Source organism: Aurantiacibacter sediminis (assembly GCF_016019885.1).
Lineage (GTDB): Bacteria > Pseudomonadota > Alphaproteobacteria > Sphingomonadales > Sphingomonadaceae > Alteraurantiacibacter > Alteraurantiacibacter sediminis.
Map to the genome: position 1 here is coordinate 781,825 of NZ_JAEANY010000001.1, position 57,671 is coordinate 839,495.

A 57,671-nucleotide genomic window follows, 5' to 3' on the forward strand; every position below is an offset into this window, starting at 1 on the left:
AAGGAAACGGCCGATAATGGATTTGACCGAGATATTCTCGGAAAGGCCGGGTACGCCCGGGCGCAGGCAACAGATTCCGCGCACAATCAGCACCACATCGACGCCCGCCTGGCTCGCTTCATAAAGCTTGTCGATCATCGCCTGTTCGGTGAGCGAATTCATCTTCATCCAGATGGTCGCAGGTCTGCCTTCGCGCGCCAGGGCGATCTCATTGTCGATATTCGCCATTATCGTATCGTCCAGCGTCAGTGGACTGATTGCGAGGCGCTCCATCCTTTGCGGTTCGACATAGCCGGTGACGAAATTGAAAAGTTTCGCCGCATCCCGGCTGAGCGCGGGATCAGCGGTGAAATAGGACAGATCGGTGTAAATGCGCGCGGTGACAGGGTGATAATTGCCGGTGCCGAAATGGCAGTAGGTGCGGACGCCTTCGTCTTCCTTGCGCACCACCATGCTTACTTTGGCGTGGGTCTTCATGTCGATGAAACCGTAGATGACCTGAACGCCGGCACGTTCCAGCTCGCCTGCCCATTTGAGGTTTTGCTCCTCATCGAAACGGGCTTTCAGTTCGACCACGGCGGTGACGGATTTGCCGGCCTCCGCGGCTTCGATCAGCGCGTTGATCAGGGTCGGCTGGTTGCCTGCGCGATACAGCGTCTGCTTGATCGAGACCACTTTGGGATCGGCAGCTGCCTGACGCAGGAAATCGACCACCACTTCGAAACTTTCATAGGGGTGGTGGATGATGATGTCTTTCGCTCCGATAGCGGCGAACAGGTCTCCGTCATGTTGCAGCACGCGTTCTGGATAGCGCGGCGAATAACTGGGGAACTTAAGATCAGGCCGCTCTTCCTCGACCACCTCGGACAGGCCGGAAATGCCCAGCATGCCTTCGGTGGTGGCAATGGCCGCTTGGCTCAAGCCAAGCTTCTCGCGCAGCAATTCCTCGGCTTCGGGATCGAAGCTCTCATCGATTTCAAGCATGATGACCTGCCCGCGGCGGCGGCGCTGGATGGCGCTGCGGAACAGGCGCACCAGATCCTCGGCATCTTCCTCGATTTCGATGTCGCTATCCCGCAGCACGCGGAACACACCGTCGCCTAGCACTTCGAAACCGGGGAACAGTAAATCGGCGTAGCGGCAGACGAGCCGCTCTATGGCTACGTAAATCGCTTCATCGCCCGGTATGCGGATGAAGCGGGGCAGGGCGCTGGGGATCAGCACCATTTCGATGAGCTTGCTGCCGGTGCCCTGGCGCTTCAGATTGAATAGTGCGCCGATTCCGCCATTCGCCACGAAAGGGAAGGGATGCGCCGGATCGAGCGCCTGCGGCGTGATGACCGGCATGATGTGATCGAGGAAATAGGCGCGCAGCCAGCTTTCCGCTTCATCGTCGATCCGGTCTTCGCCGGTAATATGGATGCCTTCTTCTTCAAGCAGCGGCCTCAGGGTCGCGAGAGCTTGTTGCTGCGCCTGCTCCAGCTCATCCACCCGCGAATTGATGGCGCTCAATTGCTGGCGCGGCGTGCGGCCATCGATGCTGGTCTCCGAAACGCCGCTGCGCACCTGACCAATCAGGCCGGCAACGCGGATCATCATGAATTCATCGAGATTGCTGCCGGAAATCGACAGGAAGCGCAGCCGTTCCAGCAGCGGGTAGGCTTCGTTATTGGCTTCTTCGAGCACGCGATCGTTGAACGCGAGCCATGACAATTCGCGATTGAAATAGCGATCTTCCGCGCTCATCGGCGCGCCGATTGTCTCGCCATCATTGGCAGCGGTGGGGGGCAGGTTCGGATCGCTCGCCATGCGTGTCATGTGGCGCGTCTATCGCCGCTACGCAAGACAGCAGCGCGCCGAGTCACATTTCGCCGCGTCAGGCCCAGCTGTCCGCCAATTTGTGCGCTTCGGCAATCGCACTGATCCCGCGTTTGCCATTGGTGCGATCAAGCTGCACGATCACATCGATGACACTCGCGGCGTAGGCGATCGTGTCCGAGCGGGTGAGGCCGATGCCGGTCTGCATGACCATCAGGCTTAACTGCTCCAGTGCGCCGCGCAGGGAGTTCGCGTGAATAGTCGAGAAGCTGCCCGGGTGGCCGGTGTTGATGGCTCGCAGGAAGCTGACGCTTTCTGCACCGCGCAGCTCGCCTAATACGATCCGGTCAGGCCGCAAGCGCAGGGCCGATTGCAACAGCTCATTAGCCGTGACTTTCGCTTCGCCAAGCTCGCCTTTGACGGCCACCAGGCCAACACCATTGGCACCCGGTATTTTGAGTTCAGGCGTATCCTCCACCAGCACGACGCGCTCGTCGCGGGGAATTTCAGCCAGCATGGCGTTGAGGAAGGTTGTCTTGCCGGTGCTGGTGCCGCCCGAAATCAGGATCGTCTTGCGCGCCTTGATGGCAGCGCGGAGGAAAGCGATCGGCTCGGCCTGGGCATCGGGCAGTTCTGGCTGCTGGGGCGGTGCGAGCGCGCCTGCGTCATAAGCGTCCAATGTCAGGTCGAGCCTGCGGTGACGCCGGATAGCCATGGCCCAATGCTTGCGCGTGGCAGGCGGCCCGCAAAACTGGATGCGCGCGCCATCCGGCAGCGTCGCGCCGAGCAGGGGATGCTCGCGGTTGATACCTTGGTGGCTGATCCGCGCGACCTGCTCGGCGAGGCGCTGCACCAGCTTGTCGTCAATCGCGGCAAGCTCAATTCCCTGCATCGGACCCGGCACAGCGGCGTCCTCCACCCACATCTCGCCCGGCTTGTTGACGAGAATTTCGGTGACCGTGTCTCGCTCCAGCCATTGGCGAAACGGCGCGAGATATGCATCGAGATAGACCGAGCCGCCCGCAGCGAGCGGCTTGTCGGAAACCGGCGTAACGCCCGCCTCCTGGCCCAGATCGTAGACTTCTGCGCTCATCGTTGTCTCGATCCTCAACGAACCGCCGGCGCGCTGCCGAAATCAAGATCACGCGCGGTGTAAACGCGGATCGGCTCACCCATGCGCACCCGGATGGTCGGCGGGCGCTGGCCGTCCTGCTGCAAAGCGGTGCTGGCCGCGCTCTGGCCGCCGCCGAGCACAACCGAGGCACCGCCACTAGCTACGGTGGTCAGCCCGCCAATGACCGACAGCAACATGGCCGAGCCAAAGCGGCTGAAGAAGTGGTTGTCGACATCGCCCTGCAGACCTGCAGTGCCATCGAACGCGGTCGCCGGGCTACGCAGCTGCACCGACACGCCATCGGGGCGGATCACCCGCTCCCAGATCACGTAAGCGCGGCGCTGGCCTGCCTGCAGGCCGGACTGGTATTGGCCGACGAGGCGGCTTGAGCGCGGGATCAGTACGCGTGCGCCGTCATGGCTGCGCACGTCCTGGCTCACCACCGCGCGAACATATCCCGGCACGTCTGTATTGATCGCGGTTTCGAGGATCGCGGGGATCATCGTTCCCTGCGTCACCGTGGTGGCCGGATTGAAATCCTGTGTCGCGCTTGCCGGTCCGCCACCGACCCCTCCGATGCGTGCGGCAAATTCACCCGCGCCGCCTGCGCCCGGAACGGTGCCGGTGTCAGATGCGGGAGGCACCGCCGCGCCTGTAGCTGTGGCAGCGCCGCTCGCCGTGGGAGCTGCGGTTCCGTCGAAAACCAGTGCGGGGGAATTGTAGGGATTGCCAGCAGGAGCAGGTGATCGCGCCACTCCCACACCGGGCGCGGGCGCCAGAACGGCGCCTTGGGCAGCGACTGGCGCTGGCACTTCAGCCGAAACAGCATTGGCGCTCGGCAAGCCGTCGGCTGGCGATACGCCGACCGCTACTGGCGGCGGCGCTGCAACGCCCGCTTCCTCTGCGGTCTGCGCATTCTGGTCTTCAAGGCGGCTTGAACTCAAGCCCCAAAGGACAGCCGCGCCCAAAATTCCGACAAAGCCGATACCCGCTGCCAGACCCAGCGCATCCGAGCGCGGGTTGCGATTGGCGACAACGGGATAACCCGTCCGGCTCGCCAGATCGATGACTGCGGTGTCCATCGCTTCGCGCGGATCGGTGTCGGCTCCGGTTCCTTTTTCAGGCATTCGCATGGCGAGTTTCATGGCGTCATTTCCCTTCAATCCCGATCCGCATCGGCGCGTGCGGTGCCGTCCGCGAGGAAAGCACCCGCAATGCCGAAATTGACAAGGCGCGCTTCGTCATCACCTGATCGCAGGATTATTTCGCCAGGCACCAGGTCGAGCACGATCGTGTCTCCGCGCACGGCGTAATTGACGGGGCCTTCGTTTCCGTCCCGATCCATCAGCAGAATTGCGGGCAACGCGCGGTCTTCCGGCCAGTTCAAGAAGGTGGCGCGGCCATTGTCGTAAATTTCTTCAGGGACAAGCGCGGCAGTGCCGGTGCTCGACCACTGGAAGTTGAGGTCAGCCGGATCCAGTACAGCGAGATCGTCATTGGCAGCAGCCATTTCGAGAGAATTGGCTTCTGGGAGCGGCGTCATCGCCATGCCCGTCTCGTCGTCGGGCACCAATTCCTCAGGATAGGTAAAAGTGAGGATGTAGAGCGGCGTGCGATTGCCCGGATTGGCGACCAGATCGAACAAATAGGTGTGGCGATTGGTCACCACCGTCATATTGGTCGCGGCGCGCGGTTCCAGCGGTTTGACGAACAGCAAATTGGCGCTGCGGCTGGGCGTCACCTGCCATGTCGCGGAATTGCCGACCGCAACATTTTCGATCCGCTCGCCTTCGCCGAACTGGATCGTCGTCTGCACATTGGTGCGGCCTTCGATGCGCACGACCTGCGTCGGATCGTAAAGCCGCTCCAACAGGCGCGGATCCTGCGCATGGGCGGCAGGCGCCGCGAGGGTGGTGAAGGCCAGAGCTGCTGCAATGCTGCAAGACAGGGCGCGTAACATCAGATTTTCTCCGTGGAGCGATTGGGCGCGGATTTGAAGCGGCTGCCGATGCCGCGGGCGCGCGAAGGGGCTGAGCTGGCGGGGCCATCGCTAGAGCCGGATGGGCCGCCCGAAATGATGCGCGTTTCCCGCACGCTAGTGCTGCTTGATCCGGGATCATTGGCAGGCAGCGGAACGGTCGACGCGACACGAATGGCGCGGCGCGAAGGGGCTCCGGTATCGCCAGCGCGGTCCTGCGCCCGGGTGCTGGCAATCGCGGCAGAGATCGCCTGCGGTGTGCTCGCAGCCGCAGCAACATTCGCAGCGCGGTCGGCAACTCGCTCGGGATTGGCGAAGCCAAACACAGTCCAGCCGGACACCATGGTCGAAAGCACTTTGAGCACCATGAACATCAGCGCCAGATGCACCGCGCCAATCATGAAGAAAGCCATGGCTGGCCGCACGTCGATTTCGCCGGGTGTGGTCGCGAGGCTGGACAGGACGGGCACCGCCAGTTCCAGCATCAGCGATCCGCCGAGCACCGCGAAGAGCGGGGCGAGCGCCATCAGAACAACGGCTTTCAGCCAACCGGTGAACAGGCCGCGCGTGCTTTCGAACAGGGCTGTCAGGATGAAAATCGGGCCGAGACCCATCAGAATAGCGAGCGCGATCTTGGTTGTCGCCAGCACGCCGACCGTGCCAAGCAGCAACATGGTTCCGCCCGACCAGAGCAGGCCCGGTGGCGAAAAGATGGAAGTGTTCGCATCCATCGCATCGCCGCCCGATGCTTCCATCAGCGCGAGCATCACCGCATCCAGCTTGTCGGCGAAAATCGTGGTGGCGGAGCCATCGGTCCCCATCAGCGCGGTGGCGATCGAGTCCGGGCCCCATACGAACAGGTTGTAGAAGAAAATCTGGAAAATGAACCAGCTGGTGGCGAAGGTCACCACGGCAACCAGCGTCACCATTTTTGGCGTCAGCGAAGCAACGCCGATGCGGGTGCGGCCGGTGATGAGCGCATAGCCCAGCAGCGCCACGAAAATGGTCAGGACAGCGGTGAGCGTCGGGCCGAGGAAGCCGCCTTCGGTGAAGAGGTTGTTGAACGTCGCTTCGCTCATGGCATTGGCAGCGCAATCGACGCCGCGCAAAGACGCGCCGATACCGGCGCCGACCTCTTCCATCTGGCGCTGGCATGCCGCCGTCACACTGCCAAGGGTGGAGCTCACTCGGCCGCCTCCCTCTTGTCGGGACTATCAGGGCCGGGCCACGGCGTGTTGGTGAGCTCGGGATACCATTGTGCAGGCGCGTCACCAAGATTGCCGCGCAGGTGGTCGAGCCGCCGCACGCTGCTTTCGCGGCCCGAAAGAATGGTCAGCACTTCAGGTGCATTTGACAAGTCGAGCCGCACCACAACGCTCGCATCGGGCTGGCGGACAAGGAAGCAGCGGCTATGGGCAGGCAAGGTGCGGATGAGGGCCAGTTCGTGCTCGGTCAGGCCGAAACCGTCGCAATAATCCTCGGCCCGCGCCTTGGCATTGGGCATGAACAGCATCGTCGCAGTCTGTTCGACCAGCGCGGTCGAAATCTTACTGTCGAGAGCATCGCGCGCGCTCTGTGTCGCAAAGCCGACCAGCGCGTTGCGCTTCCGCAGGGTCTTGAGCCAATCGCGGATACGCGCGGCGAAGACTTCATCGTCGAGCGCCTTCCAGCCTTCATCGATCAGGATTATCGTCGGCTGCCCGTCGAGCCGTTCATCGATGCGATGGAACAGGTACATCATGACCGGGGTGCGCAGCTTGGGATTTTCCAGCAGCGCAGTCATGTCGAAGCCCATGACGCGGGTTTCGAGATCGAGATTGTCGGTCGCGTTGTCGAAGAGCCAGCCATGCTCGCCATCGTCAATCCAGGCGGAGAGGCGGTCTGCCAGATCGCCCGGTTCGGGGCGGCGGCTGCCCGAGACCAGTTCCTTGAAATGCCTGAGGCGGCGCAGCGAGCTGTCATTGGCATAAGCCGCATCGACCGCAGCCGCGATTGTCGCGCTTTCTTCCGGGCCCTGTGCGTTGAGCAGGACGGAAAGCCAATCGCGCAGGAAGCCGCGATTGACCGGCGTATCGGGCAGGGCGAGCGGATTGAAGCCCGTCGGCTGTCCCGAAGAAATGCGATCGTAATTGCCGCCGATGCCGCGAATGAACAGCTCCGCACCGCGATCCTTGTCAAACAGGACTGTGCGGGGGCGGAATTTCTGCGCCTGCGCGGCGAGGAAATTCATCACCACGGTCTTGCCCGAACCCGACGGGCCGATGACGGAGAAATTGCCTAGGTCGCCATCGTGGAAATTGAAGAAAAACGGCGTTGAGCTGGTCGTCTGCAAAAGGGTGACGGCATCGCCCCAGTGATTTCCTTCCGCCTGCCCCAACGCAAAGCCGTGGAAGCTTCCGAAGCTCGCCATGTTGGCCGTCGATATCATCGCGCGGCGCACGAGGTATTGCTCATTACCGGGGAACTGGCCCCAGAAGGCGGGCTCCAGATTGGTGTCTTCACGCACGGCAATCGCGCCCGTATCGGCGAGGCTTGCAGCGATAGACGCAGTTGCATCGTCAAGCCGCGCGAGGTCACGCTCCCGCACGAGGACGGAGAGGTGATGATCGCCAAAGGCCACGCTGCCAGCGCCCAGCTCATCGCGCGCGGCCAGCATATCTCCACGCTCGGCCTGCGCTTCTTCATCGGCGCTCCGAAGGCGGCGAATGGCGAGGTCGATCCGTTCGCGCGCGCTCTGGCGCTCCTGCGGCGCGAAGGTTTCGGTCACCACCATTTCATGTGGCAGGCGCAGCATGGCATCGAGTAGGCCGGGGCTGGTCGCGTCGGGGTAATCTTTCAGGCTGAGGATCGAGGCAAAGTCGACACCGCCCGCACCGCGCAGCTCCATGGCATCGAGGCCGAAGCTCGCGCGGCGATAGGGGAGCATGTCGCCGATATCGGCTTCCGGATCGGGGCGGCGCACCGGGCGCATTTCGCCATTGTAGAGCGCGGAAAGCAGCTCCAGCAGCTCATTATGCGTGTGGCCGGAATTGCCCGTATAATCGCCCAGCGGCTGCGCATCATATTCGCCGAGGCTGGCTGCGAGAGACTGGACCGCGCCGCGCAGGGAGCGCAGATCTTTGACGTCAATCTCTTCAGCTTCCGTCGGCGTGCGGCGGAAGAATTTGCTCACCCGCTCAACCAGGCCTGCCTTGCCGCGCGCAGGACGGCGGACCAGAGTGATGAACTGATCGTTCACGAAGAGCGAGCCTGAAGTCAGCCTTTGCCGCCAGCGCTGATCGATATGCGCGGAAAGCGGATCGGGGAATTCTGCGTCGAGTTCCACGCTCACCCGGCGGCGGATGACGTGGTGATACATGATAAAGCGCGCATCCAGATTGCTGCGCAGCATCACTTCGCGCGTCGCGGCATGGGCGTTGAGCGCTTCTGTATCTTCGGTTTCGAACAGCAGGCCCGGAACCTGCAGCGCCGCTATCAGCGACCCATCGCGCAGAAGCATGACACCGGGTTCGACCAGCTGCGCATAGGGCAGGCGATCGCCGGCATGCGCTTCCTTGGCGCTCCACGCGGCGGCTCCCAGCCAGTTTTTGGGCCCAGTGCCCGTCATGTCTCTGCTCCCATCCGCATTATCATCACGCGGCGTATGAGTTGCAGCCCCAGCGTTTGTAATTCTTTACGCGGGGGCATTTGCTGACCTTAGTGATCCACAGGTCGAAAAAGCGCGGCTCTCTTAAACAAGCAAAATAGCCGATGGCATGCATGATGAAGGGGATGGGCAGGATCCACCAGCTTTTGAGGATCAGGAAGGCCTCCACCGTTACCAATGCATTGATGATGAAGTAATTATAGGTCACCCCGGCAAACATTTGCGGGCGGGTCAGCGCGCGGTGAACGGGGTAACGGACAAGCTGCATGATCTCTCTCGCGTCAGGCGGCAGCCGACTGGATTCCGGCAACAATCGATGCCGCGCCGAAAATGATGAATACGCCAACGATCACGGTCGCGCCGAAACGCCAGTTGACCCGGCCTGTCAGCATCATGAAGCCGACTGCAGCAACGGCCATCACCGCAACCGTGGTGGCCAGCGTGCCGAGCAGCGTGCCCTGCATCCACTGGGCGGCATTGTTGATCGGATCGGAACCCGCCGGGTCTTGCGCATAAGCGGTAGCAGGCAGCGACATCACGGTCAGGAAGGCAGCCAGTCGGGTAAAAAAGCGAGCGAGCAATTGCATTGTTATTCAGAACTCCGGGAATGGTCAGATAGGCGGCCCATAATGGCCGCCACATAGTTTTGTGTCTCACGAATATTCGGAACGCGGCCTGAACGCGCAACGCGCGCGGGGCCTGCATTATAGGCGGCAAGGGCAAGTTCGAGATCACCGTCGAAACGATCGAGCTGCTGGCGCAGGTAACGCGCGCCGCCTTCAAGATTGGCGAAGGGATCGTCCGGATCGACCCCAAGCTCACGCGCCGTCCCAGGCATCAGCTGGGCAAGACCGCGCGCTCCTGCCGGAGAAATCGCGTTCTCGCGCCAACGGCTTTCCTGCCACACGAGTGCCTCCAGCAGTGCCGGGCTGAGATCGTATTGCGCGGCCAGAGCGGCGATGGTGGCGGTGTAGGTTGCGGGAACGCCTGCGGCATGTTGCTGCGTATCGGCAATCGCGCTGTCCGGCACGGCTGTGGCGATCTCTAAGGGCACGTCCGCCACGGGCGTGGCAGGAATGGCAGCCGGGTTCACATATTGCCCCTGCGCCGCGCCATCGACCCAGCGCGCATCGCCGTCGCCGCCGATTTCCAGCACTTGTGCCTGCGCGGAAGGCGCAGTCAGCACGGCCAGCACACTCGCGGCCATTAAGGTGGCAAAACGCAGAATCATCAAATCCCTCGGGTCCGTACGGCCAATGCTTACAACAAATGACACAGACGTGACAGTCTTCGCCAAATGTCGTTGCAGAGTGCTTGGACAGCACGCTTACTGAGCAGCGTTAACGGGAGCGAGAGAAAGGCTACAGAAACGCAAAAGGGCCGGCGGCTTTGTGCCTACCGACCCGTTAATTATGCGTTCCCGAAAGACGCGCGTCGCCGTTTCCTATCAGCGTGAGGCAAGTGCCTCAAACTCGACGCTGGCGAGTGCCAAACGCGCGGCATCGCGCGAGTCGAGCCAGCGGCCATTGGCGAGCTCAAGCTGATACTCTTCATCGGAATCGCGGGCTGCCTGATAATATGCCTCTGCCTGTTCGTAATTGCCCAACTGCGCATGGGCGCTGCCCAGATTAATCAGGATCGCAGGATCGCCCGGATTGGCCTCGAGCTCTGCTTCGAGACGCGTCACTGCCGCAGCGGCATCGCCTTCAATCAGCTGCTCGAAAGCGACTTCGCGCGTTTCATACTGCTGCTCGACCATTTCCGCAGTCACAGCCTGACCTGCCATCAGGGGTGCCAAAACCAGCGTTGCAAACATCTCTCTCTCCTTGAGTTCTGGCCACTTTATGGCCTGCGAAGAGATCGACTGCAACAAAACTGTCACATTGTCACAAATCTGAAATATTGGGCCGGGGAATGAGGTCCGGTGCTGGCTGTGTATAAATAAAACGTCTTCATTCCAGATAGATAGATGCGGCGTCCGGCGATTCTCCATAGCGTCACATAACCGCAAATAAAGTGTCACCTCGCGGGCCTAGATGCCTCTCTCAACGACAAGTCCAATTTTCACTTTCGGATTTTTGAGGGGTCCATAGCCGTGACACTACTTTCCCGTTCGCTCATCCTTGGCGTATCCGCTTTTGCCCTTTCGGCTTGCGGCGCTGACGACATTGCTTCGCCCGGTACCGGCGGCAACGTTATCATCAACAACCCGCCGGCAACGCCGACGCCGTCGCCGACCCCGACGTCAAGCGCGGTTACCCCGGCAGGCGGTTGCCCGACGATCGCCGATCCGCAGGGTCTCACCGATGAAGGCACGATTTCCGGCCCTGAAGGCGAGTGGCGCGTTTGCGCTCTTCCACAGCGCATCAATGTTTCGACCACCCTGCCGCGCTTCGACGGCCTGCTCTATCGCCTTCCCGGCGAAGTGAATGTCGGCACCGATGGTGGTCCGGCCCCTGACGCATCGGACGGTCTCTCGGACACCAATGTCGAACTCTCGATCGATCCGGGTGTGATCCTTTATGCCAGCGGCTCGGGCTTCCTGAACGTGACGCGTGGTAACACGATCAATGCTGTCGGCACCGAAGACCTGCCGATCATCTTCACCAGCCGTGACAACATTCTCGGCCAGAACAACGCCAACTCGTCCGGTCAGTGGGGCGGGGTGGTCCTTTCGGGCCGTGCTCCTGTCACCGATTGCCGTACGCCGGGCGCAACGCCGGGCACCGTCGATTGCGAACGTCAGGTTGAAGGCGCCGTCAATCCTGCACTCTTCGGCGGCGCGACCGAAGACGATAGCTCGGGTACCATGCGCTACGTCCAGATCCGCTTCTCCGGTTTCGTGCTTTCGGGCGATAGCGAGCTGCAGGCGCTGACCACCGGCGGTACCGGCTCCGGCACCGATCTCAGCTTCATCCAGTCGGTCAACTCTTCGGATGACGGCGTCGAATTCTTCGGCGGTCTCGTGAACATCAAGAACTTGATCGTCGCCGGCGCAGAAGACGACTCGATCGATACCGACACGGGCGTGAAAGCGAACATGCAGTTCGTGATCGCTGCGCAGCGCGATGGCATTGGTGACACAATCATCGAAGCCGACTCGAACAATGGCCTGGAAGACCAGACCCCGCGTCAGAACACTACGATCGCCAATGCGACTTTCATTCAGCGCAAGGACGATGATCAGGTTGTGCGCATCCGTGGCGGCACGGATTACGGCCTTTACAACACGCTGATCTGGGACGCTTCGGCGGCAGGCACGCCTTGCATCCGGATCGATCTCGACGAAACGGTTCGCGCCGCCAATGCAGGGCTCGACGATGTCGGCCCGCCGCGCTTCGAATCGGTTGCGCTTCAGTGTGGCACCGATTTCCGTGACGGCAGCGGTGGCATTTCTGCTGCACAGGCCGAAGGCATTTTCGACAGCGGCACCGGCAACGACAAGAGCTACACCAACACGCTGGTGAACGGTTACCTTAACGGCGCGAATGAAAATGGCTTCATGACCATTTTCGACGTGACCACGCTCGGCAGCTTCTTCGAAGCGACCAACTTCATCGGCGCGGTTTCCGATAGCGATGACTGGACCCAGGGCTGGACCTGCGATTCTTCGGCGGTGAGCTTCGGCAACAACACCGGCAATTGCATCGACATCCCGGTCTTCAACTGATCGAGCATGGGGAGCGGCGCGCAGGGTAAGGCGCGGCGCTCCCCTTTTGCTCACCGGCAATCCGGCTGCGGCCTGATGCGATATTTTGGATCGAAATGAGGGGTTCCCCGATGATCACCACTGGCAAGAAGCTGGCGGCCCTGCTTCTCCTGTCCACCGCGCTCACCATACCGGGCGCGGCTTTTGCGCAAGATACGCAGCTTCCGCCGCAGGATGTCGACCCGACGCCGCCGGAAGACCTGAGCACGCCGCAGGACGATGACCTGCAGGATGAGGACCTGCAGGACGAAGACGAGCAGGTCGACGAATCCGACATCTCGATCCCGGGCGGAGCGATCATCGTAACGGGCCGGATCAATCGCGATCCAACCCAGAGCTCCAGCCAGGTTGTCAGTGTCCTTTCGACCGAGCAGATTGCCCGTACGGGTGAAGGCGACATCGCAGGCGCGCTTGGCCGCGTGACCGGCCTCTCGGTCCAGGGTCAGGGTTTTGTGTATGTCCGCGGTCTGGGCGATCGCTACTCGCTCGCCCTGTTGAACGGCCTCCCGCTGCCTTCGCCCCAGCCTCTCAGCCGCGTTGTTCCGCTCGACATCTTTCCGACCAATGTGGTCGCATCCAGCCTGGTGCAGAAAACCTATTCGGCGAACTTCCCGGGCGAATTCGGTGGGGGTGTGATCAACCTCACCACGCGCGCCGTGCCTGATGAAAGCTTCCTCACGATTGGCGGCGGCATCAGCGGGAATAGCGAGACGACGTTCCAGCCGGGTCTTTCCTATTACGGTTCGGATTTCGACTGGTTCGGCTTCGATGACGGCACGCGCGATGTGCCGCCCGCGCTGCAAACCTATTTCGACAGCGGCCTGCAGCTGAGCGACATTCCGCTCGATGACAGCCAGAATTTTGACGGCGCGCCTGTCACGCAGACGGCAATCGGACAGCAGCTTGGCGATCCGAACCTCATCCTGCTGCAACGCATTGGCGATATTCCGGCCAATTGGTCTGCCAGCCTGACAGCGGGCACGGCGGTCGATGTGGGTTCCGACGGACAGCTCGGCGTGGTCTTTACAGGATCGATCAGCAATCAATGGCGCACACGCGACATTATCTCGCAGAGCATTCTGGCCGACTTCTCGCTGGACAATGACTTCCGCGATGTGGTGACGGATAACCGCATTCTTGCCAACGCCATGCTCGGCATCGGCCTTGAAATCGGCGATCATCGCTTCCGCTTCACCAACCTCTTCATTCGCGACTCGCTGAAGCAGGCGCGGCTTTCGGTCGGTGAAGATTTCCAGGACGATGACAGCATCCAGCAGACCCAGACGGCCTGGTTCGAGCGCCAGCTGATCGACAGCCAGCTCGTCGCTGAACTTGAATTCGGTGATCTCTCGCTGGATCTGCGCGGCGGCTATGCCCGTACCGATCGTGAAGCGCCTTACGAATACACATTCACCTATGTCCGGGACAATTCCTCGGGCGAATTCGGCGATCGTTTCATCAACGTGCTCGATCGCCAGACGGGTGACGCGGCAGTCGTGTTCTCTGACTTGCAGGAAGAATTGTGGTCCGGCGGTGCGGACGTCAGCTATCCGATTTTCGATAGCTTCGTGGTGACCGTAGGCGGTGCTTACACGGATACTCAGCGTTTCTCCGAACGCCGCGAGTTCCTGTTCAACGCTCCCACAAGCCTGCCCGACGGCGTCGGCGCGCTGCGGCCTGACTTGCTTCTCGGCAATGCCATTATCGAATTCTTCGACATCGGCCTCATCGAATCGACGCAGTCCGATCCGGCTTTCGATGCCGCGCTCGAAATTTGGGCGGGCTATGGCAAGATCAATTGGGAGCCGGTTCTCGGCCTCAGCATCGACGCTGGTGTCCGTTACGAAGATGCCGAGCAGAGCGTAAATCCGGCGCAGGTCTTCGACGTTGCACCTGTCTCTTCGGCCTCGACATTGCTCGAAAACAGCTATTGGTTGCCTGCCGCCACGGTCACTTGGGAGCCGATTGAAGATCTGCAGATCCGCGCCAACGCAAGCCGCACTATCGCGCGCCCGCAATTCCGCGAATTGATTTTCCAGACCTATTACGATCCGGAAACCAACCGCCAGTTCAACGGCAACCCGCTGCTCATCGATAGCGAGCTGACCAATTACGAAGTGCGCGTCGAATATTACATGGGCGGGCCGGATCGCGTTTCGGTTGCCGGTTTCTACAAGGATATCGAGAATCCGATCGAGGCATTCTCGAGCTTCTCCGACAACCAGCAGCTGACCAGCTTCGCCAACGCGCCGAGCGCCACGCTCTACGGTATCGAAGCCGATCTCGCCTATACGATCGACCTCCTCAATTGGGGCGGCTGGTTCGAGAGCAAGCAGATCGCGCTGTTTGCCAACTATACCTGGACCCAATCGGACATCGCGGTGGACGCTGCTGATGTGACGCAGCTGTTCCCAGGCGGCCCCGTGCCGGCGACGAACCTGTTCGTCGACGGCGTTCCGCTAACGGGACAATCCGATCACCTCGCAAACTTCCAGGTCAGCCTGGAAGACGTCGATCAATTGCAGCAATTCACCTTGCTGATGAATTATGGCAGCGAACGCGTGACCAGTCGCGGGACCGCCGGATTGCCGGACATCGTCGAAGATCCAGGCTTGAGAGTCGATTTCGTCTACCGCCAGGGTTTCGATCTTTTCGGAAGCGAAGCCGAGCTCAAGCTCGAAGCACGCAATATCTTCGGCCAGGACAATGAAGAGTTCCAGACCAACGGTGTCGATCGCGTGGAGATCAACAGCTTCGATATCGGCACAACATTTGGGGCATCGCTTTCGATCACTTTCTGATCGCCAACGTCCAAACGCGTTACAAAAAGACCCGCCGCGCTCCAAAAAGCGCGGCGGGTCTTTTTCTGGAATCACTGGATGACTAGCGATGCCAGTTCAGGGGCGATCGAAGACGTAACCCCTGCCGTGAACCGTGCGCAGCAAGTGTTCTGCGCCGACCTTTCGCAAACCAGCGCGCAGGCGCTTGATCCAAACATCGACCGTGCGCAGATATTCCGGATCGCCCTCTTTGCCGAGTGCATCGATCAGCTGCTGGCGCGAAAATATCCGCTCGGGATTTTCGGCGAGATAGCGCAGCACGCGAAACTCGTTTGGTCGCAATTCGATGCGCTCGCCATTCCAGCGTGCAAGCTCGCTATTTACGAAGATTTCCAGGTCGCCATGCACGATCTGGCGCTCTGTGGCCGATCGACCTGCGCCGTCGTCTAATGCGAGAACCCGGTCCAGCATGGCCTGCCGATCAAGCGGGGCCACGGCATAGTCATCGGCGCCTGCTTTCAACGCGCGGCGGCGATCCTCTGCATCGTCTTCATCGAGAACAAGCGTGATATGCGCATCTTTAGTGCGCTCATCAGCGCGAAGACGGCGCACCATTTCGAGGCCTGAAAGGTCGTCCATCACCCAATCCACAAAGGCCCATACAGAACCTTCGATCAGCAGTGTGGGCCCTTGCGGGGAGAGATGCGCAAAGATGAATTCGGTTTCGCCGTTGGCGAAAGACGAGAATTGCGCGGCGGCACTATCGGTGCTGAAAATCGTAACGCGGTCCATCGCTCTCGCCATCCTGAGATACGAGAGGTGTCGTGCCGTCTTTATTTGACTCGCTTATGACAATTTCCGCGCAAATCGCGGGGGTTGTGCGGAAATTATCTCAGGTCGCTGTTGCCGGGCAATATCGCGCCAGATACTCGCCATGCGAAGGCATGTGCTGAACGAGGAAGCGGATGGATTTCTCGATCTCGTCGAGTTCCTTCTTCGTCTCCGTCGGATCGAGCGTTGCCGCCATCGCGTTATGCCCCTGCATCGATATGCCTTGCCCCATCATCACCGCAGCCCAGCTGGTTTCAGTGAAAAGCTCGTCCTCCTCGCGGAAGATTTGGCCGTTCAGTTTGAACAATTCCATCTTCTCGGTGAGGCTGTCAGGCACACTCATCGTGCGGCAGTAGTTCCAGAATTCGGAATCGTCCCTGTCGGTGGCATGATAATGCAGGATCAGGAAATCGCGAATTTTCTCATATTCCTTATTGGTCAGCCGGTTGAAGGACCGGGCCTGCGTTTCGGTCACCTCGTCGAGCGATAGCAGCGCGATCAGCTTGTTAATGCCGGTGTTGATCAGGTGGATCGATGTCGATTCCAGCGGCTCCATGAAGCCTGCTGCAAGGCCAAGTGCGACGACATTCTTGTTCCAGAATTTCTTGCGCCGTCCCGTCACGAAGCGCAGGTGGTTGGGATCGGCTGTCGGCTTGCCGGCCATATGCTCGATCAGGATATCGGTCGCTTCATCGGCTTCCATAAAGGCATCGCAATAGACATGGCCATTACCATTTCGGTGCTGCAGCGGGACTTGCCACTGCCAGCCCGCCGAATGCGCTGTGGCGCGAGTAAAGGGCGGAGCAGGGCTGCCATCATCGCGATTGCAAGGTAGGGCGACCGCGCGGTTACACGGAAGCCAATGCGTCCATTCTTCGTATCCGGTCTCCAACGCCTGCTCGATTAAAAGCCCGCGGAAGCCCGAACAATCGACAAAGAAATCGCCTTTGATTTCCTGTCCGCTTTCCAGCGTGACCGATGAAACGAAGCCGCTCTCGCTGTCGAGTTGGACGTCGCTGATCTTACCTTCCTGCCGCACAACGCCGCGCTTTTCTGCGTATTTACGAAGGAAGGCGGCATAGGCCGTCGCATTGATATGGTAAGCGTAATTGATCGGCGGCAGATCGTCGCGCCGCATATCGTCGGTCCGCGCAAATTTGCCGAAATAGGCGGCCATGGTCTCGGCATTGAAAACCTGGATCGGGCGATTGTCGCCGGTCGATTGCTGATGATGCCAGATGTGGTGAAAGCTCAGACCACCCATTTCATAGCCATAATTGCCGAAGGGGTGGATATAGCTGTCGCCAAGCTTGCCCCAATTCACAAATTGGATGCCGAGCTTGAAAGAACCCTGCACGGCAGAAAGCATCTCCGCTTCATCGATTTCAAGCAGGCGCTGAAAATCGACAAATGGCGGGATCGTCGCTTCGCCAACACCGACGGTGCCGATCACTTCCGATTCGACCAAGGTGATCCCAAGCTCACGCCCTTCGCGCAGCCGTGAAAGCGCCGCCGCCGCCATCCAGCCGGCGGTGCCACCACCGACAATTACGATTTGATCAATAGCCATAATCGCCCCACTCCCTCGGGCAGTCAGTTCCGATATTTCGCGCAATCTATCCGTTCATGCCGCCAATCGGAAGGGTGGGCCTTTGGCGGTGGAGGCAGATAATTGCAAAAATGTTACACCAAGCATGGGTGAATGTGAACGTTCATATTTTTGTGTTGTGAACGCTCACATCGCTGGTATGTAAATGCTGATTCCTCGTGCGAGGATCAGTCAGGTGCCGACGACAGGCGGTGTGCAAAGCCTGCGTCGAAGGGGAGATTACAGTGCGCAAATCCATCATTTCACCCGCAGGACGGGTTCGTTCGCTTGCTACCGTTTCCAGCCTCGCGCTGGTCGCAGCAGTTCCGAATGTCGCGCTGGCGCAGGACGCGCCGGCTGACGAGGATCCTGAAGAAGAAGTCGCCGATGAGAATGTCATCATCGTCAGCGGCATCCGCGCCTCGCTTCAAAGTGCGCAGGATTTCAAGGAAGACGCCGATACGGTTGTCGATGTCATCACCGCTGAAGATATCGGCGCTCTGGCAGACCGCTCCGTTGCAGAAGCGCTGCAGCGCGTTCCGGGTGTCAACATCGACCGCTTTATCGGTAACGATGATCCGGACCGTTTCTCGGTCGAAGGTTCGGGAGTGATCATCCGTGGCCTTCCTTTCGTGCAGGCCAATCTGAATGGTCGTGACGTATTCTCGGCCAATGGCGGTCGCGGCCTCGATTTCAACAATGTTTCGCCTGAGCTTCTCGGCCGTGTCGAAGTGTTCAAGAACGTCACCGCAGATATGATCGATGGCGGCATTTCGGGCACCGTGAACCTCGTTACTCGCAAGCCGCTGGATAACCCTGGCCTGAACATCGCGGGCACTTTCGAGTATAATTACGGCGATCTCGCGCAGGAGTGGTCGCCCGGTTTCTCTGTTCTCGCTTCGAACACGTTCGACACCGGTATCGGGACTTTTGGTTTACAGCTTGGCTATGCACAGCAAGAGCTCATCACGCGTTCCGATGCTTCGCAGATTACTGACCCCTGCTATCGGAATGCCGATTTCAGCGGTGGTTGTATCCGCGTCGCTCCGGCGAGTTCGGCTGGTATCGGCGAACAGCAGTTCGACGAGACCAACTTCCCGCCTGAAGGCGCGGTCATCATTCCGAAGGGCGCGGGCGTTCGCACAAGCGACTTCGAGCGCGATCGCCGCGCCTATTCTGTTGTAGCGCAGTACGAAACAGCAGATCGCCGTATGCTGATTACGGCAGAATATCTGCGCGCCGAAACCGACGGGTCGCTGCGCGAATTCTCCGCACTCGCTCTTGTCAATGATGACGGGCTTTTCCCGGGTTTCCGCGATGGCACTACGCCGGTCTTCGACGGCAATGCATTCCAGAGCGGCATTCTGACGCAGAACAACCCGTTCGGTGGCATCAATGGCATTCCGACGGAACTGCTGCGCCTTGACCAGGAAGATGAAGATCTTGTCGAGGATTACTCGCTGCAGATCTTCATGGAACCGACGGATCGCCTGCGCTTCAATTTCGAAGGTCAGTACATCAACAATGCTCGTTCGCTCGATGGCTTCATCGCGGCGATGCAAACCTATTCCGACCTGTCGATCGACAATTCCGGCGAGACCCCGCAGGTTGTGTTCCTGTCGCCGGGCGATGCCACTTCGGATCCAAGCTATTTCACCGATCCGGCGCGCACCTTCTACTGGTTCGCTCTGGACAACCAGGCAGAAAACGACGGCGAAATGTACTCGCTGCGCGGTGATGTCGAATATGACATTTCCGACACGGGTTTCTTCCGCAGCGCGCGTTTTGGTGCTCGCTGGTCGGAACGTGATCGCACCACGCGGAACGCCAACTTCTCCAATTGGGGTAACCTCGGCGCGCCGTGGACGGGACGCGGCGGCAATTGGAACTGCGGCGATTTCCAGGCCTTCGGCTGCGGCGGCGCGTATGTTTTCGACTTCCCTGAAAGCGCCAATCTTTACACGCCATTCGAAGGTGACTTCCAGCGCGGCAATGCGCCAACACCTTTTGGAAACGGTACGGCCTTCTACTTCGGTGGAGACGATGTGCTGCAGCGCTACCTTGATGGCAGCCTGGAAGAGCAGACCGATGCCATCACGGCATTCACGCTGACGCCGAACGCATGGAACCCGATCTATTCGCGTTCAAATCTCGTGCCCGGTACGCCCTTCACTCCGGCTGAAATTTCCTCGATCGATGAAGAAACGCGTGCGGCCTATGCCCGCCTCGACTTCGGTCTCGATTTCGATAGCGGCGCGGAATTCTCCGGCAATGTCGGCGTTCGTTACGTCGAAACTACCGTAGGCGTACGTGGAGACATCGCTTTCCCGGGCGCCGATGCGCTTGGACTGCCGCTTGGAACGGTCGTGACGGTTGCTGGCCTGCGTGACGTCTGCGCGAACGCGCCGGCCGGCACGCCGGGTCTCGATTACTGTCTGCTGTCAGATGCGCGCCTTGCGGAATTCGCTCAGGCGTTCACTGGCGAGTCGCTGGCTGACGGATCGGATGTCGTTTATGACAACTGGCTGCCCGCGGCGAACCTGCGCTTCGACACCGGAACAGGCTTCGTGTTCCGCGGTGCCGTTTCGCGCGGCCTTTTCCGTCCAGATCTCGCGGCATTCCAGACTGGCGGAACGCTCGGAAACAACACTGGCGTGCTGCGGGAAGCTGGCACGCTTGAAAGTGGGCCGCTGTTTGCGATCCAGAGCGGCAACCGCTTCCTTCAGCCAACGAGATCGTGGAACTATGACCTTTCGGCAGAGTGGTATTTCGATGATGTGGGCTCGCTGACGGCCGCCTTCTTCATGAAGGATATCGAAGGGATTGTCAGTGGTGGCGCTGAAATCCGCAATTACACGACGCCAAGCGGCGCGACCGCAGAAGTACTTTATAGCGGACCGTTCAACCGCGAAGGCGGGACTCTGAAAGGGGTCGAGGTTGCCTATCAGCAGACCTATGACTTCCTTCCGGGTGCACTCGGAGGTCTGGGCTTCCAGGGCACCTACACATATGTCGATGCGGGATCGTTCAACAATACGAACCTCGCTGGCGCTAGCCCGATTGCCCCAAGCCTGCCGCTCGAGGGTGTTTCGGAACACACCGTCAACGCCGTGCTTTTCTACGAAATGTACGGTATCTCGGCTCGTGCGGCGTATAACTGGCGGTCCGACTTCCTGATTACGCCCCGCGATGTCATCTTCCCATTCTCGCCAATCTACGGTGAGAGCACAGGGCAGCTCGACGCGTCGATCTTCTATGAGCTCACCGACAACATCAAAATCGGTGTCCAAGGTGTGAACCTGCTCGATGAAGTCACTCAGACGAGCCAGGTGATCGATTTTGACGGGACGCGAATAACCCGCTCGGCATTCCGAAACGACCGCCGCTATACCTTCCTCGTCAGGTTCAACTTCTAAAGTCGGAGCCTCATCATTTGAGTGAGGGCAGATGGGCTCCGGCGCGGTAAGTGCGTCGGGGCCCATTCTTTTTCTGGAATAGGCGCAAGGATATGCGCTATCCAGATAACGGATGGGACGATGAGATCTTTGCGAAACTGCACTGGCAGTGCCACTTTGGCAGCTGCATGTATGACGCTCGCGAGTTGCGGCGGGGGCGGCGCTTCCGGCGCGCAAGCCAGCGTATCTGCTCCCGCGCCCTCGCCAAGCACGGCAGCGGCGCCGACTGGCGATTGGCAGCTTGTCTGGTCGGATGAATTCGATGGCCCGGCGCTCGATAGGTCCCGGTGGAATTTCATCGAGGATTGCTGGGGCGGCGGGAATAATGAGCAGCAATGCTACACCGCGCGCCCGCAAAATGTTTCGCAGGAAGGCGGAATGCTGATCCTTCGCGCGCATGAGGAAAGCTGGACGGGCGCCGCCTGGCCGCCGCACATCGCGCAATATCGATCTGATCCGGACGCGCAGAACACCAAGCCGTTCACATCGGGAAAAGTCACGACGCAAGGCAATGCCAGCTGGCGATACGGGCGCATCGAATTGCGTGCACGCCTGCCGCAAGGGCAGGGAGCGTGGCCGGCATTCTGGATGCTGCCTGAAGACGATGTTTACGGCTCATGGCCGCTTTCGGGCGAAATCGACATCATGGAAACGGTCAATCTCGGCGTCGAATGCGCGGAGTGCGAACTGGGTGGCGAAAACTCGGTGCTCGGCACGTTGCATTTCGGTGATCGCTTTCCTGACAACGTCTATGCCAATCGAGAGACGTCATTCCCCGGTGTGCTGGATGGCGAGTTCCACACATATGGCGTCGTCTGGGAAGAGGGCCGTTTCACCTGGACAATCGATGGAGAGCCTTTCGGCAGTATGGAAGCGAGCGAATGGTGGACCTCCGCCAGCAGCGTCGCCAACGCCCCGTTCGACCAGGAATTCCACCTGATCATCAATCTCGCCATCGGCGGTAATTGGCCCGAAAGCGCCAATCTGGGCGGCGTATCGACAGAAGGCTTTCCCAAGCAAGTGGAAGTCGACTGGGTCCGCGTATGGCAATGTGATGCAGACCCTGCCACCGGGCGTGGCTGCATGGAGGGAAATTGAGATGGCGCGCCGTCGTCAATCGGTCACGATCAAGCATGTTGCAGCCGATGCAGGTGTGTCGCTGCAAACGGTCAGCCGTGTAATCAACAATGAAGCCAATGTCCGCCCGGAAATGAAGGAGCGGGTGCAGGCCTCCATCGACAAGCTCGGCTATGTCCCATCCATCGCGGCCCAGCGGATGAGCGGATCGCGATCCTACATCATCCTCGCGCTCAATGACCGTGAGCGCACGATCGAAGCATGGAATGCTCGTGAAGGCAGTGACTGGGTCGATCAGATGCTGATGGGCGGCATGCTCAAATGTGCCGAGCACGGCTATCGCCTGCTGTTCGAGCTGGTCGATACGCATGATGATAATATCCAGCGCGAACTGAAAGCGACAATCGCCGCGATCCAGCCCGATGGCGTTATTCTGACGCCGCCGCACTCGGATAATCAGCTGATCACGGACCTGCTCGACAAGTTCAAGATCCCCTATGCACGCATCGGATCGCGCGCGAATGGCGGCAGTATTTCGCTCACCATGGCGGATAGCCGGATGGCGGCCACGGCAACGCGCTATCTGATCGATAAGGGTCACGAGCGGATTGCGATGATCGCCGGGCCTGAAGAATATGCGGTCAGCAATCGCCGCAAGATGGGCTGGAAAGACGCGATGCAGGAGGCAGGCCTGCCGACTGAAGGCCTGTGCGAACGCGGCGATTTCTCTTTCGCATCGGGAGAGCGCGCGGCGCGGTCGCTGCTGCAAAAATCATCCCGGCCAACGGCTATTATCGCCAGCAACGACCAGATGGCTATGGCGACAAACTCCGTCGCCCATTCGCTCGGGCTTCGTGTGCCGGGGGATGTTTCACTAATTAGTTTCGACAATTCGCCAGTGGTCCGTTTCATCCAGCCAGCTCTTACAGCCATCGACCAGCCGGTTGCTGAAACGGTTGGCCGCGCTGTCGAATTACTGATTGCAAAGCAGCGCGGCGAGGAATTGCCGGAAATGCCGGTGGTGATCGAAGGCAAGCTGATCGAGCGCGAATCCGTCGCCTCGCCCGCCAAGCTGCGCCTGCATGGCTGATCAGGATAGTGGACGTGCCGCAGTAAAGCGCCAGTCCACCCGCTTTCTCTTGCTTTATGCGCTGGCGGTGGCGGGCGGCGCGGTCGCCTATGTGCCTTTCCTTACCATCCTGCTGCCTGTTCGGGTCGAGAGCATGGCAGGAGGGGAAAGCGTCGGCTGGCTTGCCTATGCCGCTTTTGTCGGGGCAATTGCCGCGAGCGTGGCGAATATCGGGTTTGGCTGGCTATCGGATCTGACACGCGACCGTCGCTACTGGATACTGGGCGGTCTTGTGATCAGCAGCATTTTGCTGGTCGCCTTACGCTCTGCGGATGATCTGGCGACTTTGCTCGGCTTGCTCGTCTTATGGCAATTGGGGCTCAACATGATGCTGAGCCCGCTTGCGGCTTGGGCGGGCGATACCGTGCCCGATCAGCAGAAGGGCCTGCTGGGCGGCTTGCTCGCATTTGCGCCCGCCATGGGGGCTCTAAGCGGTGCGGTGCTTACAATTCCCGGCATGCTGAGCGCAGACATGCGCATGGTTGCGGTCGCTGCAATCGTGGCGACGTGCGTTTTGCCTGTGCTCTTGTTTGGAAGGCCGGTCGCCCTTCCGGACTTGCTCGCGGCCACGACCTCGCAGCGCAACCTGCACTCGGGCGACCGCCGCCGTCTGGTCGCGCGCATGTGGGTCGCACGCCTGCTGGTGCAGATCGCCGAGGCGGCGCTGTTCGCTTATCTCTATCTCTGGCTGCGATCGATAAATCCGGACATTGGAGATGATGATGCGGCGCAGATTTTCTTCGGCGTGCTTTTCCTGACAGTGCCGGTCAGCATGCTGGTCGGCCGCTGGATGGACCGCAATGACCGGCCGATCTTTCCTCTCGGCATTACCGCGGGGATAAGCGCGCTCGCACTCCTCGGTATGGCCGCCGCGCCCGATCTGGCACTGGCTTTGGCAGGTTACGCGGTGTTCGGTCTTGTCTCGCACGTCTTCCTGTCGCTGCACACCGCACAGACGCTGCGTGTGCTGCCGCGCCCGGAAAGCCGTGGGCGCGATCTCGGCATCTTCAATCTCACCAATACGGTGCCGTCACCGATCATGTCCGTGCTGACGATTATGCTGGTGCCGGTGTTCGGATTTGCAGGATTGTTTGGCTTGCTGGCAGGCCTTTCGGGTCTGGCGTGCGTTATCCTCCTGACAGCCAAGAGAGCGTCAAAAACGTGAAATGACTGCTTGCCTTGGTAGCCCTGCGGTGTAAAACCGGATCAATTGAGAACGTTCTCAATCGGGGAAACTGGAGAGAGGTTTACTATGCGGTCGGGATTGAATTTGCGGGCGAGTGTTGCCGGAACTGTCTTGGCATTGGCTCTTGCGGGCTGTGCTACGACACCTGTGGCAGAGCCGCAGGCAATCACCGAGACGGCGAGCCTTTACGGCGATGAGGATGCGTATATCGCCGATCTCGTCTCGCGCATGTCGCTTGAGCACAAGATCGGCCAGTTGATCCAGCCGCAGATCAATTCTTTCACCCCTGAAGACATGGAGCGCTATCGCTTCGGCAGCTATCTGAATGGCGGTAATGGCGGCCCTTATGGCGACGAATTCGCGCCTGCTTCCGAGTGGCTGCGCTATGCCGATGAAATGTACGCCGCATCGGTTCAGCCGCTGCCGAATGGCGAACCGGTAATCCCGACGATGTGGGGTACGGACGCAGTTCACGGCCACACCAATGTGGTTGGCGCGACGATCTTCCCGCACAATATCGCGCTTGGCGCTGCAGGCGATGCCGATCTGGTCCGCCGGATCGGTCAGGCGACTGCCGTCGAAATCGAAGTCACCGGCATCGACTGGAATTTCTCTCCCACCGTCGCTGTCGCGCGGGACGATCGGTGGGGCCGGACATATGAAAGCTATTCCGAGAACCCCGATCTCGTCGCCGAACTCGGCGCTGCACTGGTCGAGGGCTTGCAGGGCGCGCGCGGCGCGGATGATTACCTCGGCACCGGCCGGGTGATCGCGACCGCCAAGCACTTCTTCGGCGATGGCGGCACCGAACAGGGCGTCGACCAGGGCGATGTGAATGGCGATATCGATGAGCTTCTGGCTCTGCACGGCCGCCCCTATCCCGCGACAATCGATGCCGGTGTCGAGACGATCATGGCGAGCTTCAACTCGATCAATGGCCGCAAGATGCACGGCAATGAAGCGCTGCTGACGGATGTGCTGCGCGGCGAAATGGGTTTTGATGGCCTGGTGGTGGGTGACTGGAACGGTCACGGCCAGGTGCGCGGTTGCACGGTGACCAATTGTCCGCAATCGCTGCTTGCAGGGCTCGACATCTACATGGTGCCCGATGACTGGCGCGAACTGACGCAAAACCTGATCGCGCAGGTGAATGACGGCACCATTCCCATGGAGCGCGTCGATGAAGCGGTGACCCGCGTGCTGCGCGTCAAATACCGCGCCGGCCTGCTCGGGCCCGATGCTGTGCGCCCATCGGAACGCGGCGTTGCAGGACAGTATGAATTGCTCGCATCGCCTGAACACCGCGCACTGGCGCGCGAAGCCGTGGCGCGTTCGCAGGTAATCCTGCAAAATGACGGGATCCTGCCGCTTGTTGCTGGTTCCAATGTGCTTGTTGCAGGCTCTGCTGCCGACGACATCGGTCAGGCCTCCGGCGGCTGGACTCTGGAATGGCAGGGTGGCCTCGAAGGCGAAATGGGCGCGGACGCGGGTATCGCTGACCGCCTTTTCCCCAATGCCGAATCGATCTGGGAAGGCTTGGAAGAAGCGATCACCAGCAATGGCGGAACAGCAACGCTTTCCGAAGATGGCAGCTTTACGACGCGGCCCGATGTTGCCGTCGTCGTGTTCGGTGAGAAGCCTTACGCCGAATTCGCAGGCGACCAGCGCGATCTGGCCTTCCGCGACGAGGAAGGGCTCGAACTGCTGCGCTCGTTCGAAGAGCAGGGCATCCCGACCGTTGCCGTTTTCCTTTCCGGCCGTCCGCTGTGGATGAACCGCGAAATGAACGCCTCCAACGCCTTTGTCGCATCTTGGCTTCCGGGAAGCGAAGGCGGCGGTGTTGCAGATATTCTGACCGGTGCAGTGCAGGCGACGGGCCGCCTGTCCTTCAGCTGGCCGAATGACTGCATCGGGACGCCGCTCAACCAGGCGGAAGGCGCGCTGTTTGCTGTCGGCTACGGCCTTTCCACCGGTGAGACCGGCTCACGCGGAGAGCTTGGCGAAAGCTGCAGCCTGCTGGAAGTGGGCGCGGGTTCGGAAATCTTCGGATCGGGCCGCCTCGCTGACGGGGCGCTGGTCTATGTTTCCGGCAATGCGCTCGGCAATGATAATGAGATGCTGCCCAATTTCCGTGGCTCATCCGAAGCTGCCGGGATTAGCGTGCGCGGCTATGACCGCAATGCGCAGGAAGACTCGCGCGAAATCGAAATGTCCGCCGGATCGCGCCTCGCCATCCTGCAGGAAACGGACGGCGGCGGCGCATGGCGCCTGACCTATGAAGTCGATACGCGCCCGACTGCGCCCGTATCGCTGCTGATGGCAACGCCCGATGGGGAGCCGAGTGTCCTCGATGTCACGATGGAATTCCAGAATGCGCACGGGAAGGGCTTCCGCGAAATGATCCTGACCGAAGCCTGTTTCGGTGAAACGGGCAATATCCTGGGCTTCATGACCGAAGCCGATCTGACTTTGCGCATCGCGGAAATTCGCCGCGAAGATTTGCCAGAAGGCACCGAGTGCTCGTTCTGAACACTTGAATTTAGGGACTGGATTTAACGCGGGGCGCTTGTCACAAAGCGTCTCGTTTGTGGGGAGAAGATAATGGCTTTAGCGCCTGATGTGTCGAGCAGCACCGATCCAAAACCGGTGATCGACGATGATACACCGCCGGTGAATGCACCGGGTCTGAATTACTTCGTGATGGGCCTTTTCTTTATCTTCGGCGGGATCACCTCGCTGAACGATGTGCTTATCCCGAAGCTGCGCGAACTATTCACGCTCTCCTACACAGAGGCGATGCTGATCCAGTTCTGCTTCTTTGCAGCCTATCTGGTGATCGGCATTCCGGGGGCAAAATTGGTCAAGAAGATCGGCTATATGCGCGGGGCAGTCTTCGGGCTGTGCACGATGATTATCGGCTGCCTGCTCTTTATCCCGGCGAGCCAGACGGCGACCTACGCCATCTTCCTTGGCGCCCTGTTCATCCTAGCGAGCGGGGTGGTCATTGTGCAGGTGGTGGCGAACCCGCTCATCAGCTTGCTCGGGCCGCCATCGACGACGCATAGCCGTTTGACCTTCGCGCAGGCGTTTAATTCGCTTGGCACGACAGTTTTCCCGATTGTCGGTGCGGCAGTCATACTTGGCAGCCTCGCAGATGTATCGGCGGATGAGTTGGAAGGCGCGGCGTTGCAGGCCTACCGCGCAGCTGAAAGTGAAGCGATTTGGCAAGGCTACCTTGGCGTTGCCGCATTGATTGCGCTGGTCGCTGTCGCCGTTTGGCTCTTCCGCAATCGGTTGCCGCATGATGCAAAGACGATGGGCGAGGGCGATCTTGTCTCGAACAGTCGTTATCTCATCGGTCTCGCGCTGGTGGCCCTTGGTGCGTTTCTGTCGCTGCAGGTCAATGCATGGCTTGGTGTCCTCGCCATTCTCGCCGCACCCGCACTGTGGCTTTACGACAATGATCTGCTGAAGCGTGCACGTTTCAGCTTCGGCGCATTGTGCATCTTTCTGTACGTCGGTGCAGAAGTCGCGATCGGTTCTATCGTCATCAATTACCTGTCGACCGAACGCGTGTTGGGTGAACCGGAAAGCGTCATCGGCTGGATGATCGGCCTCTACTGGGGCGGCGCGATGGTCGGCCGCTTCATCGGATCATGGGCGTTGCGCGTCTTCAGCCCGGGCAAGATCCTTGCCTTCAACGCCATCGGTGCGATCACGCTGATCGTGATTTCGGCCAACACCGCCGGTGAAATCGCTGCCTATACGCTGCTGGCAGTCGGCCTGATGAACTCGATCATGTTCCCGACGATCTTCTCGCTGGCTTGTGAGAAGCTGGGCCCGCGTGCAGCCGACGGATCGGGCATTATCAATGTCGCCATCTTCGGCGGCGCAGTCGTGCCGCTGCTTTACGGTGTCGTGGCTGATGCAACGGGCGGCAATCTCGCCCTCGCCATGGTGATCCCGGTAGTCTGCTACGCAATTATCGCCAGCTTCGGCATCTTTGCCCGGCGGCCTGCCGCGGCCTAAGTAGGCGCGAAGCTGACGATAAAAAAAGGGCGGCGATCATCCAGACCGCCGCCCCTTTTCGTTTTAGCTGCTGACTAGCTCTAGCGGCGCGCGACCCGCTCGCCGGTCACGGAGCCCATGTTCATCAGCACCTGCTGGTGCGGCATGCCATCGCCGCCGCGATCGACGATGATGTGCTGCCAGCCGGGTGTCTGCGTATCGCGGAAATCTTCGGCATCGGTCGCGAGCGGTTCTTCCAGCACCATGGTGTAGAATTCGCGGCGCATATATTCGGACAGCTCGCCGGCTTCGACAGCGCGGTCTCCGTTGAGATCGGCCCCGCCTTCCAGCGCAGCGCGGAAGATGTGGCTGATATAGCCGCCTGCCTTCTCGCCCGTGGCGACAAGGCTCAGCACATCTTCGTCAGAGCTGAAAATGCCCATGCGATTGTTGCGCTGACGCACGACATTGTCGAACCCGCCAGCAAAGCAGGCATCGATAACTAGCAGCGTGCGGGCATCGATATTCTCGAACATCTCGGCCAGTTCGTAATCGAACAAGGCGGTATCGAAGAGTTCGATCGTCTCTGCGCTGCCGTCGCGCTCGGTTGTCATGTTCTCGACTTTCTCGCCGTGGCCGGAGAAGAAAACGAGCAGCAAGTCGTCATCGCCCATCGCGGCATTCAGACTGCTGAGCGCCTCGGCAAAATTTTCGCGGGTCGCCTGGGCGTTGACCAGAGTGACGCTTTCCGGAGCAAGCATGCCTGCATCGCGCAGGGCAGCGGTGACCCGGGTCGCGTCTTCATCGGTGCGGTTAAGCGGGCTGATCCGCTCATAATCGGCCACACCAACGCTCAGAGCGAACACACGCGCATTTCCCGAAGCCGGGCGCACAGTGCGCACGCTGGTGTCTGCAGGGCGGATCGTCAGAGAGTATTCGCCCGTTTCGCCCGGGGAGAAGCTGCTCGCCGCGACGTGATAGGTTCCATCGGTCGGAAGAGTGATGGACAAGCGGCTGTCGAAGCTTTCCGACGCATTGTAATCGTCATTGCTCTCCTGACGGCCATCGGGAAGGTAAACCGAAAGCACTGTATCGACTTCGGGAGCGCCCAGGTCGAAAGTCACGCTCTCTCCAGCACGGCCGGTGAAGGCATAGTAATCGACATATTGCCCTGTCAGCGAGGTCTGGTCGTTTTGCCTTAGAGTGCCGGTAATAGTCTGGCCCATGGCGATGGCCGCAGCGCCGCCGGGGGCGGGATTGGCCGGATCCATCGCGGCAAGGCGGAACGGTCCGCTGCCCTGATTGCCGTAAGCTCCGACCACGAGACGATAGGTGCCATCGGCGGGCAGGACCGTCTCGATCTCACTGTTGAGCGTACCGCCGCTCGGCGCGTCGTCATTCTCTTCGCTGAACCCGCCGGGGCCGGTCATGCGAAGCACGGTGTCGAACTGCGAGGAACTTAGCGCGATGCGCACGCGCTGTCCTGCGCGGCCTTCCAGCGTGTAAGTCGCGGTACCGCGATCCAGATTGCCGGAGACGCCTTCGCCTAGTGCGATCGCACCGCCTGAACTGCGCATGGCTCGGTTGCTGGAATCGGGTTTGCGGTCCTGCTTGGATGCGCTCAGCCCTGTATCAGCTGTCGGTGAAAATGTCTGCGCGGCGGCCGGTGCCAGCATCAGCACAGCCGCCATGGCCGCAGCGGAAAGATAGCCTGCTTTCGTCATAAATTGCCCCCCAATTGATAGCGTTTCCGTTCATCAATAGCTACATAATGATGAACGGAAACCGAATGGCTTTTGGTTGAAGTGTGTTTAGCCCTCGTCTCGCATCCAGGACAGGATCGGCTTGCGTGCTGCCTGAGCCTCATCGAGACGCGCGCGCGGTGCGTGATGCGGCGCCGATTTCAGCGCCTCATCGCCGGCCTTTACGCGCTCACCCAGTGACTTCATCGCCATGATGAATTGGTCAATGCCCGCTTTGCTCTCTGTCTCGGTGGGTTCGATCAGCATCGCGCCATGCACCACCAGCGGGAAGTACATAGTCATTGGGTGAAAGCCTTCGTCGATCAGGCCCTTGGCAAGATCGAGTGTGCTGAACCCTTCCGCAAAGCCTTCATCGCTGAACAGCGCTTCGTGCATGCACGGTCCGCTTGCCGCGAACGGCGCATCGAAATCACCTTCGAGCTGGCGCAGGATGTAGTTGGCGTTGAGCACTGCATCGCCTGCAGCCGTTCGCAATCCATCCGCCCCGTGGCTGAGGATATAGGTCAGCGCGCGGCTAAACATGCCCATCTGCCCGTGGAACGCGGTCATCCGGCCAAAGGCGCTGGTGTGGTCGTACTCGTCGGCGTTCTCTTCCTCGACCAGGTGGATGTAGCCATCGTCGGTCCGTGCTGTGAACGGTAGCGGGCCGAAGGGCGAGAGCGCCTCGGACAGCACGACCGGGCCCGAGCCCGGTCCGCCGCCGCCATGCGGGGTGGAGAAGGTCTTGTGGAGGTTGATGTGCATCGCATCCACGCCAAGGTCACCCGGCTTCACACGCCCCATGATCGCGTTGAAATTGGCGCCATCGCAATAGACGAAACCACCTGCTTCATGCACCGCGTCCGAGATCGCCTTCATGTCGCGTTCGAACAGGCCGCATGTGTTTGGATTGGTGATCATCACCGCCGCCACATCGGGGCCAAGCCGCTCCTTCAGAGCTTCAAGATCGACGCGGCCATCTTTGTTGGCGGGAATATCCTCGGTCGCATAGCCTGCAAAGGCCGCAGTCGCCGGGTTCGTGCCATGCGCGCTTTCAGGAACCAGCACGACTTTGCGCGCATCGCCGCGCGCTTCCAGAGCGGCGCGGATACAAAGGATGCCGCAGAGCTCACCATGTGCGCCTGCCTTTGGGCTCATGGCAACGCTATGCATGCCGGTGAGTTCGATCAGCCAATGCGCAAGCTCGTTCATTGCGCCGAGCGCGCCTTGCACCGTATCGGTCGGCTGCATGGGATGCACATCGGCGAAGCCAGGCATGCGCGCGACCTTCTCGTTGAGGCGCGGATTGTGCTTCATGGTGCAGCTGCCTAGCGGGAAGAAGCCAAGGTCGATCCCGTAATTCTGGCGGCTGAGGCGCGTGTAGTGGCGTACCGTCTCCGGCTCGGACAGGCCGGGAAGGCCGGTGCCTTGCTTTCGCCCGAAATCGCCAAGGCGGCTCGGCAGATCGGTCGGTGTTTCGGGCAGGTCCACACCGCAAGTATCGGTGCCGCCGATTTCGAAGATCAGCGCCTCTTCCAGCATCAGTGCCTTGTTGCCGGTGACGGTGGGGTGCTCGCTGCCATCGGATGCGACAGGCGTTCCGGGCTTCCACCCGCTCTGGTTGATCGGCTTGTTCATGACAGCTTCTCCTCAAGCGCAGAGGCAAGGGTTTCGATATCCTCCACCGTGGTCGTCTCGGTCACCGCGACGATCAGGCCGTTGCAATCGTCATTCGGGAACAGGCGGCCCAGCGAGACACCTGCAAGAATGTTCTGTTCGGCCAGATCGCGCACCAACTGGCGCGCATCGGCATCGAAGATCAGTGTGAATTCGTTGAAGAAATGATCGTTCAGCACGGTGACGCCCGGCACCTTGGCAAGGCGATCGGCTGCGATGCAGGCAAGGCGGTGGTTCTCAGCCGCGAGGCCCTTCAATCCCTTGTCGCCCAACAGGGTCATATGGATCGAGAAAGCGAGGGCGCACAGGCCGCTGTTGGTGCAGATGTTCGACGTGGCTTTCTCGCGGCGGATATGCTGCTCGCGTGTTGAAAGCGTCAGCACGAAGCCGCGCTTGCCATCGGCATCCACAGTCTCGCCGCAAAGGCGACCCGGCATCTGCCGCACCATCTTGGGATCGCTGATTGCGAACAGGCCGAGATAGGGCCCGCCAAACTGCAGGCCGACACCCAGAGCCTGACCTTCACCAACCACGATATCTGCGCCGAGATTACCCGGAGCTTCCAGCGCGCCCAGAGCCACCGGCTCGGTATTCACGACGATCAGCTTGGCGCCCACTGCATGGGCGGCATCGGCGATTTTCTGCAGGTCCGGAATGCGGCCAAGAATATCGGGATATTGCACCACGACGCTTGCGGTGTTCTCGTCGATCCGCGCGATCAGCCCGTCATCATCGGGCCGCGCGGTGAGTTTGACGTTCGCGCCGGCTATCTCGTCTTCGGTGAACTTGGCCATCGTGCGCACGACTTCGGCGTAATGCGGGTGCAGCGCGCCGGAGAGGACATGGCGCTTCTTGCGCGTGACGCGCGCCGCCATCGCGACCGCTTCCCAACATGCCGTCGAGCCATCGTACAAAGAGGCATTGGCAATTTCGCAACCATACAGCTTTGCGACCTGCGTCTGAAACTCGAACAGCATCTGCAGCGTGCCCTGCGCGATTTCCGGCTGGTAGGGCGTATAGGCGGTGAGGAATTCGCCGCGCTGGATCAGGTGATCGACCGTGGCGGGCACATGGTGCTTATACGCGCCGGCCCCCAGGAAAAACGCTGCATCGGCCGCCGCAAGGTTCTGCTTCGACAGCTTCCGCATGTGCTTTTCAACCGCCATCTCGGTCGCATGCAGCGGCAGGCCTTCGATGGGGCCATTGAGATAAAGATCGGAGGGCACATCGGTAAACAAGGCATCGACGCTCGAAGCGCCGATGGCATCGAGGATCGCAGTGCGATCAGTTTCGGTCAGGGGGAGGTAGCGCATAGTTTTTATCCAATGCCCCTGCCGCAGGCGGGAGGGGAGCGAGACTTGCCGAGCGAAGCGAGCTAGTCGCAGCGGGGTGGGCCCGTACGGGCCCATGCCCACCCCCGGCCCCTCCCGCAGGCGGGAGGGGGGTTGAAAAATCACAATTCGTCGCAGAACGCCTTGTAGGCTTTGGCGTCCATCAGGCCTTCGAGCTCGCCCTTGTCGGCAATGGTCAGCTTGAAGAACCAGCCTTCGGCTTCGGGTGCGGTGTTGACGAGTTCGGGTTCGTCTTCGAGAGCAGAATTGCCTTCGAGCACTGTGCCCGCGATCGGAGCATAGACATCGCTCGCGGCTTTCACGCTTTCGACCACTGCAGCTTCAGCACCCTTGGTGAATTCCGCGCCAGTGTCCGGTACCTCGACGAAGACGACGTCGCCCAATTGTTCCTGCGCAAAATCGGTGATGCCGATGATTGCGGTCTCACCGTCGACTTCGATCCACTCATGCTCTTCGGTAAAGTAACGTGCCATGCTGCTCAGGCTCCTTTGCGGTGGTATTTGTGCGGGACGAAGGGGAATGGCACGGTCTTGGCCGGCAAACGCTTGCCGCGCACTTCGATTTCAAGATCGGTGCCCAATTCGCAATACGGGTTTTGGACATAGGCCATGGCGATGGGATGGCCGAGCGTGGGCGAGAAACCGCCGCTGGTGACGTGCCCCACTTGCTCATCGCCGGAATAGACAAAAGCCCCTTCGCGCGCGGGCTGGCGGCCTTCAAGGGCGAGTCCGATGCGCGTATGCGTACTGCCACCGTCGAGCCGCGAAATGGTTGCCGCATGGCCGAGATAGCCGCCGGTCTCGCGCCGCGCCTTGGCGATGGCGAAGGTGAGGCTTGCACTCACGGGATCGGTTTCGAGGCTCAGGTCATGGCCATAGAGTGGCAACGCAGCCTCCAGCCGCAGCGAATCACGCGCGCCAAGGCCAGCAGGTTTCACTCGCTCGTCTGCCACTAGCGCATTGGCGAGGTCTTCAACCTGGCCTTCATGGATCGAAATCTCGAAGCCGTCCTCACCGGTATAGCCAGCGCGGCTTACCCAGACATGCTGATCCTTGAACTTGAAAAGTCCCGCGGTCATGAAAGTGAGATCGCCGACACCGGGAATGATGCTTTCCAGCACATCCGCTGCTTTCGGGCCTTGCAGGGCGAGCAAGGCAAAATCATCGTAATGAGTCAGCGTGATTTCGTCCGGGAGGTGCTCGCGAAGGTGGGCAATATCGTCCCACTTGCAGGCACCGTTGACCACCAGCGCGAGATGCGGCCCGGCGTTGGTAACGATCAAATCATCGATGATGCCGCCTTCATCGTTCAGCAGCAGCGAATAGCGCATCTTGCCTTCGCCAAGATTGGCGATGCCGTTGGGCAGCAGCTTCTCCAATTCCTGCGCGGCATTGTCACCGCTCATCGAAAGCTGGCCCATATGGCTCACGTCAAAAAGGCTGACGGAGCTCCGCGTCCAGTCGTGCTCTGCCTTGATGCCCTCATACTGGATCGGCATCTCATAGCCTGCGAAGGGGACCATGCGGCCACCCTGTGCGCGGTGCCAGGCATCCAGCGGAAGCTTTTCCGGCGCCTGTTCTTCAATTTCGGTTTCGGTATCGCTCATCAACAGGTCACTTCCAGCGCAGGGCACGGTTTGGCGACGCCCGCATGCCGGACGCCTTCACCATGCCCCCTCTGTCTTCGAGACCTGAGAGATTCCGGCGTGGCTTGAAAAGCGAACGCCTTACTCCTTCGGTGGTGCCCGCCGAGGCGGACACGCTTTCCAGAGTGTCTGTGCCAGCTGCGCGGTCCCTGTGACCTGAGAGTTTCCGGGGCGGTTGCTCCTTCGGTGCCTCCATAAAATGGAGAGCTCTCCCGCGCATCTGCCAAACGAAGAATCATTTACCAGACGCAGCGGCTTTGCGCGATTGTCTGGGCGTGGTCAATTGCCAATGGAAAAGCGCGAACACGTGGGTGAAAGGCCACCCGCGCAGCCCCCTGTGCCACGCTGCGTGTTGCGCGCGTTCATAATTCGGTCGTGAAGGGGCTGCTAATTCCGGCCTGCGATCCTTCTCAAGGCAGGGGTTAAGCTTTTAGCCTCCTCATGATAGGGCGCGCGCGATGCCGTGGCTTTGAGGATGTGACCGCCATTTTGACAAATCTTGCCGATGAAGAGGCGCTGATCAAAGCGGCCTATGGCGTGGTTTCGCGGCCGCAGCGGTTGATCGATCTTTTGCATGCTTTGCAGGATAATCGGGTCGTCAGTTCCGACGATGTCGAGCCGCTTGCCGATCATTTTGCGCAGGTTACGGAGCTGATTACCGAAGTAGACGAAGAAGTCGGCCGCGATTTTTCCAACTTTCACGGTATCTCCGCTTCCCCCGGTGAAGTCGCGAAGAAAGAGGTGTTCGACTCGCAAGTGCAGCTTTCTCTGGATCGGGATGGGAAAGTTGTATCCTACGATCCGGCGGTCTTCGGCGTGGAGTGCTTCGAAGAAGGGCCGAGTATTCCCGATTGGATGTCTGAAACGGATCGGGATGGCTTTCGAGCGATCATGGCTTCGATGCGCGCCACCGGAACGATTGCTCCCTCGCTCATCCGGCTGCTCACGCATTTCGACGATGAAACCGGTCAGCTTTTCTCGGTCGAGCCTTCGCAGCGCGATGGCATTGCCGCGGAATTCCGCAGCATTCGCCTGCGCTGGAGCAACCGCGTGGGCGAGCTTTTCGTTGAATTGTTCAAGCTCACCAAAACGCAGGGTCTTCTGGCGCGCGATATCGTGAATGGCAGGAGCGTGAAGCAGTTTGCCGAGCGGCGCGGCCGTAGTGAGGCAACTGCGCGCACCCAATTGAAAGTCCTGCTGAAAAAACTTGGTCTCAGCTCGCAGATCGAACTCGTTTCGCTCTATGCCGGGTTTCACTTCCGGATGCAGTTTCTTTCAGCAGAGGAAACAGCCGAGAGTGCCAATACCGGCCTTGTCCATACACTGCCGGATGGCAATATTCTGCCTTACGAAGTGCATGGCGATCCCGATGGTCGCCCCGTGCTTTATCTGCATGCGACGGCTGATGGAGCCTACTTCACTCCAAAACAGCAGCGCGCAGCGAAGGAGCAAGGCCTGCGCGTGATCGCGCCGTGGCTGCCATTCTACGCGGGATCTCGCTTTGAGAAGCACGGCCTTCTCACAGTCGATGCATTCGTCGATCGGCTTGAAAACCTGCTGGACGCACTGGATATCCCATCTTGCGCGATCATCACCGTGCGCGTGTCGGCTCCTTACGGTCTGCGGGCGATCCAGCGAAATCCCAAGCGGTTCACCAGATTGGTCGCGGCGGGGACGATCGTGCCTGTGAAAAGCCCCGCGGATTTCGCGCACCTCACCTTCGGCTATCGCGCGCCGATGCGATTGGCCAGAAGCGCGCCGTCCTTCGTGAAGCTTTATTTCGCAGCGGCCGCAGCCATGATGCGGCGCGGCGAGGGCGGGAAATTCCTGACGAGCCTGTATGAAAACAGCCCTGCCGATCTGCGCACGCTGGACGATCCCGATGTGGTTGAGGTGATGAAGGCATCTTTGCTGCGCACTTATGAAGAATCGTATGACGCGCCTCTCCAGCAGACTTTATTGTCATCCAGCGACTGGTCGGAATTCTGCGAGAATATTGAGGCTCACGTCACCATCATCTGCGGGCAGGAAGATGGTCTCGGAACTCCGCACCAGGTGCAAGATTTCTGTGAAAGATACGGCTTTACGCTTGAAGGACCGCTCGAAAATGTCGGCAGCCTCGCGATACACCAGGTGCCATCGCTGATTTTCGAGAGGGTTTGAAAAAAACGTTGCTCAAGGGCCCTGCAGACCCCGATTTGATGTGTTCTGATAAAGGCCGATTGCAGGGATACGAAGCGCAGTCTTGTGCGACTCAGGTCGATTGGACAGTCCGGCGATAGAGATGCCAGGTTGCATGACCAAGAACAGGCAGGATGACGAGCAGGCCAAAAAACGCCGGGATCATCGCCAAGCCGAGCAAGCCGGCCACCAAGAAAGCCCAAAGCAACAATACGCCTCTGTTGTCCCTGATCGCCTGCAGACTGGTGATGATTGCCGTCAGAACATCCACATCGCGGTGAACCAGTATGGGCAAGCTCATCACGGTAATGGCGTAAAAGCCAAGTGCCATAAGCCCTCCCACCAAGCTTCCTATCGCAAGCATCGCCAGCCCATTCGGAGTGGTGAGGATTGCGGTGGGATCGGAACCAATCCCGCTATTTCCTAGAAAAATCGCATAAACACCGTGCGCGACGATCATCCAAAAGCCGAATGTGACGAAAATAATGACGCCCATACTCAGTATTTGGTCGTCTCCGCGGCCTTTCATCGCGGATAGCACTGCTTTCCAATCAGGGCGCATGCGCGCTTCACGCAATCGGCTGACTTCGTAAAGCCCGACGGCGGTAAACGGAGCGAGGATTGGAAAACCTGCGGTGGCAGGGACCAGCCAAACCGTCTCTCCGCGGCTGATCAGAGAGTAGGATATGGCGAGCCCGCCAATCACGAAAAGCGCTGAGAGAAGCAGGCCGAAAGCGGGATAAGTCCGGTAATCCTGCCAACCCTTCTTGAGGGCCAACCAGAGGTCGGCCAATTCCAGATCATTTCTTACGAAAAACGATCGCGCCCGGGCCTGCTTCTCTTCGTCCATATCGGATAGGTGCCTCTCGATTCAGAACCGGAAATTGACGCCCACGCTGACCACCCATGGGTCGAGATCGTGTTCGGTCTCGATCGCCAATGTATCGCCGACAAACCAGCGCGCGGTGGTGTCCACGAAATAGCGTTTGGCATCGAGCGTGATACCAAAACCGTCGTCTCCGATTGGAATGTCGGCACCTGCCTGCAGCACAAAGCCGAACTCATCCGAAAGCGTTGTCTCGGTCACGCCGAGCGGGATGGTCGCAGCACCAGGCTCAACATCTATCCACCAGAAGTAGGTCGCGCCGGCGCCGACATAGGGCTCTAAGTCGCCCAGATCGAAATGGTATTTGGCGGTGAAGGTCGCCGGGATCAGCGTGCCATTGGACACAAGCTCTGCGCCGGGCAGGCCCGACACGGCATCGACATCATGCTGCGTGATGCAACAGATCGTCTCGATGGAGACATTGTCGGACACGAAATACGCGACGGCCAGTGTCGGTACGAAGGCATCGCTTGCCTCGGTTTGCGTATCGGCGGGCAGCCCCACGATATCGGTGTTGACGCTGGTGATGGCGCCATCTGGAAGCACGCCCGTGCCGAGCAGTTTGATCTGAAGATCGCCTTCTGCATCCTGCGCCTCGGCGGGGCAGGCCAGAACTGCCAGGGCAGCGAAGGCGGCGGTTGTCAGCAGTTTCATCGATCATTTCCTTTGCCCCCGCAGTGGCCACCCAATGTGGCCCAGGTATTTGCGGGGGCGTGATGATGCTCTGACGCGAAGAGGCGCGCCGATCCTTGATGCAGATCAATGTCGGCCACGTAAGTCCGTGCGACTTAGGCCCCTATGATCGAGGCCACCGAACCCTTCGCAATGTTCGCGGAAGCAATCTTGCCATCGGACCTTCCGGATGCGCTTTACATGCACCTTGGCGCCATTGCCGAGCAGTGCGAATTGGCGGCGCATGAGGTGCAAACGCACAGCGGCGATGCTGAAAAACTGATCTTCATCGCGCAAGGCAGCGCCAAGCTGGTTGCGAAGGGAGCGGGCGAGCGTGAGCAGATCATTGGCTTTCACTTCGCTGGCGATTTTCTGCGCCTGCCTTGCCCATGCGAGCACTCCTACACGCTGGTCGCCCTGGAAGATGCGCAACTGCTGGTCTTTTCTGCAAGCCAGTTTGTGGAGCTGGCGCGCGGAGAGCCGGGAATTCTCCAGCATCTCCTCGATCAAAGCGCCACGATGCTCGATCGCAGCCGGGAGAAATCCATAGTCCTTGGCCGCAAAAACGCCTGCGAACGGATGGCTAGCTTCCTGCTGTCCATGGCGCGCCGCATTGGCGAGGAGCAGGCCGACACCATTCGCCTGACCCTGCCCATGTCGCGGCGCGAAATCGGCGAGAGCTTAGGCCTGACCATCGAAACCGTCAGCCGCCAGCTTACCCTACTGCGCGATGCGCAGATCATCGAAACACATGGTCGCAACCAGGTCATCCTGCGGCATCCGGAAGAACTGCAGAAACGGTCCGGTTGGCTGACGAGGGCCAACTGACAGCAGGCAGCTGACAATTCCCATCCAAATTTGCGCCAGATCAAAGAATCGCATCGCGGCGCTTTCTATTCACTCCCCTGACAACGGACGGAGATTTCAATGCAAGCCGAAGCCGCACTGAGCCGGACGATCCTGTGGGGATTGCTGGCATTCTTGGCACTGGCGGTGGGGTTAGCCGCCGCTGATGCCGGTTTTGCCGCCCATGCAGCTATCGTGGGGCTCGTTTGCCTCTCGCTGATGATCACGAGCGCGGCGAAGTTCGATCCGACAAGCCGCCTCAATACTTTCTTCAAAGTGCCGGAAAGCCCATCGCACTATGATGACGAGCCCATTCGCTGGGGCGTTATCGCGACGATGTTCTGGGGGCTTGCAGGGTTGGCGGCCGGCCTGTTCATCGCGCTTCAGCTCACCTGGCCGCAATTGAATGTAGAGCCCTATCTGAATTTTGGCCGCCTGCGCCCGCTGCATACAAGCGCGGTGATTTTTGCCTTCGGCGGCAATGCGTTGATCGCCACCAGCTATTACGTCGTGCAGCGCACCTGCCGCACACAGCTGGCTTTCCCCGGCCTCGCTCGCTTCGTGTTCTGGGGTTACCAACTGTTCATCGTGCTGGCGGCAACCGGCTATCTGCTCGGCGTTACCCAATCGAAGGAATATGCAGAGCCGGAATGGTATGTCGACCTGTGGCTCACCATTGTCTGGGTCTGCTATCTGATCGTCTTCGTCGGCACGCTCGCAAGGCGCAGAGAGCCGCATATCTACGTCGCCAACTGGTTCTACCTCGCGTTCATCGTGACTGTCGCGATGCTGCACGTGGTCAACAACCTCTCGCTTCCGGTCAGCCTCCTCGGCGCGAAAAGCTACAGCCTCTATGCAGGGGTGCAGGATGCGCTGGTGCAATGGTGGTATGGCCACAATGCGGTGGGCTTCTTCCTCACCGCCGGCTTCCTTGCCATGATGTATTACTTCGTGCCGAAGCAGGCCGAGCGACCGATCTACAGCTATCGCCTGTCGATTATCCACTTCTGGTCGCTGATCTTCCTCTACATCTGGGCGGGTCCCCACCACCTGCATTACACCGCGCTGCCCGATTGGGCGCAGACGCTGGGCATGGTCTTTTCGATCATGCTGTGGATGCCGAGCTGGGGCGGCATGATCAACGGCCTGATGACGCTGAACGGCGCGTGGGACAAAATCCGCACCGATCCGGTCATCCGCATGATGGTGATGGCGCTCGCTTTCTACGGCATGAGCACGTTTGAAGGCCCCATGCTCTCGATCCGCGCGGTGAACGGCCTTTCGCACTATACCGACTGGACCATCGGCCACGTGCATTCGGGCGCTTTGGGCTGGAACGGCCTCATCACCTTCGCCTGCGTCTATTTCCTGGTGCCGCGGCTGTGGAAGCGGGAGCGGATGTATTCGCTGCGCATGATCAATTGGCACTTCTGGCTCGCGACGCTTGGCATCGTTTTTTACGCCGCCAGCATGTGGGTCGCCGGGATTCAGCAGGGCCTGATGTGGCGCGAATATGGCGCTGACGGATATCTCGTCTGGTCCTTTGCCGACACCGTCGCCGCGATGTTCCCGATGTATGTGCTGCGCGCCTTTGGCGGCCTGCTCTATGTCAGCGGGGCAATCCTGATGAGCTATAACATCTGGATGACGCTGGCGGGCAAGCAGCGCGAAGAAAAGGCTATGATTGATGCGGCTTACGATCCTGAAAAGGACCGACCCATCACCGATCCCGAACCCACCGCCGTTCCGGCTGAATAAGGGCCCAATGCCATGAGCATGACCGCACGTCACAAGACACTTGAACGTAACATCACGCTGTTGGCGATCTGCACTTTCATCGCAGTGTCGATCGGCGGGCTGGTGCAGATCACGCCGCTTTTCTACCTCGACAATACGATCGAGGAAGTGGACGGCATGCGGCCCTACACTCCGCTGGAACTGGCCGGTCGCGATATCTACATCCGCGAAGGCTGCTATGTCTGCCACAGCCAGATGATCCGCCCGTTCCGGGACGAGGTGGAACGCTACGGCCATTACAGCCTGGCTGCCGAGAGCATGTATGACCGGCCTTTCCAATGGGGATCGAAGCGCACGGGGCCTGATCTAGCGCGTGTGGGCGGGCGCTATTCGGATGAATGGCATGTACAGCACCTGATCGATCCGCAGTCGGTGGTGCCTGAAAGCATCATGCCGTCCTACAGCTTCCTTGCCGAGACCACTCTCGATGCGGGTGATCCGGCGGCAAACCTCGCCACCCTTCAAACATTGGGCGTGCCTTACAGCGATGAGGACATCACCCAGGCCATGGCCGACATGATCCTACAGGGCAGTGCATTCCCGGGTGCGGGGCAGGCAGAATTCAACGAGCGCTATCCCAATGCGCAGGCACGTGATTTCGACGGCGATCCGGACCGTCTGACAGAGATGGATGCGCTGATCGCTTACTTGCAGATGCTCGGCACGCTGGTCGATGTCGATAGCGCCGCCGCGCAGCAGGAATTGTCAGAGGAGCTTGGTCGATGAGCTTCTACGAAACCCTGCGGCATTTTGCCGATAGCTACGCCCTTATCGTCATGTTCGCCTTGTTTGGCCTGCTGTGCCTCTACCCGTTCCGGTCGGGTGCCGGCGAGCGCAACCATCACGCAGCGAATTCGATCTTCAAAGGAGCCGATGATGGCGACCAATAAGCGTATCGACGAGCCTACCGGCACGGAAACCGTCGGCCATGAGTGGGACGGGATCGAAGAACTCAACACTCCGCTGCCGCGCTGGTGGCTGTGGACCTTTTACCTGACGATCCTTTTCGCTGCGGTTTATGTCGTGCTGTATCCGGCATGGCCGCTTATCGACCGGGCGACCACCGGCATTTTGGGCTGGTCCAGCCGCGGCGCTCTGCAGGAAGAGCTGATCAATGAAGATCAGGCTCGCCAGGCGTTTCGCGCCGAACTGGCCGAAGTGGAAGTCGCCGATCTGCGCGATGACGAGGAACTATTCCGCCGCGCGGTTGCAGGCGGGGAAGCTGCTTTCAAAGTGCATTGCAGCCAGTGCCACGGTTCGCAGGGCGCAGGGTCGCAGACGCTTGGCTACCCCAATCTCAACGATGATGCCTGGCTGTGGGGCGGCACGCTGGAAGAGATCCATTACACCATCGAATACGGAATTCGCCAGCCGGAAGACAATGCGCGCCGCCAGAGTGCCATGCCGGCATTTGAAGGTATTCTCGACTCTGCTCAGGTGGCCGCTGTCACCCAGCATGTCCGCTCGCTTGGCGGAGAAGCCGAACCCAATGCCAATGGCGCTGCCCTGTATCAGCAGAACTGCGCTATATGCCACGGCGAGACTGGCGACGGCAATCGCCAGCTTGGCGCCCCGCGCCTGAACGATGCGGTGTGGCTGCGCGGCAGCAGCACCGCGGAAATCACACGGCAGATTCTGCAGCCGCGCATGGGTCAGATGCCTGCATGGGGCGAGCGGCTTGGCCCGGCAACGACCAAGATGCTGACCGCCTATGTCTACTCGCTGGGCGGCGGTGAGGAAGCTGCTCCTCAGCCGACTGATCGCGTGCCGGGTGAGACTGCAGAAGTTCGGCCCGCCGGAAGCGAGAACAGTGACGGATAGCACCGAACCGCGCCCCGCCGGAAAAGACGATACTGCACTGTCGAGCGCGGACGCGCGTCCCGAGGCAACGACGATGCGGCACACCGCCAGCGAGCCTGATTTCCAGCGCGAGCCGGAAAGCTATTACGAGGCGCGCAAGGCAGTTCATAACAAGCGTATCGATGGCAATTTCCGGCGCTTCAAATGGGCGGTGATGATCGTCACCTTGGCGATCTATTATATCACCCCATGGATACGCTGGGACCGCGGCGAATATGCGCCCGATCAGGCGGTGCTGGTCGATCTGGCAGGCCGCCGCTTCTACATGTTCGACATCGAGATCTGGCCGCACGAATTCTATTTCGTGGCGGGCTTGCTGATCATGGCGGGCATCGGCCTGTTCGTGGTTACCAGCGCCGTCGGGCGCGCGTGGTGCGGCTACGCCTGCCCGCAGACGGTCTGGACTGACCTGTTCCAGCATATCGACCGTTTCGTCGATGGGGACCGCAATGCGCGCATGCGGCTGGACCGGGCACCGTGGACATTGGGCAAGGTGGCACGCCGGGGCTTCAAGTGGGCGATCTATCTTTTGATTGGCCTCGTCACAGGCGGCGCGTGGATCCTCTATTTTGCTGACGCTCCGACGCTGTTTGCCGATTTCTTCAGCGGGGAAGCTGCCCCCGTCGCCTACATCACCGTGGCGATCCTCACTCTGACCACTGTCACCCTCGGCGGGTTTATGCGTGAGCAGGTCTGCATTTACATGTGCCCATGGCCGCGAATCCAGACTGCGATGATGGATGAGCACTCGCTGATGGTCACCTACAAGGACTGGCGCGGGGAAAAGCGCGGCAGCCTGAAAAAGGCTCGGAAACAACCGGAGAAATACGGCGACTGTATCGATTGCACCGAATGCGTGCAGGTATGCCCTACCGGCATCGATATTCGCGAAGGGCCGCAAATCGGATGCATCACTTGTGCGCTATGCATTGATGCCTGCGACCGGGTGATGGCCGACATCGGACGCCCGCGCGGTCTGATCGATTACGCCACGCTGGACGATTGCGAGCGCGAGGCGAAAGGCGAACCGGCGCGTTCGCCCTGGAAAGCCGTATTCCGCCCGCGCACCATGATCTATTTCGGCATCTGGGCAGCAATCGGCCTTGCGCTGCTCTTCGCACTCGGCACGCGCACCCGCACCGACCTCTCCGTCGCGGCGGATCGCAATCCGCCCTTCATGCTGATGAGCGACGGTGCGGTGCGCAATTCCTTCACGCTGAAGCTGCGCAATATGGAAAGCCGCCCCCGCGAAATGGAAATCGCGATCGAAGGCCTGCCCGGCGCAGTGCTGTGGACCGACATGATCGACCGTTCGCAAGCCGCCGCCAGCCAACGCGTCACCGTGAATGCAGACCAAGTGCGCGAAGTGCGCGCCTATGTCGCCGCGCCGCGCGGTACTCAGCAGCAAGAGTTCGCATTCAGCCTGACCGCTCTGGACGAGAAGGCCGAGAGCGATCTCGTCGAAACCCGTTTTGACACCCCGGAGGGCCCCTGATGGCGCAGCAATTTACCGGCAAGAAAATGACGGCAGTGATGGTCGGCGGCTTCGCTGTTGTTATCGCCGTCAATCTCACCATGGCGACCTTCGCCACTCGCGGTTTCAGCGGGACTGTGGTCGACAATTCCTATGTCGCCAGTCAGAATTTCAACAGCTGGCTCGATGCCGCAGACGCGCAGGAGGCGCTGGGCTGGGACGCACAGTCAAGCCGGAGTGATGGCAACCTGCTTGTGCAAACAAGCGGCCTTCCAGAAGGCGCTATCGTGACCGCCCAGGCGCGCCGTCCGCTCGGCGATCCGGAAGCTCAAAGCTTCAGCTTCGACGCAGGGCCTGATGGCGCTTTTGTTTCGACAGAGACCCTCCCCGAAGGCCGGTGGATCGTTCGCCTCACCATCACCGCAGGTGCGGAGAGCTGGGTCGCGGAGCAGCGCATCTAATGACAGTCGCCGCGCGCCTTGATCCGGCTAGTTCAGAAGCGCTGGTCGATACCCGCTTCACCGTGCCCGGCATTCGCTGTGCAGGCTGTATCGCCAAGATTGAGCGGGAGCTGCCGAAGCTGAAAGGCATCGCAAATGCGCGCGTAAATTTCTCCGCAAAGCGTGTCGCCATTCGCCATGCGGAGAACATGCCGCACGATGCGCTGACCCATGCTCTGCAAGAGCTCGGCTTCGAAGCGCAGGAATTCGACGACAATCCGCTGGGCAGTGAGGATGCGGAGGCCAAACGGCTCCAGCGCGCGCTCGCAGTGGCGGGCTTTGGCATGATGAACGTCATGCTGCTGTCGGTCAGCGTTTGGTCGGGCGCAGGCGGCGTGACGCGCGACCTGTTTCACTGGCTGTCCGGCGTGATTGCCCTGCCTGTAATCGCTTACGCCGGACAGCCCTTTTTCCGCTCTGCCTGGATGGCGCTGAAATACCGCCGCACCAATATGGATGTTCCGATATCGATCGGGGTCCTGCTTGCCACGGCCTTGAGCATTTACGAAACCATGGCTGGCGGCGGCCACGCGTATTTCGAGAGCGCAGTTATGCTGCTCTTCTTCCTGCTCGCCGGCCGCGCACTCGACGCGGCGATGCGGACACGAACCCGCGCCGGGATTGGTGCGCTTCTTTCTCGTATGGGCCGCAGCGCAATGGTGATCGCCGATGACGGCAGCTTCAGGTCGGTGCCTTCGCAAGACCTGCAACCGGGCATGACGATGGCCGTCGCCGCAGGCGAATCGCTCGCTGCCGATGGAGTGGTTGCCCAGGGTGAGAGCGCAATCGATAACGCCATGCTGACCGGCGAAAGCATGCCCGAACAGGTGAGCGTGGACAGTATTGTTTATGCCGGCGCAGTGAATTTGTCGGCACCGCTCAGGGTGCGGGTGACCGCCGCTGCATCCAACACGCTTTTGGCCGAAATCGCGCAGCTGATGGATGAGGCTGGCCAATCGCGCAGCCGATATGTTCGCATCGCCGATCGTGCGTCCCGCCTTTACGCACCAGTCGTGCACTCGCTCGCCTTGCTCGCATTCTTGGGGTGGATGACGGCAGGCGCAGGCTGGCATCAATCGCTCGTGATCGCCATCGCGGTTCTCATCATCACCTGCCCCTGCGCCATGGGATTAGCCGTGCCAGCCGCGCAGATCGTGACATCCGGCGCCCTCCTGAAACGCGGGCTGCTGGTGAAAGATGGCAGCGCGCTGGAGCGTCTGGCAGAAGTGGACATCGCCCTGTTCGACAAGACCGGCACGCTTACTCTCGGTACGCCGCGCGCTGATATTACCGCGCTCGATGCCGAGGCGCGTAGCGTCGCGCTCGCGCTTGCGCAGGCAAGCAATCATCCGCTCAGCAAGGCGCTTGCATCCAGCCTGCGGGATGCGGATGTTGAAGCAGCCAATGTGATAAGTATCAGCGAGCGAGGCGGCGATGGTGTGTTCGGCACATGGCGCGCCATCGAAGTGGCTCTGGAACGGCCCGATTGCATGCAAGCGGGATTATCCAGCCAGTTGCGGATCGGCGTGGACACGTCTGTGATCGGGTTTCACGATCCCTTGCGCTCGGACGCTGAGGAAGCGATCACTGCACTTTCTGACATGGGGATCGAAAGCCGCATCCTGTCAGGTGACCGGAGCGCGTCTGTCAGCACGATTGCCCGCGAGCTCGGCCTCCATGCGAGAGCCGGTGCCAGCCCGCAGGACAAGCTCGCCATGCTCGATCATTTGCGCAGGCAAGGGCGCTTGCCATTGATGGTCGGGGACGGGATCAACGATGGTCCCGCCCTTGCCGCTGCACACGCCTCAATCGCTCCCGGCAGTGCCAGCGATGTCAGCCAGCAGGCCGCCGACGCCGTCTTTACCGGACGCGCGCTGATGCCTGTCGCTGCTGCAATCCGCGCCTCCCGTGCTTGCATGCGCGTTGTCCGACAGAACTTCGGTTTTGCTTTCATTTACAATGTCTTCGCGGTGCCTTTGGCTCTATTCGGCATGGTGACACCCCTGATCGCGGCAATAGCCATGTCGGGAAGTTCGATAGTCGTCGTGGCGAACTCCTTGCGCTTGGCGAGGCTAGCGCGATGAGCGGCCTGCTGATCCTCATTCCGGTCGCGCTCGGGCTCGGCCTGCTCGGCCTCATCACATTCTTCTGGGCGATGCAGCAAGGGCAGTTCGAAGATCTCGACGGCGCTGCCCAGCGTGTGCTGATAGACGATGAGGAGCCCGAAGAATGAACGGCGCGGCGATCGCCCTCGTTGCGATTGCGCCCATCGCGCTTGGGCCTCTGCCCGAAGCGCCACCCGTGCTGGTGACCACCCTGTGCGCCAATGGCGGAACGGCTGTGATCGAGATCCCGCTAACCCCGCGCGAGCCTTCACTTCCGGATTCCTGCGAGGCGCAGGCTTGCCATGCTGCGGGCCGCGAAAAGAGTTTGATCCAGCGCAAAGACGGCTGATCGCAGAAACCGGATAGGGATCGCATGTGGCCTTATCATCCAGACCTGCTCGCAACGCCTGTTCCGCGTTATACCAGCTATCCCACCGCCGCTGAATTCGGCGAAATGCACGCTGCGGATTACCGCGCTGCGCTGGAAGATGCGAGCGGGCCGGTCTCGCTCTATCTGCACATCCCGTTCTGCGAGAAGATCTGTTTCTATTGCGGATGCAATACCGGCAAATCCAATCGTCAGCAGCGGCTGCAATCTTATCTGGAGGCACTGCATAGCGAGATCGAATTGGTCGCCTCGCTGCTTCCGAAAACGGCATTCGTCACGCGCATCAGCTTCGGAGGCGGCAGTCCCAATGCCATTTCACCGATCGAGATGCTGCGATTGGTCGACGCTCTGACGGTCAATTTCCAGCTCGATAACCCGGTGTTTTCGACGGAGCTCGATCCGCGCACGATGAGCGCCGACTGGGCCGAGGCAATCCGCGCCATTGGGTTCGAACGGGCAAGCCTCGGCGTCCAGACTTTCGCTCCGCAATGTCAGATAGCGATAGGGCGCGAGCAGAGCGAAGATCTGATCGTTCGGACAGTAGACTGGCTGCGCGATGCAGGCGTCACTTCGCTCAATTTTGATTTGATGTACGGCCTGCCAGGCCAGACGCGCGATGATTTGCTGGACAGCCTGCAGCGCACTCGCGTGCTCGGTGCCGATCGTATTGCGCTTTTTGGTTATGCCCATGTCCCGCATGTCGTTCCGCGCCAGAGGGCTATCGATGCATCTGCACTGCCCGATCCGGCGACGCGCTTCGCGATGGCCGATCTGGGATTCACCTATCTTGTCGGGCGTAGCTACGTTCCGGTCGGTTTCGATCATTTCGCCAAGGCGGGCTCCGACCCGGTTGCGCGCGCCGCTTTCGATGGGCGCGTCAAACGCAATTTTCAGGGATTTACCGATGACCCATCCGAGACCTTGATTGGTCTCGGGGCTTCCGCAATTTCATCATTCCCCAATTTGCTGGTGCAGAATGAGAAAAATACGGGTCGATATCGCATGTTGGCTTCTCAAGGCCAGCTGACGGTGTCGCGGGGCATCGGGAAGTCGCCTGCCGATCAGACCACTGCGGCACTCATCGAGTCGCTGTTGTGCCACGGGCGCGCGATTCTTCCGGTGGAGCAAATGGCAGAGCTCCGAACCGCCCTGTGCCCGTTCACGGTGCGAGGGTTGGCTTCGCTCGACGGGAATGTCCTGACTATTACACCTGATGGCCTGCCCTATTCCCGCACCATAGCAGCATTGCTCGATCCCTATCGCACGCAATCGAGACGGCCATTTAGCGCGGCGGTGTAGCAGATCCGGAGGGTTGGGCGATTTCGTGTGTAGAGGCGAGTCTAAGCGAACTGCAAAAATAGTAGTTGCGACCGATCTGCGCTCTTCACACGGATCATGCAGCAAGTTGCGGAGACGGAGGGATTGTCCTCCGCTGCGCTCCGGACATCTCCGCCGCGTTGCGGCTCCGATTCCGAAACGAGGCTCCTTCAGCCTATCCCTATCCGCCACCAGCCTCCACGCTTCGCGCGGAGGCCACTGGCGGAGACGGAGGGATTCGAACCCTCGATACCCCGATAGAGGTATGGTTCCTTAGCAGGGAACTGGTTTCAGCCACTCACCCACGTCTCCGGACCTGTGTGGCAAGTGGCGCGCTATAACGAGGGGTGGAGCACGCTTCAAGAGGCGTTTCTGCTATCTCCGAACTTCGCGGATTGAGCGCGTGGGCGGATTCGGTTCATCGCAAAACGGATTCGCTTCGCCGCCTATTCATTGCTGCTTCAGCCGCAGGGGATTCTCATGGGTGCGCAAAGCCTTGCCCGTACCGGGATCGGAGATTGGCCATGACAACAGGTTTCACCGCTGCAATCCGCGCGACCGCGCTTGCCGCCCTCACGCCGCTGGTCGCGGCATTTTCCGTGCCGGTCTTGGCGCAGGATATGGAAACGGTCGATCCCAATGTTGTGATCGATGGTGACCTTCTCGACTCTCAATCGGACGATCAGGTGACGGGCGACACCGCAACTGACGATTCCTCCGCTTACACCGGCGCCTACGATCTGAGCGAAGCTACGCCTCGTTATCAGACCGAAGATACGACTGATCCGGGGCAATCCACGGACGCGCGCCCCGTCCTCGACCTCCCGCCGATGGAAGGTGAGGGCGAGCAAGTCGCGACAGTCGATACCGAACCCTTCCCTCCGGTCGACGATCCGGAGACGGTCTACGGTGAAGACGATCTGATCGGAGCCGCTGAGGGTCTCTTCGGACGCGGTGCGGAAGGGCTTGCTCGCCTGATCCAGGACATTCTGGCCGATCAGGGCGAGCCCAATGGATACATCGTCGGCCGCGAAGGCAGCGGAGCTTTCATCCTTGGCGTACGCTATGGCTCCGGCACGCTCTATCATGCGGTCGAAGGCAACATGCCTGTGTATTGGACCGGCCCCTCGATCGGCCTCGATGCCGGCGCCAATGCCGGGAACACCTTCGTGCTCGTCTACAATCTTTACGACACTGAAGAGCTTTACGAGCGTTTCCCCGCAGGCGAGGGGCAGGCCTATTTCGTCGGCGGCTTTACCGCGAGCTATGTGCGCCGTGGCGATATTGTGCTGATCCCGATCCGTGTAGGAGCGGGCCTGCGGCTGGGGATCAATGCGGGCTATATGCGCTTCTCCCGCGAGCAGCGCTGGCTGCCGTTCTAAAATCGCGCTTTCAGGGCGCATAGCAATTCGCAACGGAAATTGGCGTCAGAAGCCTTGCGATGATTTGCGCAGAGGGGCATTGCGCTGTGCATGCTGAACAGACTCGAAGAACAAGCCCCTGATGCCCTGCTGGCCCTCATCAAGCTTTTCACAGCCGATGAGCGAGCGGACAAGATCGATCTGGGCGTGGGCGTTTACAAAACCGCCGACGGCGCAACGCCGGTATTCGAGGCGATCAAAGGCGCGGAGCAGCGCTTGGTCGATACGCAGGACAGCAAATCCTATCTCGGGCCGGAAGGCGATCTCGGCTTCGTCAATGGCCTCATCCCGCACATCTTTGGCGATGCCGCGTCTGACGATGGGCGGATGGACGGCATGCAGACGCCCGGCGGGACTGGCGCAGTTCGCCTTGCCCTCGCACTCGCACAGAAAGGTGGCGTCACCCGCGTCCTGATGGGCACGCCGAGTTGGCCGAACCATGCGCAGATCCTTGGCGATCTGAGCCTAGAGCTGGTCGCTTTCGATCACGCAAACAGCGACGGCACCGCCAATATGGATGGACTGCGCTCGGCACTGGCGAATGCAGGAGAGGGCGATGCCATCCTGCTCCACGGCTGCTGCCACAACCCGACCGGCGTGGACTACACCCCTGCCGAGTGGGACGAGATTGCGGCTTTGCTGAAGGACAGCCCCGTCATTCCGATTATCGATCTCGCCTATCAGGGCCTCGGCCAAGGTATGGACGAAGACGCCTATGGCCTGCGCACCGTTATGGCCGCCGTGCCGGAAGTGATGGTCGCCTACAGCTGTGATAAGAACTTCGGCATGTATCGTGACCGGGTAGGCGCTTTCTACGTTCAAACTGCTGATGCGGAGACGACGTCGCGCGCGATTTCCAACGCATCGGCTTTGGCGCGCGCGAGCTGGTCCATGCCGCCCGATCATGGTGGCGCGGCGATCCGCATCATTCTGGAAGATGCCGGCCTGACACAGCGATGGCTCGATGAGCTGACATCCATGCGCGAGCGCATCGGTGAGGTCCGCTCCACGCTAGCAGCCTCCGGCACGGCGGGCAGTGTCGATCTGACGCCGCTGGGCAAACAGCGCGGAATGTTCGCCATGCTGCCGGTCTCGAAAGAGCAGGTGCAGCAGCTGCGCAAGGATCACGCGGTGTATATGGCCGGATCGGGCCGTATTAATGTGGCGGGCCTCACACTAGGCAATATCGATGCGTTCGTTGCCGCGCTTACCGATGTGACGGGTTGAGGCGAAGCGCATTCAGCTCTTCAGCGCCTGCATCCTGTGCAGATAGCGAGCGATCGTATCGACTTCCAAATTCACTTCGGAGCCTTTCTTCAGGTCGCCCAAAGTGGTCACTTCGCCTGTGTGGGGGATGATATTGAGCGTAAAATGCGCTGTGCCATCGAGTTGGTCCTCAACCGAGTTCACCGTCAGCGACACGCCATTCACGGTGATCGATCCCTTCTCCGCAATAAAAGGCGCGAGCGCGGCTGGTGCTGCAATCACAGCAATCCACGAATCGCCCGACGGCTGCCAATCGACGACCGTGCCCACTGCATCGACATGGCCGGTCACGATATGACCGCCCAGCTCATCGCCGATCCGCAGCGAGGGCTCTAGATTTAGCTCAGCGCCCTCGTCCCACATGCCTTTGGCGGTGCGGCTGACGGTTTCGGCAGAAAGATCGACAGTAAAATGCGCATCGCCTTTCGTGCCGCCTTTGTCGACCGCGGTGAGGCATACGCCGGAGCAAGCGATGCTCGCGCCGATGGAGATATCTGCGGGGTCGAAGGGGCAGGCGATCCGCAGGCGCAAATCGCCGCGCTGCTCTGCGCTTTCGATTGTGCCGATGGCCGTTACGATACCTGTAAACATGAGAGTGTTCCTAGCGCGTGCGGGTATAGATTTCGAGCGTGTCTTCACCGAGGCGAATATGGGCGTCAGACCGCCACCGACCGTGAGCGGCTCGAAGGCTATCCAGACCGAAATCGCTGACGCCTGCGCGGCCGCCTCCGATCAGGATTGGCGCGCGATATATCAGCAAGCGGTCAACGAGATCGGCCTGCAGGAATGCGCCGGCAGCGCCAGCTCCCCCTTCGATGAAGAGATAGCCTATGCCTGTGAGGCGACGAACATCCTCGGGCGAATGCACCGCTCCCCAGCCGTCGGGCGCATTGCCATGAGTGAGGACGAGCCTGTGCGGAGAGCGATTTTCCAATCCCGAAAGCCTGACATTTAGTTGCGGATCATCACTGCGCACGGTCTCGCCGCCCACCAATATTGCATCGGCGCGCGCGCGTTCGCGGTGGGTATGGGCCCGGGCTGCGTCTCCGGTGATCCACCGGCTTTCACCATTGGCCATCGCAATGCAGCCATCCAATGACATTGCGAGCTTGAGAGTTACATGCGGGCGGCCTTCGCGGAACTGCATGAGGTGGCCCGCAAGGCTTTGCTGGATCGCTTCGGAATCGATTTGCACGCACGCGACACCCGCATCCGCCAATATCTTGATGCCTGTGCCTGCCGTGCGCGGATCGGGATCGCGAGCTCCATAAACGAGACGCTTAGGCCCTGATGCTGCTAGCAGCGACGCGCAGCTCGGCCCACGTGTGGATTGGTGAGCACAGGGCTCCAGCGTCACATAGGCCGTTGCATCGCGAACCGCTTCGCCGGCCTCTTCCAATGCCATGGCTTCTGCATGCGGTCGGCCGCCCGGCTGAGTCCAGCCCCGGCCGACGACAATTCCATCCTTTATGATGATCGCGCCGACACCCGGATTGGGTGAGCTGAGCGGACGCGCGCGCTCTGCAAGTGCAGCCGCCGCCGCCATCCAGCGCGTGTCGTCAGCCTTCGGTGGCACGCGCACAATATTCCGCAACACTCAGCGCCAATTCTTCTTCGGTAGGGCCTTCGTCAACTGCGCCAGTGGCCTCACGCTCGGCTTCTGCCTGCGCTTCCATCTCGTCCACGTCGACAAAAGTAGCACGACCGAGTTGGCGATACATTTCGCGGCGCAATTCGGCGCGTTCCGCAAGCCGCGCATCGATCGCGTCCTGCAATTCCTGGTTGGCGCAATTGGTCGCGATGATTTCAGCGTCGGTCCGGTCTTCCGCGAAGGTTGAGATGTACACCAGCTCCGGTCGCGCAGGCGGGGCGCGCTCGGTGTCCGGGAGGAAAAGGAAGAACAGGCAGAATGTCGCGGCGCATGCAACGCCAAGGATCTGCCAGCGATGCGGCGTCGGCTGCCGCCAGTGCTCGGCAAAATCGGTGACTGCCCGCTTGGGCGAAATGCGGCGGAAAAATCCCTTCATGCCTCACAGATAGGCGGCCTTTGCGGCTTTCGCCAGAGTGCGTATTGCTTCGGCTCAATCGAATGCGGCGTAAAGAATGCGCCCCTGCGCTTTCAGCCATGCATCCGCTTCGTCGATTTCGCCGTCGAAGATGTCGCCGAGGAGGGCGTGGAACGCGGGCGAGTGGTCGAAATGAACCAAATGCGCCACCTCATGCGCCACGACCGATCGGCGCACATGGTCAGGCGCCATGACCAATCGCCAGTTGATGCGAATGCAGCGGCCATTGGAGCCTTCGCCCGAACAGGATCCCCACCGCCGCTTCGCCCGCGACAGCCGCAATTGCGGAACAGGTAGGCCAGCGCGCTCGCAGTAGAATGAGAGGTCGTGCGCGCAGAGCCGTAAAGCTTCGCTTTCAAGCCAGCGCTGCACGCGTCCGGTGAGGCGATCCTCCGGTCCCCCCACATAGAGCGTATCGTTCTCGTGACGGACTTGGCGACCGCCCTCGGTGTGCCACTCGAGGCTTAGTATTCCGCCGCGATAGGGCACATCGGCGCCCGGCGCGATTTCGAGTTTGGCGGGCACTTTGCCGATCTGCCTCGCAATCCAAGGTTTGCGCGCCTTGGCAAATGTGATCGCATCCAGCGTGCGACCCCAGCTTGGCAGAGTGATCCGAACCTCGCTGCCATCTGGCGCGAGCCGCATGGTCAATCGCTTGGCGCGGGCATGACGGCGAATGGCGATGGGCAGGTGCCTGCCGTCAACTTCCACGCTGGGATCCTGTATTTCCTTGCGAAGCCAATCGATCACGATTCGTCCCAATCGGTCAGATGATGTTCGAGATCGCCTGCCACCGTCTCGCTGACGCAGCGACCGGCAACACAGGCGCCCGCCTCCAGCATGGCATCGCGGCTGCCGGTGAGGAGGTAGTGCCAATCGGGCAGCGGATCGCCCTCGGCACGCAATTTATAGGCGCATGTCTTGGGAAGCCAGCGCACCTGCTGCACCAATCTGGGCGTCAGGCGCAGGCAATCGGGCACGAAGGCCTTGCGGTGGCGATAATCCATGCAGCGCGCAGTGCCTGTGTCGAGCAGTTTGCAGGCGACATTGGTCTCGTGAATTTCGCCAGTGTCGTCATCCTCGAGTTTGTGCAGGCAGCAGCGCCCGCAGCCATCGCACAAGGCTTCCCACTCCTCACGCGTCAACGCATCGAGCGGCAATTCCCAAAATCGCTCTCTCAGCGCACCCATTTCTCAAGTTCCGCAGCGACGGCTTCGGCAGATTGTTCGACCGGCAGCAGGGCCATCGGCTGGCCTTCGCGGTCGACCAGATAGCCCGATCGCGAATGATCCATCAGATAGCCGCCTTCGGCATTGGGCTCCATCTTGGTGTAATACGCGAAGTAATTCTCGGCCGCCTGCTCGATGGCTTCCGGGGACCCGGTAAGGCCGATCAGGTCGTCGGAGAAATTCGCCGTGAATTCGGCAATCACGTCCGGCGTATCGCGCTCCGGATCGACAGTTATGAAGATCGGCTGGATGTCCTCGGCAAGATCGGGATTGGCCTGCGCGAACTGCTCATATCCCTGCACCATGCGCGCGACATCGAAAGGGCAGACATCGGGGCAATAGGCATAGCCGAAATAGACCATCTGGTATTGGCCTTCGAAATCTGCATCGGTGACCTGATTTCCCGCGCTATCGACCAAATCGAATCCGCCGACCACGGCCGAATCGTACAATGGCGGTGGGGTTTGCGGCTCCGCATTGCCACACGCGACCAAAGTCACGGTGGCACTGAGAGCTGCGACTGCTTTAAGAGTAATTGACAAGGCAGACATGACGAATGGTTCATGCTCTGCTAACGCAGCGCAGGCAAGATAAAGTCTGGCCCGTGGGCAGGCTTTTGCGCACAATTCGAACAGGAGGTTGGGGTGGCCCGAGCGGCTCTTCGCACATTTTTGACGATTTTTGCCGCAGGCAGCGCATTTGCGCTGGCCGTGCCGGCGCAGGCGCAATTCTATTCGGAGGGCTATCAGTTCCTCGAAGCTGTCCGTGATCGCAACGGCACCGAAGCCACTGAAATGCTCAATGAGCCGGGCACGACGGTCATCAATACCCGTGATCTTTCAAGCGGAGAGACGGCGCTGCATGTGGTCGTTTCGCGCCGGGATATCACCTGGACGCGGTGGCTGCTGCAAGAAGGTGCCAATCCCAATATCGCCGATAGCCGAGGCCGCACGCCGCTGATCGCTGCAAGCGAGATCGGCTTTCTCGAAGCGATCGAAGTGCTCGTTCGCCGCGGGGCACGCGTGGATGTTGCCAACCAAGCGGGTGAGACGCCGCTGATCGCTGCCATCCATTCTCGCAATGTAGAATTGATCGAAGTGCTTCTGGAAGCAGGTGCAAACCCCGATCTTACGGACAATACCGGGCGCAGTGCGCGCGATTATGCGCGCGAGCGAGGCGTGCCGCCGCGCATCCTGATGGTGCTTGAAGCGAATGAGCAGGACGATGCGAGCGAGGGCGAAGGCGAAACTTACGGACCTGCATTTTGATGGCTGACAATGACGATCTGACCTTGGAAGAATTGCGCGTCGCGCTCGCACCCGAAGTCGCCTTGGCCGCGATGTTCGATGGCTGGAGCGATGCCGCGCTCGCATCGGCGGCAGAGGCGCAAGGCATCGATCCGGATGTCTCGCGGCTTGCGTTCCCGGCGAAGGGGCTGAGCGGCCGTGCCATGGACATGATCGATGCGTGGGTCTCCTCCATCGATGAAAAAATGGAGGCCGAATTCGCCGATGGGCGGCTCGACAATATGCCAATCCGCGAACGGATTCGCTCGCTGGTCTGGTTCCGGCTCCAGGCGATTGAAGGGCTCGAGGAATCGCTCGCACGCGCTGTCGCAATCCAGGCCCAGCCCCAGAATGCGCCGATAGCGCTCAAGCAGGGCTGGTCATCGGCAGACAAAATGTGGCGACTGGCAGGCGATACGGCCACCGATTACAATCATTATACGAAGCGGGCGATCCTCGCCTCGATTTACGCAGCGACTCTCGCTGTCTGGAAAAGCGATGAGAGCGAGGACAAGGCAGAAACCGCCGCTTTTCTCGATCGCAGGATCGAAGGCGTTATGAAGTTCGAAAAAGCCAAGGCCAAATGGCTCGGCGGCGATCGCGAACATTTCGATGTCGCGCGTTTTCTTGGCCGATTGCGATATCCGCAAAGCTGACCGCGGCTCGTCGGCGCAGACACTATTGAGAATTAGTTGCAATTGATGGGGTGCTCTGGCACGGCCTGCGCCGTGACCGAAACCATACCTTCAGATACCGCTACTTTGGATAGCCTTGCGCCGCGCACGCAGGCCGAAATCCTGTCCGTCAACTGGAGCGTGCTTGCGCCCGATGAGGCAAAGCGCCTGCGCGCGCTTGGGCTCGATGTGGGAACGCAAGTGGCCGTCGCGCATCGCGGCGTATTTTTCGGCCGCGATCCGATCGCGCTGGTGATTGGCCGGACGACGGTGGCGGTCCGGAGGACGCACGCCAAGGCTGTTTTGGTGAAGCCGCTATGACGCGCTTTCGCACTGCCGCGCTGGTCGGCAATCCGAATGCGGGCAAAACAGCGCTTTTCAACGCACTGACCGGCGCGCGCCAAAAAATCGCCAATTATCCTGGCGTTACGGTGGAGCGCAAAGCGGGCCGGATGATCATGCCCGATGGACAGCCGATAGAGCTGATCGACTTGCCGGGTTCATACTCACTAGATGCGGCAAGCCCCGATGAAGAAGTAACGCGGCAAGTCGTGCAAGGGGAATTCCCCGGCGAGGCGCGGCCCGAACTGCTGGTCATCGTGCTGGATGCAGCCAATCTGGAACAGCATCTGGTTTTCGCGCAGGAGATCATTGCTTTGGGCGTGCCGACGGTGGTCGCGCTCAACATGGTCGATCTGGCCGAGCGTGACGGCCTCACGCTTGATCCAGCCGCTCTTTCCGATGCTCTGGGCGTGCCTGTTGTTCCGACAATCGCGGTGCGGAAGAAGGGACTTGATGCGCTGGCAGAGTCGATGGAGTCGGCTAGCCAACAGGATCTCTCCACTCGCCACGAAGTAGCCTGCCTTTCCATGCCGGAGCAGCGGCTGGCGGCGCGCAATATTGCCAAGGCGGCGATCCTTTCCGAAAGCCGGGAGCGCAAGCTGCACGCAAACCTCGACAAGGTGTTG

The 57,671-nt window shown here is 60.4% G+C and carries 51 protein-coding genes, 1 tRNA gene and 1 riboswitch (2 of these 53 only partly in view); of the genes, 26 read left to right on the forward strand and 26 right to left on the reverse strand.

Annotation, left to right across the window (positions count from 1 at the left end; all coding sequences use genetic code 11):
- From I5L03_RS04050 to I5L03_RS04095, 10 genes are all read right to left on the reverse strand, one after another.
- Positions 1–1,809 carry the 5' portion of an RNA degradosome polyphosphate kinase gene (locus I5L03_RS04050; RefSeq protein WP_407647599.1) on the reverse strand. 366 nt of this gene lie to the left of the window's left edge, so only the first 1,809 of its 2,175 coding nucleotides appear in the window; it begins with the start codon at positions 1,807–1,809; its stop codon lies off the left edge, out of view.
- 67 nt (positions 1,810–1,876) lie between these two features.
- Positions 1,877–2,911: a P-type DNA transfer ATPase VirB11 gene (gene virB11 / locus I5L03_RS04055; protein WP_197920416.1), complete on the reverse strand. Its 1,035-nt coding sequence runs from the start codon at positions 2,909–2,911 to the stop codon at positions 1,877–1,879.
- Between the two features lie 14 nt (positions 2,912–2,925).
- On the reverse strand, positions 2,926–4,059 hold the full coding sequence (locus tag I5L03_RS04060; protein ID WP_325100073.1) for a TrbI/VirB10 family protein: 1,134 nt from the start codon (positions 4,057–4,059) through the stop codon (positions 2,926–2,928).
- Between the two features lie 32 nt (positions 4,060–4,091).
- Positions 4,092–4,892, reverse strand: coding sequence for a TrbG/VirB9 family P-type conjugative transfer protein (locus I5L03_RS04065; protein ID WP_197920417.1), 801 nt, complete (start codon positions 4,890–4,892; stop codon positions 4,092–4,094).
- A complete protein-coding gene (locus I5L03_RS04070; protein ID WP_325100074.1) occupies positions 4,892–6,097 on the reverse strand; it encodes a type IV secretion system protein in 1,206 nt (401 codons plus the stop codon). The genes I5L03_RS04065 and I5L03_RS04070 overlap by 1 nt, the downstream gene beginning before the upstream one ends.
- Positions 6,094–8,517 (reverse strand): VirB4 family type IV secretion/conjugal transfer ATPase, encoded by a 2,424-nt coding sequence (locus tag I5L03_RS04075; RefSeq protein ID WP_197920418.1) that lies wholly within the window; start codon positions 8,515–8,517, stop codon positions 6,094–6,096. Before I5L03_RS04075 ends, I5L03_RS04070 begins: the two co-directional genes overlap by 4 nt.
- Positions 8,518–8,542: 25 nt before the next feature.
- The gene (locus I5L03_RS04080) at positions 8,543–8,824 is read right to left on the reverse strand and encodes a type IV secretion system protein VirB3 (protein WP_197920419.1); all 282 of its coding nucleotides are present in this window, start codon (positions 8,822–8,824) and stop codon (positions 8,543–8,545) included.
- A gap of 13 nt (positions 8,825–8,837) precedes the next feature.
- Positions 8,838–9,143 (reverse strand): TrbC/VirB2 family protein, encoded by a 306-nt coding sequence (locus I5L03_RS04085; protein ID WP_197920420.1) that lies wholly within the window; start codon positions 9,141–9,143, stop codon positions 8,838–8,840.
- 2 nt (positions 9,144–9,145) lie between these two features.
- Entirely contained in the window at positions 9,146–9,787 is a 642-nt protein-coding gene (locus I5L03_RS04090; RefSeq protein WP_197920421.1) for a lytic transglycosylase domain-containing protein, read from the reverse strand.
- Between the two features lie 216 nt (positions 9,788–10,003).
- The gene (locus tag I5L03_RS04095) at positions 10,004–10,342 is read right to left on the reverse strand and encodes a tetratricopeptide repeat protein (protein WP_197920422.1); all 339 of its coding nucleotides are present in this window, start codon (positions 10,340–10,342) and stop codon (positions 10,004–10,006) included.
- Positions 10,343–10,651: 309 nt separating this feature from the next.
- Between I5L03_RS04095 and I5L03_RS04100 the strand changes: the two genes are divergently transcribed.
- Positions 10,652–12,226 (forward strand): hypothetical protein, encoded by a 1,575-nt coding sequence (locus I5L03_RS04100; protein ID WP_197920423.1) that lies wholly within the window; start codon positions 10,652–10,654, stop codon positions 12,224–12,226.
- Positions 12,227–12,336: 110 nt separating this feature from the next.
- A complete protein-coding gene (locus tag I5L03_RS04105) occupies positions 12,337–15,066 on the forward strand; it encodes a TonB-dependent receptor domain-containing protein (protein ID WP_199803178.1) in 2,730 nt (909 codons plus the stop codon).
- A gap of 96 nt (positions 15,067–15,162) precedes the next feature.
- On the opposite strand, the gene I5L03_RS04110 is transcribed toward I5L03_RS04105, so the two are convergent.
- Both I5L03_RS04110 and I5L03_RS04115 read right to left on the reverse strand, forming a co-directional pair.
- Entirely contained in the window at positions 15,163–15,837 is a 675-nt protein-coding gene (locus I5L03_RS04110) for a response regulator transcription factor (protein ID WP_197920424.1), read from the reverse strand.
- 100 nt (positions 15,838–15,937) lie between these two features.
- Positions 15,938–17,446, reverse strand: coding sequence for a tryptophan halogenase family protein (locus tag I5L03_RS04115; RefSeq protein WP_197920425.1), 1,509 nt, complete (start codon positions 17,444–17,446; stop codon positions 15,938–15,940).
- Positions 17,447–17,709: 263 nt separating this feature from the next.
- On the opposite strand from I5L03_RS04115, the gene I5L03_RS04120 reads away from it, so the two are divergent.
- The 6 genes from I5L03_RS04120 (at position 17,710) to I5L03_RS04145 (ending at position 28,340) form a co-directional block, all read left to right on the forward strand.
- Positions 17,710–20,880, forward strand: coding sequence for a TonB-dependent receptor (locus tag I5L03_RS04120; RefSeq protein WP_197920426.1), 3,171 nt, complete (start codon positions 17,710–17,712; stop codon positions 20,878–20,880).
- Between the two features lie 171 nt (positions 20,881–21,051).
- Positions 21,052–22,017: a glycoside hydrolase family 16 protein gene (locus I5L03_RS04125; RefSeq protein ID WP_197920427.1), complete on the forward strand. Its 966-nt coding sequence runs from the start codon at positions 21,052–21,054 to the stop codon at positions 22,015–22,017.
- A 1-nt stretch (position 22,018) separates the two neighbouring features.
- Positions 22,019–23,086: a LacI family DNA-binding transcriptional regulator gene (locus I5L03_RS04130; RefSeq protein ID WP_197920428.1), complete on the forward strand. Its 1,068-nt coding sequence runs from the start codon at positions 22,019–22,021 to the stop codon at positions 23,084–23,086.
- The gene (locus tag I5L03_RS04135; protein ID WP_197920429.1) at positions 23,079–24,290 is read left to right on the forward strand and encodes an MFS transporter; all 1,212 of its coding nucleotides are present in this window, start codon (positions 23,079–23,081) and stop codon (positions 24,288–24,290) included. The genes I5L03_RS04130 and I5L03_RS04135 overlap by 8 nt, the downstream gene beginning before the upstream one ends.
- 168 nt (positions 24,291–24,458) lie before the next feature.
- Positions 24,459–26,840, forward strand: coding sequence for a glycoside hydrolase family 3 protein (locus tag I5L03_RS04140; protein WP_325100075.1), 2,382 nt, complete (start codon positions 24,459–24,461; stop codon positions 26,838–26,840).
- Positions 26,841–26,912: 72 nt separating this feature from the next.
- Positions 26,913–28,340, forward strand: a complete 1,428-nt coding sequence (locus I5L03_RS04145; protein ID WP_197920431.1) for a sugar MFS transporter — start codon at positions 26,913–26,915, stop codon at positions 28,338–28,340.
- An 80-nt stretch (positions 28,341–28,420) separates the two neighbouring features.
- Here the strand turns inward: I5L03_RS04145 and I5L03_RS04150 are convergent, their stop codons facing one another.
- The 5 genes from I5L03_RS04150 to gcvT all read right to left on the reverse strand — a co-directional run bounded on the left by I5L03_RS04150 (position 28,421) and on the right by gcvT (position 34,696).
- Positions 28,421–30,043, reverse strand: a complete 1,623-nt coding sequence (locus tag I5L03_RS04150) for a pre-peptidase C-terminal domain-containing protein (protein ID WP_197920432.1) — start codon at positions 30,041–30,043, stop codon at positions 28,421–28,423.
- 87 nt (positions 30,044–30,130) lie between these two features.
- Complete coding sequence (gene gcvPB, locus I5L03_RS04155) at positions 30,131–31,699, reverse strand: aminomethyl-transferring glycine dehydrogenase subunit GcvPB (protein ID WP_197920433.1); 1,569 nt, start codon at positions 31,697–31,699, stop codon at positions 30,131–30,133.
- On the reverse strand, positions 31,696–33,051 hold the full coding sequence (gene gcvPA / locus I5L03_RS04160; protein WP_197920434.1) for an aminomethyl-transferring glycine dehydrogenase subunit GcvPA: 1,356 nt from the start codon (positions 33,049–33,051) through the stop codon (positions 31,696–31,698). The genes gcvPB and gcvPA overlap by 4 nt, the downstream gene beginning before the upstream one ends.
- Positions 33,052–33,191: 140 nt before the next feature.
- Positions 33,192–33,563, reverse strand: coding sequence for a glycine cleavage system protein GcvH (gene gcvH / locus I5L03_RS04165; protein ID WP_197920435.1), 372 nt, complete (start codon positions 33,561–33,563; stop codon positions 33,192–33,194).
- A gap of 5 nt (positions 33,564–33,568) precedes the next feature.
- Entirely contained in the window at positions 33,569–34,696 is a 1,128-nt protein-coding gene (gene gcvT, locus I5L03_RS04170; protein WP_197920436.1) for a glycine cleavage system aminomethyltransferase GcvT, read from the reverse strand.
- Between the two features lie 172 nt (positions 34,697–34,868).
- Positions 34,869–34,960: riboswitch (glycine riboswitch) on the reverse strand.
- Positions 34,961–35,212: 252 nt separating this feature from the next.
- Here gcvT and I5L03_RS04175 point away from each other — a divergent pair.
- Entirely contained in the window at positions 35,213–36,898 is a 1,686-nt protein-coding gene (locus I5L03_RS04175; protein ID WP_197920437.1) for an alpha/beta fold hydrolase, read from the forward strand.
- A 91-nt stretch (positions 36,899–36,989) separates the two neighbouring features.
- On the opposite strand, the gene I5L03_RS04180 is transcribed toward I5L03_RS04175, so the two are convergent.
- Together I5L03_RS04180 and I5L03_RS04185 are read right to left on the reverse strand one after the other, a co-directional pair.
- Positions 36,990–37,766 carry a DUF2189 domain-containing protein gene (locus I5L03_RS04180; protein ID WP_197920438.1) on the reverse strand — a complete coding sequence of 259 codons (777 nt, stop codon included), beginning with the start codon at positions 37,764–37,766 and terminating at the stop codon, positions 36,990–36,992.
- A gap of 21 nt (positions 37,767–37,787) precedes the next feature.
- Positions 37,788–38,456 (reverse strand): OmpW/AlkL family protein, encoded by a 669-nt coding sequence (locus I5L03_RS04185; RefSeq protein WP_197920439.1) that lies wholly within the window; start codon positions 38,454–38,456, stop codon positions 37,788–37,790.
- Positions 38,457–38,627: 171 nt separating this feature from the next.
- Between I5L03_RS04185 and I5L03_RS04190 the strand changes: the two genes are divergently transcribed.
- From I5L03_RS04190 to I5L03_RS04240, 11 genes are all read left to right on the forward strand, one after another.
- The gene (locus tag I5L03_RS04190; RefSeq protein ID WP_197920440.1) at positions 38,628–39,302 is read left to right on the forward strand and encodes a Crp/Fnr family transcriptional regulator; all 675 of its coding nucleotides are present in this window, start codon (positions 38,628–38,630) and stop codon (positions 39,300–39,302) included.
- Between the two features lie 99 nt (positions 39,303–39,401).
- Positions 39,402–41,078, forward strand: coding sequence for a cytochrome-c oxidase, cbb3-type subunit I (ccoN, locus tag I5L03_RS04195; protein WP_197920441.1), 1,677 nt, complete (start codon positions 39,402–39,404; stop codon positions 41,076–41,078).
- 12 nt (positions 41,079–41,090) lie between these two features.
- A complete protein-coding gene (gene ccoO / locus I5L03_RS04200; protein ID WP_197920442.1) occupies positions 41,091–41,843 on the forward strand; it encodes a cytochrome-c oxidase, cbb3-type subunit II in 753 nt (250 codons plus the stop codon).
- Complete coding sequence (locus I5L03_RS04205) at positions 41,840–42,007, forward strand: cbb3-type cytochrome c oxidase subunit 3 (RefSeq protein ID WP_197920443.1); 168 nt, start codon at positions 41,840–41,842, stop codon at positions 42,005–42,007. The genes ccoO and I5L03_RS04205 overlap by 4 nt, the downstream gene beginning before the upstream one ends.
- Positions 41,994–42,938 (forward strand): cytochrome-c oxidase, cbb3-type subunit III, encoded by a 945-nt coding sequence (gene ccoP / locus I5L03_RS04210; protein ID WP_197920726.1) that lies wholly within the window; start codon positions 41,994–41,996, stop codon positions 42,936–42,938. The genes I5L03_RS04205 and ccoP overlap by 14 nt, the downstream gene beginning before the upstream one ends.
- 73 nt (positions 42,939–43,011) lie before the next feature.
- The gene (gene ccoG, locus I5L03_RS04215) at positions 43,012–44,472 is read left to right on the forward strand and encodes a cytochrome c oxidase accessory protein CcoG (protein WP_197920727.1); all 1,461 of its coding nucleotides are present in this window, start codon (positions 43,012–43,014) and stop codon (positions 44,470–44,472) included.
- The gene (locus I5L03_RS04220) at positions 44,472–44,912 is read left to right on the forward strand and encodes a FixH family protein (RefSeq protein WP_197920444.1); all 441 of its coding nucleotides are present in this window, start codon (positions 44,472–44,474) and stop codon (positions 44,910–44,912) included. Before ccoG ends, I5L03_RS04220 begins: the two co-directional genes overlap by 1 nt.
- Complete coding sequence (locus I5L03_RS04225) at positions 44,912–47,035, forward strand: heavy metal translocating P-type ATPase (RefSeq protein ID WP_197920445.1); 2,124 nt, start codon at positions 44,912–44,914, stop codon at positions 47,033–47,035. Before I5L03_RS04220 ends, I5L03_RS04225 begins: the two co-directional genes overlap by 1 nt.
- Positions 47,032–47,184 (forward strand): cbb3-type cytochrome oxidase assembly protein CcoS, encoded by a 153-nt coding sequence (gene ccoS, locus I5L03_RS04230; RefSeq protein ID WP_197920446.1) that lies wholly within the window; start codon positions 47,032–47,034, stop codon positions 47,182–47,184. Before I5L03_RS04225 ends, ccoS begins: the two co-directional genes overlap by 4 nt.
- On the forward strand, positions 47,181–47,405 hold the full coding sequence (locus tag I5L03_RS04235; protein ID WP_197920447.1) for a hypothetical protein: 225 nt from the start codon (positions 47,181–47,183) through the stop codon (positions 47,403–47,405). The genes ccoS and I5L03_RS04235 overlap by 4 nt, the downstream gene beginning before the upstream one ends.
- Before the next feature lie 24 nt (positions 47,406–47,429).
- Positions 47,430–48,743: a radical SAM protein gene (locus I5L03_RS04240; RefSeq protein WP_197920448.1), complete on the forward strand. Its 1,314-nt coding sequence runs from the start codon at positions 47,430–47,432 to the stop codon at positions 48,741–48,743.
- A 238-nt stretch (positions 48,744–48,981) separates the two neighbouring features.
- On the opposite strand, the gene I5L03_RS04245 is transcribed toward I5L03_RS04240, so the two are convergent.
- Positions 48,982–49,073: transfer RNA gene (locus I5L03_RS04245), tRNA-Ser, on the reverse strand.
- 212 nt (positions 49,074–49,285) lie between these two features.
- On the opposite strand from I5L03_RS04245, the gene I5L03_RS04250 reads away from it, so the two are divergent.
- Positions 49,286–50,143, forward strand: coding sequence for a DUF1134 domain-containing protein (locus tag I5L03_RS04250; protein WP_197920449.1), 858 nt, complete (start codon positions 49,286–49,288; stop codon positions 50,141–50,143).
- A gap of 90 nt (positions 50,144–50,233) precedes the next feature.
- A complete protein-coding gene (locus I5L03_RS04255) occupies positions 50,234–51,409 on the forward strand; it encodes an amino acid aminotransferase (RefSeq protein WP_197920450.1) in 1,176 nt (391 codons plus the stop codon).
- Positions 51,410–51,421: 12 nt separating this feature from the next.
- On the opposite strand, the gene I5L03_RS04260 is transcribed toward I5L03_RS04255, so the two are convergent.
- From I5L03_RS04260 to I5L03_RS04285, 6 genes are read right to left on the reverse strand one after another with little or no spacing between them, the layout of a single operon-like run.
- Positions 51,422–52,039: a riboflavin synthase gene (locus I5L03_RS04260; RefSeq protein ID WP_197920451.1), complete on the reverse strand. Its 618-nt coding sequence runs from the start codon at positions 52,037–52,039 to the stop codon at positions 51,422–51,424.
- A gap of 10 nt (positions 52,040–52,049) precedes the next feature.
- Entirely contained in the window at positions 52,050–53,045 is a 996-nt protein-coding gene (gene ribD, locus I5L03_RS04265) for a bifunctional diaminohydroxyphosphoribosylaminopyrimidine deaminase/5-amino-6-(5-phosphoribosylamino)uracil reductase RibD (protein WP_325100077.1), read from the reverse strand.
- The gene (locus I5L03_RS04270; protein ID WP_197920452.1) at positions 53,008–53,475 is read right to left on the reverse strand and encodes a hypothetical protein; all 468 of its coding nucleotides are present in this window, start codon (positions 53,473–53,475) and stop codon (positions 53,008–53,010) included. The genes ribD and I5L03_RS04270 overlap by 38 nt, the downstream gene beginning before the upstream one ends.
- Positions 53,476–53,529: 54 nt before the next feature.
- Positions 53,530–54,264, reverse strand: coding sequence for a M48 family metallopeptidase (locus I5L03_RS04275; RefSeq protein ID WP_197920453.1), 735 nt, complete (start codon positions 54,262–54,264; stop codon positions 53,530–53,532).
- On the reverse strand, positions 54,261–54,704 hold the full coding sequence (locus tag I5L03_RS04280) for a YcgN family cysteine cluster protein (RefSeq protein ID WP_197920454.1): 444 nt from the start codon (positions 54,702–54,704) through the stop codon (positions 54,261–54,263). Before I5L03_RS04280 ends, I5L03_RS04275 begins: the two co-directional genes overlap by 4 nt.
- Positions 54,692–55,195, reverse strand: a complete 504-nt coding sequence (locus I5L03_RS04285; protein ID WP_234035012.1) for an SCO family protein — start codon at positions 55,193–55,195, stop codon at positions 54,692–54,694. Before I5L03_RS04285 ends, I5L03_RS04280 begins: the two co-directional genes overlap by 13 nt.
- A gap of 219 nt (positions 55,196–55,414) precedes the next feature.
- On the opposite strand from I5L03_RS04285, the gene I5L03_RS04290 reads away from it, so the two are divergent.
- The 4 genes from I5L03_RS04290 to feoB all read left to right on the forward strand — a co-directional run.
- Positions 55,415–56,011, forward strand: a complete 597-nt coding sequence (locus I5L03_RS04290; RefSeq protein ID WP_234035013.1) for an ankyrin repeat domain-containing protein — start codon at positions 55,415–55,417, stop codon at positions 56,009–56,011.
- A complete protein-coding gene (locus I5L03_RS04295) occupies positions 56,011–56,685 on the forward strand; it encodes a COQ9 family protein (RefSeq protein WP_197920456.1) in 675 nt (224 codons plus the stop codon). The genes I5L03_RS04290 and I5L03_RS04295 overlap by 1 nt, the downstream gene beginning before the upstream one ends.
- Positions 56,686–56,757: 72 nt before the next feature.
- Positions 56,758–57,024 carry a FeoA family protein gene (locus tag I5L03_RS04300; RefSeq protein WP_325100078.1) on the forward strand — a complete coding sequence of 89 codons (267 nt, stop codon included), beginning with the start codon at positions 56,758–56,760 and terminating at the stop codon, positions 57,022–57,024.
- On the forward strand, positions 57,021–57,671 hold the 5' portion of the coding sequence (gene feoB, locus I5L03_RS04305; protein WP_197920457.1) for a ferrous iron transporter B. 1,197 nt of this gene lie beyond the right edge of the window; only the first 651 of its 1,848 coding nucleotides appear in the window; it begins with the start codon at positions 57,021–57,023; its stop codon lies off the right edge, out of view. The genes I5L03_RS04300 and feoB overlap by 4 nt, the downstream gene beginning before the upstream one ends.

Coding starts and splice junctions, on each gene's coding strand:
- virB11 (WP_197920416.1), bottom strand. CDS start 2,911: ATGAGCGCAGAAGTCTACGATCTGGGCCAGGAGGCGGGCGTTACGCCG.
- I5L03_RS04060 (WP_325100073.1), bottom strand. CDS start 4,059: ATGCCTGAAAAAGGAACCGGAGCCGACACCGATCCGCGCGAAGCGATG.
- I5L03_RS04065 (WP_197920417.1), bottom strand. CDS start 4,892: ATGTTACGCGCCCTGTCTTGCAGCATTGCAGCAGCTCTGGCCTTCACC.
- I5L03_RS04075 (WP_197920418.1), bottom strand. CDS start 8,517: ATGACGGGCACTGGGCCCAAAAACTGGCTGGGAGCCGCCGCGTGGAGC.
- I5L03_RS04080 (WP_197920419.1), bottom strand. CDS start 8,824: ATGCAGCTTGTCCGTTACCCCGTTCACCGCGCGCTGACCCGCCCGCAA.
- I5L03_RS04085 (WP_197920420.1), bottom strand. CDS start 9,143: ATGCAATTGCTCGCTCGCTTTTTTACCCGACTGGCTGCCTTCCTGACC.
- I5L03_RS04090 (WP_197920421.1), bottom strand. CDS start 9,787: ATGATTCTGCGTTTTGCCACCTTAATGGCCGCGAGTGTGCTGGCCGTG.
- I5L03_RS04095 (WP_197920422.1), bottom strand. CDS start 10,342: ATGGCAGGTCAGGCTGTGACTGCGGAAATGGTCGAGCAGCAGTATGAA.
- I5L03_RS04105 (WP_199803178.1), top strand. CDS start 12,337: ATGATCACCACTGGCAAGAAGCTGGCGGCCCTGCTTCTCCTGTCCACC.
- I5L03_RS04110 (WP_197920424.1), bottom strand. CDS start 15,837: ATGGACCGCGTTACGATTTTCAGCACCGATAGTGCCGCCGCGCAATTC.
- I5L03_RS04115 (WP_197920425.1), bottom strand. CDS start 17,446: ATGGCTATTGATCAAATCGTAATTGTCGGTGGTGGCACCGCCGGCTGG.
- I5L03_RS04125 (WP_197920427.1), top strand. CDS start 21,052: ATGACGCTCGCGAGTTGCGGCGGGGGCGGCGCTTCCGGCGCGCAAGCC.
- I5L03_RS04130 (WP_197920428.1), top strand. CDS start 22,019: ATGGCGCGCCGTCGTCAATCGGTCACGATCAAGCATGTTGCAGCCGAT.
- I5L03_RS04135 (WP_197920429.1), top strand. CDS start 23,079: ATGGCTGATCAGGATAGTGGACGTGCCGCAGTAAAGCGCCAGTCCACC.
- I5L03_RS04145 (WP_197920431.1), top strand. CDS start 26,913: ATGGCTTTAGCGCCTGATGTGTCGAGCAGCACCGATCCAAAACCGGTG.
- I5L03_RS04150 (WP_197920432.1), bottom strand. CDS start 30,043: ATGACGAAAGCAGGCTATCTTTCCGCTGCGGCCATGGCGGCTGTGCTG.
- gcvPB (WP_197920433.1), bottom strand. CDS start 31,699: ATGAACAAGCCGATCAACCAGAGCGGGTGGAAGCCCGGAACGCCTGTC.
- gcvPA (WP_197920434.1), bottom strand. CDS start 33,051: ATGCGCTACCTCCCCCTGACCGAAACTGATCGCACTGCGATCCTCGAT.
- gcvH (WP_197920435.1), bottom strand. CDS start 33,563: ATGGCACGTTACTTTACCGAAGAGCATGAGTGGATCGAAGTCGACGGT.
- gcvT (WP_197920436.1), bottom strand. CDS start 34,696: ATGAGCGATACCGAAACCGAAATTGAAGAACAGGCGCCGGAAAAGCTT.
- I5L03_RS04180 (WP_197920438.1), bottom strand. CDS start 37,766: ATGGACGAAGAGAAGCAGGCCCGGGCGCGATCGTTTTTCGTAAGAAAT.
- I5L03_RS04185 (WP_197920439.1), bottom strand. CDS start 38,456: ATGAAACTGCTGACAACCGCCGCCTTCGCTGCCCTGGCAGTTCTGGCC.
- I5L03_RS04190 (WP_197920440.1), top strand. CDS start 38,628: ATGTTCGCGGAAGCAATCTTGCCATCGGACCTTCCGGATGCGCTTTAC.
- ccoN (WP_197920441.1), top strand. CDS start 39,402: ATGCAAGCCGAAGCCGCACTGAGCCGGACGATCCTGTGGGGATTGCTG.
- ccoO (WP_197920442.1), top strand. CDS start 41,091: ATGAGCATGACCGCACGTCACAAGACACTTGAACGTAACATCACGCTG.
- I5L03_RS04205 (WP_197920443.1), top strand. CDS start 41,840: ATGAGCTTCTACGAAACCCTGCGGCATTTTGCCGATAGCTACGCCCTT.
- ccoP (WP_197920726.1), top strand. CDS start 41,994: ATGGCGACCAATAAGCGTATCGACGAGCCTACCGGCACGGAAACCGTC.
- ccoG (WP_197920727.1), top strand. CDS start 43,012: ATGCGGCACACCGCCAGCGAGCCTGATTTCCAGCGCGAGCCGGAAAGC.
- I5L03_RS04220 (WP_197920444.1), top strand. CDS start 44,472: ATGGCGCAGCAATTTACCGGCAAGAAAATGACGGCAGTGATGGTCGGC.
- I5L03_RS04225 (WP_197920445.1), top strand. CDS start 44,912: ATGACAGTCGCCGCGCGCCTTGATCCGGCTAGTTCAGAAGCGCTGGTC.
- ccoS (WP_197920446.1), top strand. CDS start 47,032: ATGAGCGGCCTGCTGATCCTCATTCCGGTCGCGCTCGGGCTCGGCCTG.
- I5L03_RS04235 (WP_197920447.1), top strand. CDS start 47,181: ATGAACGGCGCGGCGATCGCCCTCGTTGCGATTGCGCCCATCGCGCTT.
- I5L03_RS04240 (WP_197920448.1), top strand. CDS start 47,430: ATGTGGCCTTATCATCCAGACCTGCTCGCAACGCCTGTTCCGCGTTAT.
- I5L03_RS04250 (WP_197920449.1), top strand. CDS start 49,286: ATGACAACAGGTTTCACCGCTGCAATCCGCGCGACCGCGCTTGCCGCC.
- I5L03_RS04255 (WP_197920450.1), top strand. CDS start 50,234: ATGCTGAACAGACTCGAAGAACAAGCCCCTGATGCCCTGCTGGCCCTC.
- I5L03_RS04260 (WP_197920451.1), bottom strand. CDS start 52,039: ATGTTTACAGGTATCGTAACGGCCATCGGCACAATCGAAAGCGCAGAG.
- I5L03_RS04270 (WP_197920452.1), bottom strand. CDS start 53,475: ATGAAGGGATTTTTCCGCCGCATTTCGCCCAAGCGGGCAGTCACCGAT.
- I5L03_RS04280 (WP_197920454.1), bottom strand. CDS start 54,704: ATGGGTGCGCTGAGAGAGCGATTTTGGGAATTGCCGCTCGATGCGTTG.
- I5L03_RS04295 (WP_197920456.1), top strand. CDS start 56,011: ATGGCTGACAATGACGATCTGACCTTGGAAGAATTGCGCGTCGCGCTC.